Raw genomic sequence first — 57671 nt, 5'->3', positions numbered from 1 at the left:
GTGAAACGCTCCTTGGCGTTCAACTGGCTGAATTTGACCTTGGTTGCGTCACCGAAAACAGCGGCGGCCACAGCACGGCAAACGTCAGCATCGATCCCGAGGATCTTGCCGCTGGCATCCGGTACCGAGAAACCCGGCAGGCCGTCACTCACGCCACATTGCACAAAGCCTTTCTTCTGCACGGCGTCCAGGGTGGCGCCGGCTTGGGCGAAACCACTGACACCCAGTACAGCGGCCGCGGTTACGATGGCCAGGGTGGATTTCAATACCTTCATTCAAACCTCCAGTTGCTCTTGTTGTGTCGGAGCTCCAACCTCAGCGCACCCTTATGAGGCGATATCGACCCGTGTTGGCTTTTTTTGGGGTCAAGCGGCATGAAGTTGTCGCGGTAATTCCAGTTGCTATCCCACAAGCGGCAGTCACTGATAGTGTTACCGTCCTGGGATAGTCCTGACATCGACCTACACATAGCAAGGCGCGTACCAGAGTGAGAGCAGAGTCGTTTCTGCCCATGGTCAATAGAAAAAGATTCAACCTTGCGACATTCTCTTAACAGATCAACCCGTCGCGCACCGTTCCGACGCACTCAATCGGAGCGCACGCACATATATGGAGCAGACATGACCGAACCCTTGATTCTTCAGCCCGCCAAGCCCGCAGACGCCTGCGTAATCTGGTTGCATGGCCTGGGTGCCGATCGCTACGACTTCCTGCCGGTGGCCGAGGCGCTGCAGGAAAACTTGCTGTCCACCCGCTTTGTATTGCCCCAGGCGCCGACCCGCCCGGTGACCATCAATGGCGGCTACGAGATGCCCAGCTGGTACGACATCAAGGCCATGAGCCCAGCCCGTTCCATCAGCCTGGAAGAGCTGGAAGCGTCGACCAAAATAGTTACGGACCTGATCGAAGAGCAGAAGAGAACCGGAATAGACGCCTCGCGGATTTTCCTCGCCGGTTTTTCCCAAGGTGGCGCCGTGGTCTTCCACACCGCCTTCCTTAAATGGCAGGGCCCTTTGGGTGGCGTGATTGCCCTCTCTACTTATGCACCGACCTTCGGTGACGAGCTGGAATTGTCCGCGAGCCAACAGCGTATTCCTGCACTCTGCCTGCACGGTCAGTACGACGACGTGGTGCAAAACGCCATGGGCCGAAGCGCCTACGAGCATTTAAAGAGCCGTGGTGTCACCGTGACATGGCAGGAATACCCAATGGGTCACGAAGTGTTACCTCAAGAGATCGCCGATATCGGTGCCTGGTTGGCTGCACGCCTGGGCTGAAACCCAGCGTTTATGTAGCCGTATGACAGACGCACTACGCCGCGCCCGTTTCTTGCATTACACTGGCCGGCGTACATTCCTTAACCAATTAATGAGATCACCGTGCTCAAAGCACTTAAGAAGATGTTCGGCAAAAGCGAGGCTGAGCCGTTCGCGCCTGTTCCCAGTGCTCCTGTCCCCTCCTCCGACAGCCGCAATGACGGTCAACAGCCAGGCCGGACCGCACCTGTCGCCTCGCCGAAGACACCGCCGGTGACGCCACCTGAACAGGCACTGCCTGCTGCTGCCGCACCAGCGCCAGCGCCAGCGCCGAAAGCACCACGCCGCGAGCGCGCACCCAAACCGCCCGTGATCCCGTGGAAACTCGAAGACTTCGTCGTCGAGCCCCAGGAAGGCAAAACCCGCTTCCACGATTTCAAACTGGCCCCGGAGCTGATGCACGCCATCCAGGACCTGGGTTTCCCGTACTGCACGCCGATCCAGGCGCAGGTGCTGGGTTTCACCCTTGCCGGCAAAGACGCCATCGGCCGTGCGCAGACCGGCACCGGCAAGACCGCCGCGTTCCTGATTTCGATCATCACCCAACTGCTGCAAACGCCGCCGCCCAAAGAACGCTACATGGGTGAGCCGCGCGCACTGATCATCGCCCCCACCCGGGAGCTGGTGGTGCAGATCGCCAAGGACGCCGCCGACCTGACCAAGTACACCGGCCTGAACGTCATGACGTTCGTCGGTGGCATGGACTTCGACAAGCAACTCAAGCACCTCGAAGCCCGTCATTGCGACATCCTCGTCGCCACCCCGGGCCGCCTGCTCGACTTCAACCAGCGCGGCGACGTGCATTTGGACATGGTCGAAGTGATGGTGCTGGACGAAGCCGACCGCATGCTCGACATGGGTTTTATCCCGCAAGTACGCCAGATCATTCGCCAGACCCCGCCGAAAAACGAGCGCCAGACCCTGCTGTTCTCCGCGACCTTCACCGAAGACGTGATGAACCTCGCCAAGCAGTGGACCACCGACCCGTCCATCGTCGAGATCGAAGCGCTGAACGTTGCCAGCGAAAACGTCGAACAGCACATCTACGCCGTCGCCGGCGCCGACAAGTACAAGCTGCTCTACAACCTGGTCAACGACAACGGTTGGGAGCGCGTGATGGTGTTCGCCAACCGCAAGGACGAAGTGCGCCGCATCGAGGAACGCCTGGTGCGCGACGGCGTCAACGCCGCGCAACTGTCCGGCGATGTGCCGCAACACAAGCGCATCAAGACCCTGGAAGGCTTTCGCGAAGGCAAGATTCGTGTGCTGGTGGCCACCGACGTGGCCGGGCGCGGAATTCACATTGATGGCATCAGCCATGTGATCAACTTCACCCTGCCGGAAGTCCCGGACGATTACGTGCACCGCATTGGCCGTACCGGCCGTGCAGGCGCTGCGGGTGTATCGATCAGCTTTGCCGGTGAAGATGACTCGTATCAGTTGCCGTCGATCGAAACGTTGCTGGGTCGCAAGATCAGTTGCGAGACGCCGCCGACGCATTTGCTGCGGGCTGTGGAACGCAAACGCCCGTAAGCTGGAATGCGCTTAAACAGGTGGGAGCGGGCTTGCTCGCGAATGCGGTCTGTCAGGTAAAGGTGTACTGACTGAGACACCGCCTTCGCGAGCAAGCCCGCTGCCACATCTGGATCTCCACACACAGTTAGTCGGCGGTTTATTTCCAGCGATCCGCCGCCGCGTGATCGCTGCCCCGCCCTTCCACCCAGCGTGGCCCTTCTGGTGTGTGTTCTTTCTTCCAGAACGGCGCGCGGGTCTTCAGGTAGTCCATCACAAACGCACAGGCATCAAACGCGGCCTGGCGGTGTGCACTGGCTGCCGCCACAAACACGATGGGCTCGCCCGGTTCCAGCGCGCCGATGCGGTGCAGCACTTCCAGCTTGAGCAACGGCCAACGTTGTTCGGCTTCCACCGCGATCTTGGCCAGGGCTTTTTCGGTCATGCCAGGATAGTGCTCAAGGAACATGCCCGACACATCGCGGCCATCATTGAAGTCGCGCACATAGCCGACAAAACTCACCACCGCGCCCACGCCGACATTGGCGGCGTGCATGGCGTTAACCTCTGCGCCGGGGTCAAATGCCTCGGCCTGTACGCGAATGGCCATGCTCAGCCTCCCGTCACGGGGGGGAAAAACGCCACTTCATCACCGGCCTGCACCGGCTCATCGAGGCTGCACAGCTCCTCGTTTCGCGCACACATCAGGTTGCTCTCGTTGAGCACCGCAAACTCAGGGTCTGCCGCCAACGCCTGTCGCACGGCATCGACGCTAGCGAACTCGCCTTCCATCTCCAGCGAATCAAAGCCTGTCGCCTCGGCGTAACGCGCAAAAAACAATACGTTGATGCTCATGCCTGGTCCGCCTTGAAATGCCCGCTTTTGCCGCCAAGCTTTTCCAGCAGGCGAATACTTTCGATGGTCATGCCACGGTCCACGGCCTTGCACATGTCGTAAATCGTCAGTGCAGCGACGCTGGCGGCCGTCAGCGCTTCCATCTCCACACCGGTCTGGCCGCTGAGTTTGCAACGCGCCAGGATATGCACGGCGTCGATGCCATCAGCGCTCAACTCGACCTTGACGCCCGTGAGCATCAGCGGGTGGCACAGCGGGATCAGATCACTGGTTTTTTTAGCCGCCTGGATCCCGGCAATACGGGCCACGGCAAATACGTCGCCCTTGGGGTGGGCGCCGTCGACAATCATTTTCAGGGTGTCGGGCAGCATGCGCACCCGCGCTTCGGCCACGGCCTCGCGGAACGTCACGGCTTTGTCGGTGACGTCGACCATATGGGCGCGACCTTGGGAATCGAGATGAGTCAGCACAGGGATACTCCTGATCAGGAGCGGCAATTGTAAACCTGTGAGTCAATTTTGCGCAGGGCTGTTTATCCCATCAAAAAGGGGCGCACTGATTGCTCAGTGCGCCCCCTCATAACCAACAACGCAGGATTAGAAGCGGAATGTAAACCCGGCATTGATCCCGTTGTTGTTACCGCGGTTGGACAGCAAACCGCTGTAGTTCAAGGACACCAGCGTGTCTTTGGTCAAGGCCATTTCCGCACTGGCCTTGATCACCGCGCCATCACGGGCCACGGGCACACTGTTGACGGCGAAGGCGCTGTCACTGCCGCTAAACTTCAGCGAGGCATCGCGATCGGTATCGCCGAACTGATGCTCCCAACCGAGCTCGCCGCGCAATGTCACTGCCGACGTCGAGCTGACCGCCAACTGGGTATGCGCGCGCAGGCCGAGGGTCGACAGCGTGGCGTCCTGGCTTTGCTTGCTGGCGTGCAAGGCGGCAGCGCCGCCCTTCTCCTTGAACGAATCGCTCTGGTAATTCAGGTACGTCAGGTTGGCGAAGGGTTCGAACAGGTTCCACTGGGTGTAACCGATCTCGGCAAACACTTGATCCGTGCGGGCGTTGTAGTCGGCTTTGTCATAGTCCGACTGGTTCGCGTAAGCCACACGCCGCGAGGTGTCCAGGCGATGCCAGGTGGTGGCGCCACCCAAGCGCAGGGCGATGGCGTCGAAGCGTTTACCGCCGTAGACCGACAGGTGATAGTTGTCGCTGTCCGCCGACGCCGATTCACCATTGAGATGGCTCTGGGTGTAGCCGGTCGCCGCGCCGACACGCCAGCCGTCGCCGACGTCCGTGTCCAGCCCCAGCAGCACACCGCTGGTGGACGAGGAGTAGCCGCTGGCATTGTTGTCACCGCTGGCGTTATTGCGCCCGCCCAGCAATTGCACCCAGCCACCGTTATCGCTGGCCTGGATTTGCGCGCTGGAATCCAGCGCCTGGGCCTGTTGCAGGCGACCGTTGACCGCTTCGCGAAGGTAACGGCTGTCGGCCATTTGCGCCGCCGCCACATCCGCGTGCAATTGCCCCGAGAGTTGCTTGAACGCAGCCTGCGCCTGGGCGGCAGAGTCCGAGGCCAGGAGGCTTTCATACACCGGGCTGCCGCTGCCCAATGCATCGGCCACGCTTGCCACGGCGCGTTCGTTGCGGGTTTGCGCGACGCTGGCAAAACTCGTCTGGTTACGCGCCACCGCCAGGCTCAGTTGGTTCGGCTGGTAGTTCAGTTGAGTGCCGATAAACAGGTAGTTGGGGGTAATCGCCGCAAACTGACCGTTGATGCCCTGGCTGGCGCTGAGGATGTTGAACTGCTGGCCCAGCAGGCTACGGGCTTCGGTGGCGGACAGCAGGTTGGGGCTGTTTTCCAGCGACACGGTGACAACACCGCCGTTGAGCGTGGCGACGCCGCTGCTCTGGATCTGGTCGCTCTGCCCGTTCGGGCCGACCTCCACGGCATACACCGAACCCGGGTTGAAGGTGACGTTACCGGTGTGCAGCGTACCGATCGAGTGACCCGGCGCCACGCGGCCGCCAGCGTTCACGCTCAAGGCGCCCACGCTGCCGTTACCGGCCAGTGTGCCGCCCTGGGTGGTCAGCACAGCGTTATCCGCGTTCACCGTCCCCACGGCGCTGCCGTCCACCGTCACGGCCGAGGTCAACGAGCCGTCGACCGACAGCTTGCCGCCACGTACCCACGTGCTGCCCGAATAGGTGTTTTGGCCTTCCAGCACCAATTCGCCGTCCCCGGACTTGGCCAGGCTGCCGACATAGGTCGTGCCGGTGAGCAAATCCTTACCGCGTGCCAGCGTCGCCTGTTCCCGGGCGTGGCCGATTTCGTAGTCAAACTGGTCATCCGCCGAGGCATTGGCGGGCAGCCCGTTCAGCCAGCCTTTTTGCTGCTTGGTGGCAGCCCAGGTCGCCTGCTCGGTGGCGTCTTCGACACGACGGGCGCGAATCGCCTCATCGGAAATCGGGTTAGCCCAGATATCGCGAGTACCGGTGGGCAATGCCACCGCCACCGAACCGAGGAACTGCCCCGGCCCCTGCATGGCTTTTTGCAGGTTGGGCAAGCCCCAGCCGCTGACCACACCCGGCACTTGCGGCGTGCCTGGCGCGGCATCGTGCACCGGTTGCAGGTTGTCGTAGGTGCGGCCACCCGTCAGGTTACCGACAGGCGTGTCCGGCCCATCCGGCGCTTGCAGGCTGGAGGTGGTCAGCAACACATCCCGCGCCTGGCTGGCGGTCATGTAAGGGAAGCGCTGAATCACCAGGGCCAACGCCCCGGAAACGCTCGGTGCAGCGGCAGACGTGCCGTTGGCATTGGGGATGATTTCGCCTTCCGGCCCGGTGGACGGAATGCCCGAAACCCCCATCACACACCACCACTTCGAAGTGCCGCAGCGGTTGTACACCTGGGCGCTGGTTTCGTCGTAACCGGTGATCGAGAGGAATTTTGCTTCGATATCCGGCTTGAAAAACGGCAGGTTGGCGTTGGTGTCCGGGTTGGCGCCGTGGCTGTCGTTGCCCGCCGAGATGATCTGGATAAAGGTGTTTTGCCGTGCGGCGTCCGCCATGGCATCCATCCAGGTTTTCTGCCCGGCGTGGGCCTTGTCCCAGAACGGGCGATAAGCGGCGGTCATGTCGCGCAAGTTGTCGGCCGCACTGTCACCGACATTACCGAAGTGGTTCTCCACGTCGTTGCGCGAGTTTTGCCCCCAGCTCTGGTTGACGATCGACACGTTCTTCGCCGCCAAGGCGTTGTAGCTGGCCATGAATGCGTTGTAGTCGAGGTCGTTGGAGCCCTGGAAGCGGTTGTCGTCGGTGCCGCCGGTATTGGCGACAAAAATATTCGCATCAAAGGCAATGCCGTGCATGCCGGTGCCATTGCGGCTGGCGCCCAGTACGCCGGACATTTCCGTGCCGTGTCCGTCATTGATGACCGGGTCGTACTCACCGGAAATACTGAAGTGCTCGCCCTTTTGAAACTCGCCGTCCGGGGTGTCGTGAAGGTAGCGCGGGTGGGTCGCGTAATACTCGCCGCTGGACGTCACCGCCTGCACCCGGTCCTGGCCCTGGGCATTTTTGCCCTGGAACTCAAAGTGCCGGGTAAGGATGCCCGAGTCGAGCACCCCCACATTCACGCCCTTGCCGGTCATGCCCAAGGCATAGGCGTAATACGCGTTGGTGCGGTCCAGGCCAGAGTTGACCTGGGCTTCCGGGGTCTTCCAGGTTTGGGCGTTGGCGCTCCAGTCACGGGTGGCGTCCGCCCAGGACTGGCCTGCATTCAATTGCCCATTGAGGTGACTGCTGACGCCCGGCTCAACGTAGGTATAGGGCTTGGCAGCCGGCAGGTTCGCGAGGATGGCCTTGGAAAAATCGAGAATATTGGTGGTGTAGCGGCCACTGTTGCTGAACAGTCGGCTGCGGTAGTAATCCAGTCGCGAGGCATAGTCCAGCGGGCGCTTGGTATCGCCAAGCATGGCGCCGATGGTCAGGTTTTCCGGCTGCAGTTCGTAATATTGCTTGAGGGGCGAATCGAACTTGCCCGACTGGGCGGCAAAGTCTTTGGCCGCGAGGTCGACAATGTCTGCATAAGCAAACCGCAGGTTCTTGTAGACCTCCGTGTTGGGGCCGAACGATGCAACGGCTTTCCTGAAGGCCGACTCCAGCACCTGCGCCGTGTAAGGGTTGCTGTCATCCGCCCAGGCCATCGAGCCCTGGCCCAGCCAGAGGGCAAGCCCCAGTGCGATGGGCGTGAGGGGGATTGATTTGGAACCGGTGCTGCGCTTGCGATGAAACAAAGTGAAGCCATTACCTGCTACGTCCATTATTCCTTTCCCTTTGGATATGTGCGTCGTCAATGAGCGATGTATCGGGCTTTTTGTAATAGGCAGGGTCACGCGGAAAACCCGCAGGGGGTTCTCAAAACGTCGTCGAATCAATGAGGTTAAGTTTCGACTGGAGTCACACAGCGTTCTTATTATTTTGCGGCGGGAAAAAATGTAACAAAATAATTACAAAGACTACAAGCACCCTGGGCGCATTAACGAAGACAAATGTCGCCCACAACAAAAACCCCGGATTTCGTGAGAAATCCGGGGTGGTTCGTGGCATTTAGCCACCAACTACGCCATGGGTGTGTTTACAGGTGGGACTCGGCGTATTCAGCCAGAATCGAGCGAGGCACCCCTTGCAGCGCAATGTGCACGCCGTTCGGGAAGTCTTTGAAGCGTTCCGTCAGGTAGGTCAGCCCGGAGCTGGTCGCAGACAGGTAAGGGGTGTCGATCTGCGCCAGGTTGCCCAGGCACACCACTTTGGAACCGGCACCGGCACGGGTGATGATGGTTTTCATCTGGTGCGGTGTCAGGTTCTGGCATTCATCGATCAAAATCAGGCTTTGCTGGAAGCTGCGACCTCGGATGTAGTTGAGGGATTTGAACTGCAACGGCACTTTGCTGAGGATGTAATCGACGCTGCCATGGGTGTTTTCGTCATCCATGTGCAAGGCTTCGAGGTTGTCGGTGATCGCCCCCAGCCACGGCTCCATTTTTTCCGCTTCGGTGCCGGGCAGGAAACCGATTTCCTGGTCCAGCCCCTGCACGCTGCGGGTGGCAATGATGCGGCGATAGCGCTTGGTCACCATGGTCTGCTCGATGGCGGCCGCCAGGGCGAGGATGGTTTTGCCCGAGCCTGCGGCCCCGGTCAGGTTGACCAGGTGGATATCCGGGTCGAGCAGCGCATACAGCGCCAGGCTCTGGTAGATGTCACGCGGTTTCAGGCCCCAGGCTTCCTGGTGCAACAGGGGTTCCTGATGCAGGTCGAGGATCAGCAGCTTGTCGACCTGAATCTCTTTGATCCAGCCCACAAACCCCTGTTCGTCGATGATGAACTCATTGATATGCACGGCCGGCAGGTTGTCGGTCAGCTGTACCTGGTGCCAGGTGCGGCCATGGTCCTGACGGGTTTCGACTTTGCTGACGCGGTCCCAGAACGAGCCGGTCATGGTGTGATAACCACGCGACAGCATCGACACGTCGTCGACCAGTTGGTCGGTACTGTAGTCCTCGGCAGCGATCCCACACGCTCGTGCCTTGAGGCGCATATTGATGTCTTTGGTCACCAGCACCAGGCGCAGGTCCTTGTCACGCGCGTGCAGGTCGATCAATTGGTTGATGATTTTGTTGTCGTTCAGATTCTCCGGCAGCAGGCTGTTGGGCTCGCTGCGCTTGTTCATCAAAATCGACAGCAAGCCCTTGGGCCCGCTTTTTCCGCGCTGGATCGGCACGCCGACTTCAACGTCCTCGGGTGAGGCTTCACCCAGGGTCTTGTCGATCAGGCGGATGGCCTGGCGGCACTCGGCGGCAACGCTGTGGTGCCCGCTTTTGAGTTTGTCGAGCTCCTCAAGCACGATCATCGGGATAGCGACGTGGTGTTCTTCGAAGTTAAGCAGTGCGTTTGGATCGTGAATCAGTACGTTGGTATCAAGCACATAAAGGATTGGCTGGTCGGAAGAAGGGTTACGTCCATGATCATCCATACTCGGTCACCTTTGTGGGAGCCAGTCGACGCAATACCACAACAGTGCTGCGCCTCGATTCGACCACCGACTGCACCTGAGTGACGTCAAGCGCAGTGCCCACATGAGGAGTCTTGGAAGACGCCACCTGTGTTGCAGGTTTCGGCGATCTGACTTCGTAATACCGCAAAAACGATGACAGAAAAAAGCACTTTGACACTTTTCTGAAGTTTATTTTTCAGGATGACGAATAGCACTAGCCGAGTGCCATGGACCCCGTTAAAGTCGGAAGTCCGCCTGCTTCGAAATGTCGCACAAAATCGCCCCAAAAAAGCCTCATCCCCAACAGGGCCGGGCACTTCAGCTTTTTCAGCGAAACGCCTCCCGACAGTCCTGCCAACCCAGCCCACTTTGCGCCGTCGCCTGTAGCAACATCGGTAATGCGACCCGCGCCTTGTCCTGGGTGTCGTGAAACACAATCACCCCTTTGCGCCATAGCAACATCAACGTCAGCAGCCGTTGCGCCGCCTCATCAGCCTTGAGTTTGCCCGGCTCATCCTGCGAGTCGATATCCCACAGCGCCACCTGCAAACCCTGGGACTGGAAGAAGCCCTGGCTGTCGGCGCGACGCTGGCCGTACGGCGGGCGAAACAGCGGCACGTAGTTTTCCGGCATCAGGTTCTGCGCCAGCGATGCACTGCGCGTGATCGAGCCTTGCCACTCGACCCAATGACTGTGGGAGCGATACTGCCAGCCCTGGGTGCCCACGCACTGGCCCTGGTACAACGCTTGTACGTCAGCCGCCGAACTGCGCTCCACGCGGGTTTGCAGACTGCTGCCGAGGACGAAGAAGGTGGCGTTGAGCTTCTGCTTGCGCAGGTAGTCAGTGAGCCAGTCAGTATTGCCGCTGACGGGTGCCGGGCCGCCGTCGAAGGTCAGCAGGAACATGCGGTCGTTGAATTCGTCGCCATTGCGTTCGTGGTCGCCAAAACGCGCGATCTCACTGCTGATCTGCGGGAACAACGCGGCTTTGCGCAGCAGTTCATCCAGGTAGCGCTCATGGAAACTGTGGCTGGGGTTGGCCCAGCCTATATAGAAGGAGTTGTCACTGACCTGGAACTTGCCGGCCTGTTCGCGCAGGTCGTCCATGCTTTCCACCAGGTAGCAGAACGAGGCATCTTCTTCGCAGCTTTGCTGGGCAAACGTGTAGTTCTCCAACAGGCGCTGCCAGAGTTGCCGGCGCAGGTCGTCAATGGAAGCCAGGTTGATGATCTTCAGGCCCAGGCGCTGCTTGAGCACGGCTTCGTCCTGGGCTTCGCTGGCGATCAAGCTATGGGCGAACATCAGGATTTCGGCGCGTGAGGCGACGTCGAACAGCGCGGGGCTGCTTAGCTTCTCCGGCCAGACACCACGGTCCAGGCTTGCCACGTCCACCGGCGCCGCCTGGGCGCCCAAGCACAGCAAACAAGCCGACAGTAAAAACGCAATTCGCACACAGGGTCTCCCTTTCCAGAGTTGTCGGGCACTATAGCCGATCACCTGGGGGAGCTACTGGGTTGGTGTGTATATCCGTTGTTTGGGTAACGGCCACTCAGGGTTCCGGGCTTACAGCGGGTCACGTTTGATAGAGCCTGTACGGAGCGGGCCGCCTAAGATCAAAAGCAGTGCACGGCGCCCCGGTTGCCGACCTCAGTGGTGTAGATCAAAAGCAACGCCGAGGATGCCTGACAGCCGACCTGATCCTGGAAGCTGAACTCGGTTGAATGTGGGAAGGGGCTCGCTCCCGATAGCAGCGTGTCAGTTGATGCATCGGGTGACTGACCCAGCGCATTCGCGGGCAAGTCGAATCGTCGCCCCGCCGCTCCCACATTTGGAACTCAGTACATCAGGCAGAGAGTGTGCTGCTCTTCAGGCTGTACTCGGTCAATGGGGGAGCTGGCTTGTCGGACCGCCGAACCGCTGCGATAGCATCAACTGGGTAGGCCTGATGTACCGAGGTGTCTGTATGCAGGTAAGCCAGCTCCCACAGAAAAGCAGTTCTGCTTCTGATCTGCCCCTGCTGTGCTTTTGCCCTGCTTTTGCTTCTACCACTCAGGTCGGCTACCAGGCCGCCGTGCTCTGCTTTTGATTTGCTGTTGATCTTGATCTGACAGGCCCCGTTAACCACGATGGCCGGAGTGCGGGCATGCCGAGCCTGGGCGAGGCATCGAGTGGTGGGGCAAAGCGTTTTTTGGTTACTTTTTTAGGCGTTTGTAAAAAAGTGACCCGCCGTAAGAGCGGAACCCTAAGCCGCCGTTACCGCAGCAACGGATATGTACACCAACGACAAAGCAGCGCCCTATCACCATCATAGGTGGAGTCTAACCCCCCAACCCCCTAGAATCCCGCCCACGCGACACGCCACGAATTCAGGAGCCAACTTCATGCTGATGGTGATTTCCCCCGCCAAAACCCTCGACTTCGAGTCACAGCCGGTCACCCCGCGCTTCACCCAGCCGCAATACCTCGACCACTCCCAAGAGCTGATCGAACAATTGCGTGAACTGAGCCCGGCGCAAATCAGCGAGTTGATGCACGTCTCCGATAAAATCGGTGGCCTCAACGCCGCCCGCTTCGGCAGCTGGACGCCGGCCTTCACGCCGGCCAATGCCAAGCAGGCCCTGCTGGCGTTCAAAGGCGATGTCTACACCGGCCTGAACGCCGAAACGTTCAGCGATGCCGACTTCAGCTACGCCCAGGACCACCTGCGCATGCTCTCGGGCCTCTACGGCCTGCTGCGCCCGCTGGACCTGATGATGCCGTACCGCCTGGAGATGGGCACCAAACTGGCCAACGCCCGTGGCAAGGACCTCTACGCGTTCTGGGGCACGCGCATCAGCGAGTGGTTGAATGAAGCGCTGGCCGACCAAGGCGATGACCTGCTGCTCAACCTGGCCTCCAACGAATACTTCTCGGCGGTCAAGCGCACGGCCCTGAACGCGCGGATCATCAACACCGAATTCAAGGACCTGAAGAACGGCCAGTACAAGATCATCAGCTTCTACGCCAAAAAAGCGCGGGGCATGATGAGCCGCTTTGTGATCGAAGAGCGCATCAACGACCCGGCCAAGCTCAAGCAATTTGATGTGCAGGGTTATCGCTTCAATGCCGAGCAGTCCAAGCCGGACAATTTGGTGTTTTTGCGCGATCACGCACCGGAATAGCGCCCTGATACGTCCTCACCAACGCTAAAGATCCAATGTGGGAGCGGGCTTGCTCGCGAATGCGGTCTGTCAGTAACAGATATTCTGACTGATACACCGCATTCGCGAGCAAGCCCGCTCCCACATTTTGTTCGCATTCCAAACCCAAAATAGTCATTTATTTGGCGCCAAAAAATCATCAAGTAAATTCCTAACAAATCTTTCACTCGACATTCGTCATTTTTTTTCGTAGTGGCACCACTTTTTTAAAACACTAGTGGCACAAAACTATCCCCTCTCTTCAACTCCCCATAACCACTCGCCCAAATAGCAAGTGCTATCAATATAGTACCAGTGCCATCTTTTCTAATATTTCAAGAAATTTCTGGAAACAGGATGAGCGGCCAGGAACTTCATCCTGATGCACCGCTCATACCACCGGTAACGAAATTCTCTGTAGCTGTAAGAGATGACTTACATGGCGACCAACGGAAGTAGCAAAGTTGTCATATTCAACTTTGACTCAGGGGTCATATTACCAACCGATTAATTAATAACGGCGACAAGGATGAATTGCCACGCACTATAAGGCCAAGGCTCAGCCTCCCCTAATGGGTCAGTGAGACAACCCAAGGCGTTGATAAGTAAAGGCTTAATGCCTCTATCAAAGCCCTGCGGCACTGGCGCCAGGCGCTTCTCCCAAGAAGGCCGGCTGCATTTCAGGGCAGGCCCCAATAACAAGGCCACGTTTCGCACAACTTGAGTGCAATGATTAGTCACTCGTTATTTAACATGCCTGTACACGATAAGTCGGCGTCTATTCGCCCAACTTTCGTGGCATCAGTGACGCTTGCAAACATGAACTCCGGCCATCTAATTGGCATGATTAATATTGAGGTAAATGCGATGCGCATTAGCATATTTGGTTTGGGTTACGTTGGCGCAGTCTGCGCCGGTTGCCTGTCTGCCCGTGGCCATGAAGTGGTCGGTGTAGACATCTCCAAGGATAAGATCGACCTGATCAATGCCGGCAAATCGCCCATCGTTGAACCGGGTCTGGGCGAACTGTTGAGCCAAGGCATCGCAAACGGTCGACTGCGCGGCACGACCAACTTCGCCGACGCCATTCGCGATACCGACCTGTCGATGATCTGTGTCGGCACGCCGAGCAAGAAAAATGGCGACCTGGAACTCAACTACATCGAGTCGGTATGCCGCGAGATCGGGTTTGTCCTGCGTGACAAGACCACTCGCCACACCATCGTGGTGCGCAGCACCGTATTGCCAGGCACGGTGGCCAACGTGGTGATCCCGATCCTCGAAGACTGCTCCGGCAAAAAAGCCGGCGTCGACTTCGGTGTCGCGGTCAACCCGGAATTCCTGCGCGAATCCACCGCCATCGCCGACTACGACCTGCCGCCAATGACCGTCATCGGTGAGTTCGACAAAGCCTCCGGCGATGTCCTGCAGTCGCTGTACGAAGAACTCGACGCGCCGATCATCCGCAAGGACATCGCCGTCGCCGAAATGATCAAGTACACCTGCAACGTGTGGCACGCCACCAAAGTCACCTTCGCCAACGAGATCGGCAACATCGCCAAGGCCGTCGGCGTCGATGGCCGTGAAGTGATGGAAGTGGTGTGCCAGGACAAGACCCTCAACCTGTCCCAGTACTACATGCGCCCAGGTTTCGCGTTTGGCGGCTCGTGCCTGCCCAAAGACGTGCGTGCCCTGACCTACCGCGCCGGTTCCCTGGACGTGGAAGCGCCGCTGCTGAACTCGCTGATGCGCAGCAACGAGTCCCAGGTACAGAACGCCTTCGACATCGTCGCCGGCCATGACAAACGCAAAGTCGCCCTGCTGGGCCTGAGTTTCAAGGCCGGCACTGACGACCTGCGCGAAAGCCCACTGGTCGAGCTCGCGGAAATGCTGATCGGCAAAGGCTTCGACCTGAGCATCTACGACAGCAACGTCGAATACGCCCGTGTGCACGGCGCGAACAAGGACTACATCGAAGGCAAGATCCCGCACGTGTCGTCCCTGCTCAACTCGGACTTCGATGAGGTGATCAACAACTCCGACGTGATCATCCTCGGCAACCGTGATGAGAAATTCCGTGCCCTGGCGCATAACGCGCCGCACGGCAAGCAAGTGGTCGACCTGGTGGGCTTCATGTCCAAGGCCACCAGCGTAAGTGGCCGCACCGAAGGTATTTGCTGGTAACAGCGACGGCAAGTTTCGGGCTGCAGGTGTCTTCATCCCCAGCGCTTGCAGCCTGAAGCCTCCTTCCCTTCCGGATGACGCTTATGTCCAAGTTAAAACATGTACTGCTGCAATCGGCCGGCTGGCTGTTCTTTCTCAGCCTGCTGATGGGACTCGCCCTGCTGTTGCCGGCGAGTACGTTCGACTCAGAGTCGAAGAATTTTATTTTCCTGATTGGCGCCGTCGGTATCTGGCGCTACTCGATGGGTGCTACGCATTTCTTTCGCGGCATGCTGTTCCTGTACGTGGTCTACCCCCACCTGCGGCGCAAGGTGCGCAAGCTGGGCAAGGCGGCAGACCCGTCCCATGTGTTCCTCATGGTCACCAGCTTCCGTATCGATGCGCTGACCACCGCCCAGGTCTACAGCTCGGTCATTCGCGAGGCCATCGAATGCGGCTTCCCCACCACCGTGGTCTGCTCGCTGGTGGAAATGTCCGATGAACTGCTGGTGAAAAGCCTGTGGGAACGCATGAACCCGCCGGACCACGTAAAGCTCGACTTCGTGCGCATCGCCGGCACCGGCAAGCGTGACGGCCTGGCCTTTGGTTTTCGCGCCATCTCCCGCCACCTGCCGGATGACCGCGCAGTGGTCGCCGTGATCGATGGCGACACCGTGCTCGCCGAAGGCGTGGTACGCAAGACCGTGCCGTGGTTCCAACTGTTCGGCAACGTCGGCGGCCTGACCACCAACGAGTTCTGCGAAGTGCGCGGCGGCTACATCATGAGCGAGTGGCACAAACTGCGCTTCGCCCAGCGCCACATCAACATGTGCTCCATGGCCCTGTCCAAGCGCGTGCTGACCATGACCGGACGCATGTCGGTGTTCCGTGCCAGCGTGGTCACCGACCCGGGCTTTATCGCCGATGTGGAAAGCGACTCGCTGCAACACTGGCGCCTGGGCCGCTTCAAGTTTTTGACCGGCGATGACAAGTCCAGCTGGTTCAGCCTGATGCGCCTCGGTTACGACACCTTCTACGTGCCGGACGCCGCGATCAACACCGTGGAGCACCCGCCGGAAAAGAGCTTTATCAAGGCCAGCCGCAAGCTGATGTTCCGCTGGTACGGCAACAACCTGCGCCAGAACTCCCGCGCCCTCGGCCTCGGCGTACGCCGCCTGGGCCTGTTCACCAGCGTGGTGCTGTTCGACCAGCGCGTGTCGATGTGGACCTCCCTGCTCGGCCTGACCGTGGCCGTCATCGCCACCTTCAAGTACGGCGGCGCGTTCATCCTTGCGTACCTGCTGTGGATCGGCATAACGCGCCTGATCCTGACCCTGTTGCTGTCGTGCTCCGGCCACACCATCGGCCCGGCGTACCCGGTGATTCTCTATTACAACCAGATCATGGGCGCGCTGGTGAAGATCTACGTGTTCTTCCGCCTTGATCAACAGTCCTGGACCCGCCAGGACACCAAACTGACCCGCGATTTGGCCAGCTTTCAACGTTGGTTCAACACCTGGTCGTCTCGGACCATGACCTTCTCCGCCGGCAGCATTTTCGTCGCCGTGTTGCTGATGATGGTCTGACCCAGCCAAGCCTGAATTAACTAGGAAATCGAACATATGAACAGCCCAGTAAACGCCAATGTTGTCCACGAATCCGAAGCCCAGCGCCAACATGCCCGGGTGAAAATCCCGGCCAAGCTGCGCTTCTTCAACACCGACCGTACCCAGACCGAAGCACGGGTAATCGACCTGTCCGCCGGTGGCCTGGCGTTCACCGCCACCCAGCCACTGACCGTCGGTGAAGTGCACAAGGGCCGCCTGCAGTTCGTGATCGATAACCTCGGTTTGGCGATGGATGTAGAGCTGCAGATTCGCTCCTACGACCGCCAGAGCGGCCGCACCGGTTGCCAGTTCCAGAACCTCGACGCCCAGGATATTTCCACCCTGCGCCACCTGATCACGTCGCACTTGTCCGGCGACATCGTGACCATGGGCGACGTACTGGCCACCCTGCAACGCGACAACTTCACCAAGGCGCGCAAGGTCAAGGACGGCGGCAGCGGCATGACCGCGTTCGGCCGCCTGCGCGCCGTGGTGTTCAGCGCCGGGATCTTCATTGTCGGCCTCGCCGCGTTCGGTTTTGTGTTCAAGTCGGTCTACGGCATGTACTTCGTCAGCCACGCCCAGGCTGGCCTGGTCAGCGTGCCCGGCATGAACGTGACCATGCCGCGTGACGGCACCGTACAAAGCCTGCTCAAAGGTGACGCGGTCGCGGCCAAAGGCGCGCCACTGGCGACGTTCAGCACCAGCATGCTCGATGTGCTCAAGGGCCATCTGGACGAAGAGCAGTTGCAACCGGCCAAGGTCGAAGAACTGTTCGGCAAGCAAATGACCGGCACCCTGACCTCGCCGTGCGATTGCGTCGTCGCCCAGCAACTGGTCGCCGACGGTCAGTACGCCAACAAGGGCGACGTGATCTTCCGACTGGTGCCACGCGGCAGCCTGGCCAACGTAGAAGCGCGCTTCACCTATCGCCAGTTCGCCGACGTGCGCCCAGGCACGCCGGTGAGCTTCCAGGTCGCCGACGAAGAACAGGTCCGCACGGGCACCATCGTCAGCAGCGCCAGCCTGAACAGCGACGACCTGTCTTCCGACATCCGTGTACAGATCAAGCCGGATGCACCGCTGGACAGCACCTACGCCGGCCGCCCAGTGGAAGTCACCAGCGACCGTGGCCCTTCGCTGAACTGGCTGATCGATAAAGCCATGGCTCACGGTCTGTAAGCGGAGGACATGCCTGTGAACCCTATTTCAAGCACAACACAGAGCACTGTGGGAGTCGGGCTTGCCCGCGATGGGATCGACTCGGTGCACCTGAAAGACCGAGTTGCCCGCGTCGCAGGCAAGCCAGCTCCCACACAGAGCGGGTCGCACTTCGCCTCTGCATTCTGCACATTGGCACTGGCGGTCAGCCTCGCCGGTTGCGCCGGCCTGCCCGACCAGCGCCTGGCCAACGAAGCCCTCAAACGTGGCGACACGGTCACCGCCCAGCAGAACTATCAGCAGCTGGCAGACCTGGGTTACAGCGAGGCTCAAGTCGGCCTGGCGGATATCCAGGTGACCACCCGCGACCCCGAGCAGATCCGCCAGGCCGAGGCCACCTACCGCGCGGCCGCCGATACCTCGCCGCGCGCCCAGGCCCGCCTGGGTCGCCTGCTGGTGGCCAAGCCGGGCGCCACCGAGGCCGAGCAGCACGAAGCCGAGGGCCTGCTGAAAAAAGCCTTTGCCAATGGCGAAGGCAATACCCTGATTCCGCTGGCGATGCTGTACCTGCAATACCCGCACAGCTTTCCTAACGTGAACGCCCAGCAACAGATCAGCAAATGGCAGGCGGCGGGTTACCCGGAAGCGGGCCTGGCCCAGGTGCTGCTGTATCGCACCCAGGACACCTACGACCAGCATCTGGATGATGTGGAACGCATCTGCAAGGCCGCCCTGAACACCACCGACATCTGCTACGTCGAGTTGGCCACGGTCTACCAGAAACAAGCCGCGCCGGAAAAACAGGCCGAGCTGCTCAAGCAGCTGGAAGCCGGCTACAGCCGTGGCACGGTCACGGCCCAGCGCGTCGACAGCGTGGCCCGTGTGTTGGGCGACGCGACGCTCGGCAAGCCGGACGAAAAAACCGCCCAGGCCCTGCTGGAAAAAATCGCCCCCGGCTACCCCGCCTCCTGGGTCAGCCTGGCGCAACTGCTCTACGACTTCCCCGAACTCGGCGATGTCGACCAGATGATGCTGTACCTGGATAACGGCCGCGCCGCCGACCAGCCGCGTGCCGAGCTGTTGCTGGGCAAGCTCTACTACGAAGGCAAGTGGGTGCCAGCAGATGCGAAAGCCGCCGAAGCGCACTTCGAAAAAGCCGTCGGCAAGGAAGTCGCCGCCGATTACTACCTCGGCCAGATCTACCGCCGTGGCTACCTGGGCAAGGTCTACTCGCAAAAAGCCCTCGACCACTTGCTGACCGCTGCGCGCAACGGCCAGAACAGCGCCGACTTCGCCATCGCCCAATTGTTTTCCCAAGGCAAGGGCACCAAGCCCGACCCATTGAACGCCTATGTCTTCAGCCAGTTGGCTAAAGCCCAGGACACGCCAGAGGCCAATGACTTGGCCACGCAGCTCGAAGCCCCGCTGACGCCCGAGCAACGCGCCGAAGGCCAACGCCTGGTGCAGCAGGAGCTGGCCACGCGCGGCACCCTGGCCCAGAGCACGCTGCAACTGCACGCCCTGCAAGAAGAAGACGGCGAGGAATCCCTATGAAGCTCAACCCATTCGTCAAGGCCGGCATCGGCCTGACCTGTGCCCTGCTGTGGTCATGCCCGACCCTGGCCGCACTGACCGAAGCCAAGAACTTCGGCCTCGAAGTGAAAATCACCGGCCAGTCCGAAGACGACCGCGACCTGGGCACCAAGCCCGGCGGCGACGTCAACGGCATCGGCCTCGACCTGCGCCCGTGGGTCTATGGCGAAAGCGGCGCGTGGAGCGCCTATGCCATGGGCCAGGCCGTGACGTCGAGTGACATCATCGAGACCGACACCCTGCAACAGTCCTCCGATGACAGCGCCGCCCAATCGAGCAACGACGACCGCAAGACCAAGAAAAACTATTTGGCCCTGCGCGAGTTCTGGGTCGGCTACAGCGGCTTCACGCCCTACCCTGGCGAGCTCCTCAAGGTCGGGCGCCAGCGCCTGAACAATGACGATGGCCAATGGCGCGATACCAATATCGAAGCGCTGAACTGGACCTTCGACACCACCTTGCTCAAAGCCAATATCGGCGCCGCCGAACGCTTCAGCGAATACCGCACCGACTTGAAGGAACTGTCGCCTGACGACAAGGACCGCAAGCACTTCTACGCCGACGCCGCCTACCAGTGGACGCCGGGGCAGTGGATCGGCCTGCGTGGCCATCACACCCATGACGACGGCAAGCTCGACTACGCCGAACCGGGCGTGGCCACCGACCCGCTGGACAAGCGCGAAAACGGCGACCTGACCTGGCTCGGCATCGAAGCCAACAGCGACGCCTATAACTGGCGCAACACCAACACCGTCAACTACTGGGCCAGCGTCACCGGCATGAAAGGCAACCGCGACACGGTCAACGCCTTGAACGCCGACGGCACCCGCCCGGCACAAGCCAAGCGCAGCGACGACGTGAGTGGCTGGGCCACCGACCTGGGTATCCGCCTGCGCCTCGACCCGCAGTGGCAAGTCGGCGCGGCTTACTCGCGCGCCAGTGCCAACTACGAGCAGAACGGCCTGCAAAGTAACCGTTCGAACTGGACCGGCACGCAATCGCGCGTGCACCGCTTCGGCGAGGCGTTTCGCGGCGAGATGAACAACATGCAGTCCATGAGCCTGTTCGGTTCCTGGCAGCTGCGCGAGGACTATGACGCCAGCCTGGTGTACCACAAGTTCTGGCGCGTCGACGGCAACAAGCCGGTGGGCAGTAACGGCATCGATGCGGTGCAGAACAACACCGATGACGTGACCGGCGCAATCCTCTCCAGCACCTCGTTGCCGCTTGAAGACGGCAAGAAGGACCTCGGCCAGGAGATGGACGTCGTGGTCACCAAATACTTCAAGAAAGGCCTGCTACCGGCCGCGCTGAGCCAGTCGATCAACGAACCATCGGCCCTGGTGCGCTTGCGTGCAGGCGTGTTCAAACCGGGCGACGCCTATGGCAGCGGCGTCGACACGTACATGCACCGCGCCTTTGTCGACGTGATCTGGAAATTCTGATGGGAGCCTGCGCGATGAACCCTCAAGCCCTCAAAGGCTCGGTCAGCCTGCTGGTCGCAGCCATGCTGCTGGCCAGCACTTCGGCCTTTGCCGACGGTGCGGCGGTGAAGGCGCCGACCATCGCCAAAGAGCTGCAACAGGCCAAGACCTACACCATCTCCAGCCCGCCAACCGCGCCGCTGGAAATGCCCAAGCCGGCCCTGCCGGACCTGTCGGGCTACACCGCCGCGGCGATGGAAAAGAAGGTCGTGCGCACCAAGCCCGGCAAAGTCAGCGTCCGCCGCATGATGCAGGAAGACGCCCTCAAGGACTTTATCGGCGGCGACAACAAGATGGCCGAATGGGTGGTGCGCCAGCACGGCATTCCCCAGGCGATCTTTGTCGACGACGGCTACATGAACCTCAAGGACCTGCTCGGCAAAGTGCCCAAGCAGTACCTCAGCGAAACGTCGCCGGGTGTGTTCCTGGCCAAGCTGCCGATCGTGGTCGGGCGCAAGGGCATCCTCGAAATCGACAAGAAGACCCAGGAGCTGCGCCTGTCCCAGCAGGCCGGTTCGTTCCTGATCAACGACGGCCAGCTGTTTGTGCGTGATACCCGGATTACCGGCTGGAACGAAAAGGCCAACGGCCCGGCGACTTTTCAGTCGCCCAAGGAATTCCGCCCGTTCCTGCTGGCCTGGGGCGGCACCCAGACCTATATCGCCAACAGCAAGATGGCCAGTTTCGGCTACGCCAACAGTAAGTCGTACGGGGTGAGTATTTCCCAGTACACGCCGAACATGGCCAAGGTCCTCAAGCGCGCTGAGCCGACCGGCTGGATCATCGATTCCGAATTCTCGGACATGTGGTACGGCTTCTACTGCTACGAGACCACCGGCTTTGTGATCAAGGGCAACACCTACAAAGACAACATCGTCTACGGCATTGACCCGCACGACCGTTCCCACGGCCTGATCATTGCGGACAACACCGTCTACGGCACCAAGAAGAAGCACGGCATCATCATTTCCCGGGAAGTGAACGACAGCTTCATCTTCAACAACCGCAGCTATGACAACAAGCTTTCAGGCCTGGTGATCGACCGGAACAGCGTGAACAACCTGATCGCCGACAACGAGATCTACCGCAACCACACCGACGGCATCACCCTCTATGAGAGCGGCGACAACCTGCTGTGGGGCAACAAGGTGATTGCCAATCGTCGCCACGGTATCCGCATCCGTAACAGCGTGAACATTCGCCTGTACGAGAACAGCGCCATGGCCAACGGCCTGACCGGCGTGTACGGCCACATCAAGGATTTGACCGACACCGACCGCGACATCGCCCTCGACCCGTTCGACGCCAAGGTCTCGCTGATTGTGGTCGGCGGTGAACTGGCGGGTAACGGCAGCGGGCCGCTGTCCATCGACTCGCCGTTGAGCGTCGAGCTGTACCGCGTAGCGATGCTGGCGCCGACCAAATCCAGCGGCATCAGCTTCAACGGCGTGCTGGGTGACCGGCAGGAAGAAATTCTCGACCTGCTGGTGCGCCAGCAGAAAGCCGTGCTGATCGACCCTGTCGAACGCCAGACCCAAATGCAGGACTGAGGATGACCCTTATGCACCCACACATAATCAAACTGCTGAGCCTCTCGGGTCTGACCCTCGGCCTGCTGGCGGCCAGCCAGGGCGTGCGCGCCGATGAAGTGAAAGCGCCTACGTTTACCGCCGAGCCGTGCTGCAGCCTGTGCCCGGCCGCCCATGACGCGAAGAACTACACCACGCGCTACCAGCAGAACTTCACCACCCTGGTGCAAGCCCAGGGCGACTGGCTGTTCCGTACCCAGGAAGATTTGCGTACCGAATTCGACACCAGCCCCGCCGGCTACAAGCGCATGCAACAACTGCACGATGCGTTCAAGGCCAAAGGCGTGGAACTGGTGGTGGTCTACCAGCCGACCCGTGGCCTGGTGAACCGCAACAAGCTCAACCCGGAAGAGAAAGCCAAGTTCGATTTTGACAAGGCGTTGGGCAACTACAAAACCATGCTCGGCCGTTTCGCCAAGATGGGTTATGTGGTGCCGGACTTGTCGCCGCTCACCAACGAGCAACTGCCGGATGAGTTGCCGGCCCACGACTTCTACTTCCGCGGCGACCAGCACTGGACCCCGTACGGCGCTCAGCGCACGGCAAAAATCGTCGGCGCCAAAGTGCGTGCCATGCCGGAGTTTGCCGATATTCCCAAGCGCGAATTCGAAACCAAGCGCTCCGGGCGCATGGGCAAGACCGGCACGCTGCACAACATGGCCGGGCAGCTCTGCGGCACCAGCTACGCGATCCAGTACATGGACCAATTCACCACCGAGCCCAAAGGCGAAGCCGGCGACGGCGACCTGTTCAGCGATGCCGGCAACCCGCAGATCACCCTGGTGGGCACCAGCCACAGCGGCAAGAACTACAACTTCGCCGGCTTCCTTGAACAGGAAATCGGTGCCGACATCCTCAACGTCGCCTTCCCCGGCGGTGGCCTGGAAGGGTCGATGATCCAGTACCTGGGCAGCGATGAATTCCAGAAAACCCCGCCGAAAATTCTCATCTGGGAATTCTCGCCGCTCTATCGCCTCGACCAGGAGACCATCTACCGCCAGATGATGGCGCTGCTCGACAACGGCTGCGAAGGCAAGACCGCGCAGATGAGCGCGAGCACCACGTTGAAACCCGGCAAGAACGAATTAATGGTCAACCGTTCGAACAAAGACCTGCGCAACAGCAGCCATCAGGTCGACATCCGCTTCGCCGACCCGTCGGTGAAAACCCTGCAAGCCACCCTCTGGTACATGAACGGGCGCCACGAGGACATCAAGATCGACAAACCCGAAACATCCGATACAGACGGGCGTTTCGCCTTTGAACTGCGCACCGATGAAGACTGGGCCTCGCAAAACTTGCTGGCCGTGGAAGTGCAGGGCCCAGAAGAGGGTGCTGCCGCGCAGAAAGTCGAAGCGAAAATTTGCACACGCAACGTATTCCCCGCCGGTGGTCAACAGACCGCCTCAACCGGGCAATGAGGTTACCTATGCAGAAGTTAGTGATCCCAACCTTACTGGGCCTGGCGATGTTCGCCGGCGCCGTGAATGCAGCCGCGCCACTGCGTCCACCCCAGGGCTATTTCGCCCCGGTGGAAGCCTTCAAGACCGGCGATTTCAAGAATGACTGCGACGCCATGCCGGCGCCGTACACCGGCTCGCTGCAATTTCGCAGCAAGTACGAAGGTTCGGACAAAGCCCGTTCCACGCTGAATGTGCAATCCGAAAAAGCCTTTCGCGACAGCACCGCCGACATCACCAAGCTGGAAAAAGACACCAGCAAGCGCGTGATGCAGTTCATGCGCGACGGTCGCCCGCAGCAGTTGGAATGCACCTTGAACTGGCTCACGAGCTGGGCCAAGGCGGATGCGTTGATGTCCAAGGACTTCAACCACACCGGCAAGTCCATGCGCAAATGGGCGCTGGGCAGCATGGCGTCGGCCTATGTGCGCCTGAAGTTTTCCGACTCGCACCCGCTGGCCAACCACCAGCAGGAGTCGCAATTGATCGAGGCCTGGTTCAGCAAAATGGCGGATCAGGTAGTGAGCGATTGGGACAACCTGCCGCTGGAAAAAACCAACAACCACTCCTACTGGGCGGCCTGGTCGGTCATGGCGACGTCTGTCGCCGTGAACCGCCGTGACCTGTTTGATTGGGCGGTGAAGGAATACAAGGTCGGCGCCAATCAGGTCGATGCCCAGGGCTTTTTGCCGAATGAATTGAAGCGCCAGCAACGTGCCTTGTCGTACCACAACTACGCGCTGCCGCCGCTGGCGATGATCGCCAGTTTTGCCTTGGTCAACGGTGTGGACCTGCGCCAGGAAAACAACGGCGCGCTCAAACGCCTGGGCGACAAGGTGCTCGCCGGGGTCAAAGACCCGCAGATCTTCGAGCAGAAGAACGGCAAAGAGCAGGACATGAAGGACCTCAAGGAGGACATGAAATTTGCCTGGCTTGAACCCTTCTGCACCCTCTACACCTGCGCCCCGGATGTGCTCGAGCGCAAGCACGGGATGCAGCCGTTCAAGACCTTCCGACTGGGCGGTGACCTGACCAAGGTCTTCGACCCGACGCATGAAAAAGGCAACAAAGGTTCCTGAAAAAACAGCTGACGAAACTGGGTCCCCGTGTGGGAGCGGGCTTGCTCGCGAAGGCGGAGTGTCAGTCAACACATCCGTTACAGAACCACCGCTTTCGCGAGCAAGCCCGCTCCCACAGTTTGAGCCGGTTTCGTCAGTAGGAATGTAGTACCGCTCTCTGCGCTTATTCGCGTGGGGGGTTTGGGGGGGCCGTTGGCCCTTGACTGTTGGTTAAACATGGAGAGATCGGGATGGTTTTCTCGTCCAATGTGTTCCTGTTTCTGTTCTTGCCGATCTTCCTCGGCTTGTACTATTTGAGCGGGCAACGCTATCGCAACCTGCTGCTGCTGATTGCCAGCTACGTGTTCTACGCCTGGTGGCGAGTGGACTTCCTGGCGCTGTTCGCCGCCGTCACGCTGTGGAATTACTGGATCGGCCTCAAGGTCGGTGCGGCAGGCGTGCGCACCAAGCCGGCTCAACGCTGGCTGCTGTTGGGCGTGGCGGTCGACCTGTGCATTCTCGGCTACTTCAAATACGCCAACTTCGGTGTCGACAGCATCAACGTGATGATGAAGTCGGCGGGCCTGGAGCCGTTCATTCTCACCCACGTGCTGTTGCCGATCGGGATCTCGTTCTACATCTTCGAGTCCATCAGCTACATCATCGACGTGTACCGTGGTGACACCCCGGCCACCCGCAACCTCATCGACTTTGCGGCGTTCGTGGCGATCTTCCCGCACTTGATTGCCGGCCCGGTGCTGCGCTTTCGCGACCTGGCCGACCAGTTCAACAACCGCACCCACACCCTCGACAAGTTTTCCGAGGGCTGCACACGCTTCATGCAGGGCTTCATCAAGAAAGTCTTCATCGCCGACACCCTGGCGGTGGTGGCCGACCATTGCTTCGCCCTGCAAAACCCGACCACCGGCGATGCCTGGCTCGGCGCGCTGGCCTACACCGCGCAGCTGTACTTCGACTTCTCCGGCTACAGCGACATGGCCATCGGCCTGGGCTTGATGATGGGTTTTCGCTTCATGGAAAACTTCAAACAGCCGTACATCAGCCAATCGATCACCGAGTTCTGGCGCCGCTGGCACATCAGCCTGTCCACCTGGCTGCGCGATTACCTGTACATCACCCTGGGCGGCAACCGGAAAGGCACGCTGACCACCTACCGCAACCTGTTCCTGACCATGCTGCTCGGTGGCCTGTGGCACGGCGCGAACATCACCTACATCGTGTGGGGCGCCTGGCATGGCATGTGGCTGGCAATTGAAAAAGCCATCGGCCTCAACACCGCGCCGCGCAGTTTCAACGTGGTGCGCTGGGCCTTCACCTTCCTGCTGGTGGTGATGGGCTGGGTCATCTTCCGCTCGGAGAACCTGCACGTCGCCGGCCGTATGTACGGTGCGATGTTCAGCTTTGGCGAGTGGTCGCTGTCGGAACTCAACCGCGCCAACCTCACCGGCCTGCAAGTGGCAACCCTGGTGGTGGCCTACGCAACGCTGGCGTTCTTCGGTCTGCGCGATTTCTACACCCAACGCCCTGCGGAGAAAGCCAAGCCCGCCGACCCGAGCCTGATCAAGGCCGTGCCGGGCGACAACCCGGGCAGCATCCACCAGCCAGGTTTCACCGTCGGCCAGGATGCCGCCGTGCAACCGGCCTACTGGACCGCTGACTGGCCACGCTACGCCATGCGCGCCGCAGTGCTGCTGCTGTTCGTGGCGTCGATCCTGAAATTGTCGGCGCAGAGTTTCTCGCCGTTCCTTTACTTCCAATTCTGAGGGAGCCGACCATGACCCGTTCATTCCGCGTCCTCTATATCGCGCTGTTCCTGCTGGTGCTGCTGGCCCTGGGCGCCTGGTCGATGCGCAGTTTCTTCGGCTTCAGCACCAATGCCGACGCGACGGTGCTCAATGGTCGCTGGACCAAGGCCGTCGAAACGCATTACGACGACCAGTTCCCGATCAAGCGTATCGGCACCAACCTGTGGGCTGCGCTGGACTACAAGCTGTTCAACGAAGGCCGCCCTGGCGTGGTGCTGGGCCGCGATCACTGGTTGTACAGCGACGAGGAGTTCAACCCCGCCGTCAATGAAGACCAGAACCTGCAAGGCAACTACGCGCTGGTCGAAGGCGTACGCCAGAAGCTCAAGGCCCAAGGCATTCAATTGGTCATGGCGATTGTGCCGGCCAAGGTGCGCCTGTACCCGGAACACCTGGGTGACGTGAAACCGGCAAGCATCCACGCCAACCTGTACCAGGACTTCCACGCCCGTGTGGCTGCCGACACGATCATCGCCCCGGACCTGCTCGGCCCGCTGCAACAGGCCAAGCTGGGCGGCAAGCAAGTGTTCCTGCGCACCGACACCCACTGGACCCCGGACGGCGCCGAAATCGCCGCCAAACAACTGGCCAAGGTGATCAGCGAAAAGACCCCGCTCAGCGGCGAACCGCAGCGTTTTGTCACCGAAGCTGAAAAGACCGAACCGCACAAAGGTGACTTGCGCCTGTTCCTGCCGCTGGACCCGCTGTTCGAAAACCTGATGCCGCCCAAAGAGCCGCTGCAAAAACGCGTCACGCACCTGGCTGAAAACACAGGCGACGACGCCCTGTTCAGCGACAGCGAAACCCCAGTGGCACTGGTCGGCACCAGCTACAGCGCCAACCCCAACTGGAACTTCGTCGGTGCGCTCAAGCAAGCCTTGCACAGCGACGTCATCAACTACTCGGAAGACGGCCACGGCCCGATCCTGCCGATGCTCAGCTACTTGAAAAGCGACGACTTCAAGAACAGCCCGCCACAGGTGCTGATCTGGGAGTTTCCTGAACGTTATCTGCCCGTCAACAACGAAATCGGTGACGCCGACCCGCAGTGGGTTGCGCAGCTTAAACAAGCCGGTTCGCGCCAACAAAACATGGCACTGAACACCCCAGTTAAACACCAAAAATCCGAGACGCCCGACCGGGCGCAAAACTGAAAGAGAGGTAACTCACATGACTTTCACTACTACTCCGCGTCGTCTCGCCAAGACCCTGGCCATTGCTGCCGGCTTGAGCTTCGTATCGATGTCCGCCTTCGCCGGGGGCGACGCCGCCCTCTACGGCCCAACCGCGCCGAAAGGCTCCAGCTTCGTGCGGGTCTACAACGCCAGCAACCAGGAAGTCAGCGCCACCGTCGGCGCCACCAACCTGAGCGACGTTGCACCGCTGGCCAGCAGCGACTTCAGCTTCATGCCGGGCGGCGACTACAGCGCCAAGGTCGGCAGCCAGACCGTGCCGGTCAAACTTGCCGCTGACCACTACTACACCTTGGTTAACAGCGGCAGCGGCCAGCCGCAATTGATCGAAGAACCGCCGTTCAAGAACAAGCAGAAATCCCTGGTGCGCGTGCAGAACCTCAGCGACAAGGCGCTGACCCTGAAGACCGCCGACGGCAAAACCGACGTGGTCAAGTCGGTGGCCGCCAAAGGCCGTGGCGAGCGTGAGATCAACCCGGTGAAAGTCAGCCTGGCGTTGTATGACGGTGACAAGAAAGTCGGCGATGTGAAGCCGGTGGCGTTGGAACGTGGTGAAGCGGCGGTGCTGTACGTGACCGGCTCGGGTTCGAGCATTTCGCCAGTGTGGGTAAAACGCCCGGTGTCGACCCGCTGATTAGATTTTCAATTTGACGCTCCCCCTGTGGGAGCGGGCTTGCTCGCGAATGCGCTGGTTCAGCAACAGATGTGCTGACTGAAACACCGCTTTCGGGAGCAAGCCCCCTCCCACAGGCTCTGACCCAATCGATTCAAGGAGAAACACCCATGATCCCAGTAATCCTTTCCGGTGGTAGCGGCTCACGTCTTTGGCCGCTTTCCCGTAAACAGTTTCCCAAGCAATTCCTGGCCCTGACCGGCGAGCACACGCTGTTCCAGCAAACCCTGGAGCGCCTGGTGTTCGAAGGCATGGACGCCCCGATCGTGGTCTGCAACAAGGACCACCGCTTTATCGTCAACGAGCAACTGAGCACACGTAAGCTCGAATGCCAACGCATCCTGATGGAACCGTTCGGGCGCAACACCGCACCGGCCGTGGCCCTGACCGCGATGATGCTGGTCAACGAAGGCCGCGACGAACTGATGCTGGTGCTGCCGGCCGACCACGTGATCGACGACCAGAAAGCCCTGCAACGTGCGCTGGCCCTGGCTACCGTGGCGGCCGAGCGTGGCGAGATGGTGCTGTTCGGCGTGCCGGCAACCCGTCCGGAAACCGGTTATGGCTACATCAAGTCCACCAACGATTCGCTGCTGCCCGAAGGCGTGAGCCGCGTGCAACAGTTCGTGGAAAAACCCGATGAAAAACGTGCTGTGGAGTTCGTCAAAAGCGGTGGTTACTTCTGGAACAGCGGCATGTTCCTGTTCCGCGCTAGCCGCTTCCTTGAAGAGCTGAAAAAACACGACCCGGACATCTACGACACCTGCGTGCTGACCCTGGAACGCAGCGAGCAGGATGCCGACACCGTGACCTTCGACGAAGCCACTTTCGCCTGCTGCCCGGACAACTCCATCGACTACGCCGTGATGGAAAAAACCCAGCGCGCCTGCGTGGTGCCGCTGAGTGCCGGCTGGAGCGACGTGGGCTGCTGGGCCTCGCTGTGGGCGGTCAATGACAAAGACGTCAACGGCAACGTCAGCAAAGGCGACGTGGTCATCCAGGACAGCCGCAACTGCATGATCCACGGCAACGGCAAACTGGTGTCGGTGATCGGCCTGGACAATATCGTCGTGGTGGAAACCAAGGACGCGATGATGATTGCCCACAAGGACAAGGTCCAGGGCGTCAAGCAGATGGTCTCGACCCTCAACGACCAGGGCCGCAGCGAAACCCAGAACCACTGCGAAGTCTATCGCCCGTGGGGCTCCTACGACTCGGTGGACATGGGCGGGCGTTTCCAGGTCAAGCACATCTCGGTCAAGCCGGGTGCGTGCCTGTCGCTGCAAATGCACCACCACCGCGCAGAACACTGGATCGTGGTCAGCGGCACGGCCGAAGTCACCTGTGACGAAAACGTGTTCCTGCTCTGCGAAAACCAGTCCACCTACATCCCCATCGCCTCGGTGCACCGCCTGCGCAACCCGGGCAAGATCCCGTTGGAGATCATCGAAGTGCAATCGGGCAGCTATTTGGGCGAAGACGATATCGAGCGGTTTGAAGATATCTACGGGCGCTCCACGCCGATTGAACGTGGCGTGTCGGTGAAAACTATCGCGCAGTAACACGGTCGTACAAGAAGCCCTCACCCAGCCCATTGCGTCCCCTATCCGCAGTGGGCTGGGTGGGGGCTGATCGTTCCCACGCTCCGCGTGGGAATGCCGCCTGGGCCGCTCCGCGTCCCGATTCACACCCGGTGCATGGGTGACACAGAGCGTCACGGGATGCATTCCCACGCAGAGCGTGGGAACGATCGACAAAGCACCCCGCCAGCATTGACCCTTGCCCCCATCCTGCCTATCCTCGCGCCTGTCACGACTCATTCGTGATGAGGTTTGACGGCCTCGCAAATTCATAGGATCCCATTTTCATTAGGAGATCCACCATGTCCAAACAAACCACGCGCCCCACCACCTTCGGCCCCAGCGACCGCAGTGAAGCCCCCCTTTTTTGCGTACAACCCGGCATTCCCATCGAACATGCACTGGAACATGCCAGTTATGTTTTGGGCACCGCGCGCGTGCTCACCCTGGCGGCTCAAGACTTATGCACCGAACACCAGAGCTACCTGAATTGGGCCAGCCTGCAATTGGCTGAAACCGGTTTGGCATTGGTTGAGGCTTCCATCGAAGGCTTGCAGGCGGACTCTTCTGCTCAGTAAGCAAGTCATCGGGAGCAAGCCCCCTCCCACATTATTTGGACCGTATTCCAAGGGTGTACCCGCTCCAAATGTGGGAGCGGGCTTGCTCGCGAAGGCGTCCGCCGGGCCAACACACCTCTCACGCTACCCAATCCCACCTACGCTTAAGTTAGGATGCTCGTTCCCTATTCGAGGTGGTCTCCATGTTCTTCGGCGTTCTCCTGATCATCACCTGGCTGATCCTGCTGCTGCGCTACCCGGCCAAAGCCTTGCCGGTATCGCTGGCCGCTGCCGTCGGCCTGGGCTTCGTGGCCATTTGGGTTGTGTGGCTGGACAACCGCGAAGCTTCGCAACTGTCGCGCCTGGAATTGCGCATCAGCTACGCGCCACAGGAATGCCCGGCCGATCGCCCCTTGAAACTGGTGCTGATCAACGGCAACGACGTGCCTCTGACCGAGCTGCGCTGGCGGCTCGCCGCGTATGCGCCGGGCGACACCGTGAACCTGGCCGACAACGTCTATGCGGCCCCACGTTATCGCGGCCCCGGCGAACTGCAGGCCGGCGCTACCTGGGAAGATTGCCTGCCCACCCCGCCCCTGCGCCCCGGCTACCGCCCGCAAACCCTGGAATTTCGCGCCGAGCACCTGCAAGGCAGCTTCTCGGACTGATAAAGGACTGATCCATGCCCAACGTACTCATCACCGGTTGCTCCAGCGGCATCGGCCGCGCCCTGGCCGACGCGTTTAAATCTGCCGGCTTCGACGTCTGGGCCAGTGCCCGCCGCGAGTCAGATGTCGCCGCCCTTGCGGCAGCCGGCTTCAACACGGTGCAACTGGACGTCAACGACAGTGCGGCGCTGCAGCGCCTGGCCGAACAGCTCGGCGAACTGGACGTGTTGATCAACAATGCCGGCTACGGCGCCATGGGGCCGCTGCTCGACGGCGGCACCGAAGCCATGCAGCGCCAATTCGAGACCAATGTATTTTCCATCGTCGGCGTTACCCAGGCGCTATTTCCCGCGCTGCGGCGCAGTAAAGGTTTGGTGGTGAATATCGGCAGCGTTTCGGGTGTACTGGTCACGCCGTTTGCAGGTGCGTACTGCGCATCGAAAGCCGCGGTGCATGCCTTGAGCGATGCCTTGCGCATGGAACTGGCACCCTTTGCTATTCGGGTGCTGGAAGTGCAGCCGGGAGCCATCGACACAAGTTTCGCGAAAAACGCCGGCGCCCAGGCCGAACTGCTGATCAACGAACAATCGCCCTGGTGGCCCTTGCGCGACGGCATTCGTGCGCGCACCCAGGCTTCGCAGAACAACCCGACTTCGGCCAAGCAATTTGCAGCGCAAGTGCTCAAGGCTGTGCAACACCCAAAACCGCCACGAATGTTACGTGCGGGCAATGGCAGCCGGGCGCTGCCGTTGATGGCGGCGCTGTTGCCAAAAGGGTTGCTGGAGAAAGTCCTGAAGAAGCGGTTCGGACTCTCTGGCTCACTCTAGCCCTTCATAAAATCAATAAACGCCCGCACCTTCAGCGGCAAATGCCGTGTATCCGGGTACATGGCGTAAATCCCTTGCGACGCGAAGCGATGGTCCGCCAGTAAGCGCACCAGCCGCCCCGCCTTCAGATCATCCTGTACCAGCCATTGCGGCAGTACTGCGACGCCGTGACCACGCACGGCGAACGCCTGGAGGACGGCTGCACTGTCGGCCACCAGTGCAGCAGGGCCGGAACGGTATTGATGCTCGCCGCCGGCCGGGTCGGTCAGGCTCAGCTCCGTCAAACGGCCATGGCCTAACTTGGGCACGCGCTCCAACGCATCCAGGGTTTGCACCAGGGCAAACTCAGGCGCGGCGACAGCAAACACCTCAAAGGTCGACAGCTGCACCGCCCGGTGATTGGAGTCGAGCAGTCGCCCCAACCGAATCGCCACGTCAAAGCGTTCGGAGATCAAATCGGCATGGGTGGAGGATGTGGATAAGTGAATGTTCAAGTCCGGGTGCAGGCGCCGAAAAGCCTCCACCGCAGGAGCAACGACTGCCAGTGCGTATTCCACCGTGGTGGTGATGCGTAAGGTGCCTTTGAGCTGGGCATGTTCGGAGCGGGCTTCTTCCACTGCCAGCCGGGCCTCTTCCAACATGCGTGTGCAACGCAGGTAAAAGCGCTCACCGGCATCTGTCAGCGCCAACTGGCGCGTGTTGCGAGTCAGCAAGGTAACGCCCAGTTCTGCCTCAAGGCGCTTGAGGTTGAAGCTGACCACGGCGCGGGTCTGGCCCAGCAGGTCCGCCGCGGCGGTCAGCGAGCCGGCCTCGACCACGGCCTTGAAGGTGTCGAAACGGTCCAGGCTGACCATCGGCCGAGCCCTCCTTTGTCAAAATATTTTTGACAAACTAACAGTCAAATCACCGTATCCCAAACGCTGCTTGCGACCTACCCTGCCCGCTTCACTCGCAGGATCGCGTTCATGACCTACCGCTCGAAAGTCGCCTGGATCTTTTTACTCGGCTTTGCCCTGGACCTGGTGAACATGTTTGTCGCCACCGTTGCCTACCCGGACATCGCCCGCGAACTGCACGCCTCGGTCACGCAATTGGCGTGGATCAGCAACGCCTACGTACTCGGGCTGACCGTGATCATTCCGTTGAGTGTGTGGCTGGCGGCGATCATGGGCGAACGAACGCTGATCGCGGCGAGCCTGCTGTTGTTCGCGGGCGCTTCGGTGATGGTTGGCCAGGCGGGTTCCATCGAAACGCTGATTGGCTGGCGGGCGCTGCAAGGTTTGGGCGGTGGCTTGCTGATCCCCGTGGGCCAGGCCATGGCTTACCGGCACTATCCAGCGGCAGAACGCAGCCAATTGACAGCCAGTGTGATGTCGGTGGCGCTGCTGGTTCCAGCATTGTCGCCGGCTTTGGGCGGGCTGATCGTCGACAGTGTGTCATGGCGCTGGATCTTCTACGCCAACCTGCCGCTGGCGTTGCTCACGTTGCTGCTGGCACTGCTGTGGATAAAACCTGATGCACCTGTAACAGTGCGCCCGGCCCTGGATGTGGGCAGTATTTTCAAACAGATCCGCAGCCCGATGCTGCGCGTGGCGATGTTGGTCTATCTGTTCATCCCCGGCATATTTATCGGCACCAGCCTGATCGCTATTCTCTACCTGCGAGGCCTGGGCTACGACGCGACACACACCGGCGCGCTGATGTTGCCGTGGGCGCTGGCGTCGGCACTGGCGATTTTCCTGAGCAAAAAACGCTTCAACCGCTACGGCCCAAAACCCTTGCTGCTGGCGGGCATGGCCCTGCAATGCATCGGCATCCTGCTGCTGACAAAACCCGAACCGGCCGTAATTATTCTGGCCTACGCGTTGATGGGCCTGGGTGGCAGCCTGTGCAGCAGCACCGCACAGACGCTGGCGTTTCTCGACATTCCCGATGCACACATGGGCCACGCCAGCGCCCTGTGGAATATTAATCGGCAAGTCAGCTTCTGCCTCGGCGCTGCCGCCCTCAGTGCGTTGTTGTCGGCCTTGGATTCCTTCGCCATAACCTTCACGATAGCGGCAGCCCTGACACTGTTGCCCCTCTTTGCAGTGTTGCGCCTGGATGCGTCCAGAGTCCGCACACTGCTTCACCCTGCCAGCGAGCCACAGCCATGATTGATTACAGCGATTTTTTTGAGGAAGTGACCCAGACCCACGTCGAGATCGAACAGTGGTTTGCCGGGGTTGCGCCAGAAGGCACGTTGCAGCGTTTGCTCGCGCGCTTTTCACCTGAATTCAGCATGGTTGCCCCCGCCACGGGCGCGCGGGTGAATGCAGCCGGACTGAATGCGTTGTTCACACGCCTGGGCGGCATGCGCCCGGGGTTGAAAATCACCTTGAGTGAAATGGTCGGGATTGACCGGCATGCGCGTGGTGCCACGGTGACTTATCGCGAACATCAGGTTGACGACAGCGGCACCCAGACCGATCGCCGCGCCACCGTGGTGTTCGAAAAACAGGCCAGTGGCGCGCTGCTGTGGCGCCACCTGCATGAAACCTTCATCAAGGCATAACACGATCAACTGTGGGAGCGGGCTTGCTCGCGAATGCGGTGGATCAGTCAATACTTGCGTTAACTGACACACCGCATTCGCGAGCACGCCCGCTCCCACACAAGCCAGCTCCCACCGTTCAGTTGTGTGTTGGGTTGACGATAACGGTGCAGGTGATGCCCGCCGCCAGCAACACGCCGTCCGGCACTTCATCAATGTGAATCCGTACCGGCACCCGCTGGGCCAGGCGCACCCAGTTGAAGGTCGGGTTCACATCCGCCACCAGCTCACGGCTCTGCGGGTTGTCGCGGTCGTAGATACCGCGCGAGATGCTTTCCACGTGGCCCTTGAGCGTCTCGCCGCTCATCAGTTGCATATCCGCCTCGTCACCGACTTTAACGTGGGGCAGCTTGGTTTCTTCAAAGAAGCCATACACCCAGAACGAGTTCATATCGACCACGGCCATCTTCGCTTCGCCAATGCGCGCGTAGTCGCCACGGTGCACGTTGAGGTTGGTGACGTAGCCGTCCACCGCCGCCACGACTTGCGTTCGCTTCAAGTTAAGTTCTGCGGCTTCCAGCTGCGCCAGCGCGTGTTGGTAATCCGCCAGTGCCGAGTCAGCTATGTTGCTGGCGTCATCGCGGTTTTCCCGGGAGATCACCAACGCGTCGAGGTCGGCGCGGCGGTGGGCGTTGACCTTGCGCATTTCCCAGGTGGCTTTACGGGACGCTACCAGGGATTGGGCTTGCTTGACGGCGATGCGGTAGTGCTCGGGGTCGATCTGCATCAGCAGGTCGCCCTTTTTCACCAACTGGTTGTCCCGCACCGGCACGTCGACCACTTCCCCGGTAACGTCGGCGGCGACGTTGATGATATCGGCGCGCACGCGGCCGTCGCGGGTCCACGGCGTCTCCATGTAGTGCACCCACAATGTGCGGCCAATCCAGATCGCCAAAGCCAATACCAGCAAGGTCGCGAGCAGGCTGAAAAACTTTTTCATCGGGGCATTCTCAACGGTAGACGGTCAGCGCCAACGCGCCGAACAGGCAAACAAACAGGCTTAGGCGCAGCAGCGCCGGGTGCCAGAAAAAACGGTACAGGTCGAACCCGGCCAGGAAGCGATCCAGGGCCCAGGCAAGCGCGGCCGCGATCAAGAACATCAGGGTCATGGTCGGCATGTAGAGGCCGTGAAAGGCTATTTCACGCGGCATGTGGAGATCCTTTGAGAGCAGCCAGGGGCGATTGCGGGTCGAGCAACGAAGTGCGAATAAAGTGCAGGTAGCTTTTCACCCGACGCAGGGCCGAGGTGTCGAAGTGCGGGGCGAAGGGTTCGTCGGTGGCCTGCACGCGGCTGATCGCATGGTCGACGGCAATCAGGCCGCGCTCCAGGTTGCTCGCACTGGGCTGCAGGAACAGCCGCACCAGCGAGCGGCCCATCACGCGGATTGCCTGGCGCCATGGCTGGGATTCGGCATAGGCCGGGTGCACCGGCAAAATCGCCTGTTCCTTGCGCAGCTCAATGATCGCGTGGCCGACTTCCAGCACCACGAACATCCAGCGCAGCAGGTCGCGCTGCACGCGCGGCTGGCCGACGGCCAGGCCGTAAGCCTGGTGCAGCAGGTCGCGGGTACGGCTTTCGAAACTCGACGCCAGGCCCTTGAGCTTGCCACTGATCGCATACACCACCTGTTCGCGCAGGTCCTGTTCGAGGCGGCGCCACAGCCAACGGCTGTTGGGCGGCAGAATGATCGCCCCCGCCGCCGCGCACACCAGCATGCCGATGACCATGGCGATGTAGTCGTTGATAAAGGTGTAGGGGTTGTAGACCGTGAGGTTGTCCGGCACCGAGCCGGTGCTGAAGAAAATCAGCAGGCCAACGCCGACACCCGCGTATTTTGGGCGTGACGCGAGGAAGGCGCCGAAGATGATCACTGGCGCAAGCATTACGCACAGCAGCGGGAAGCCGTCGATCCAGGGGAACACGAAGAACATTTCGACGAAGCCCACCAACGCGCCGATCAAGGTGCCGCAGGCCATCTGGAATGCCATGCGTTTGGGGTTGGGCGTGGCGGCGGACAGGCCGACGGTGGCGGCGGCGATCAGGGTCATGGTCGCGCCACTCGGCCAGGCGGTGGCCACCCAGTAGCTGCCGAGCACGATCAGGATGAACGACGCACGAATCCCCGAGGCGGCGCAGGCCAGCCAGTTGGTTTTGGGGATAAAGGTTTCATCCCACTGCTCGCGTGCATGGCTGTGATCAGCCAGGGAGGCGTGGGTCTGCGCGTAGTTATGCAGGTCGTCGACGAAGCGGTACAGCAGCTCGTAGGCCGTATGAAAATCCAGTTGCTCGGCTTCGCTCGGATTGCCTTCCTGGAAGGTGGCACGCAGGCTGCGCACCTTGGCGGGCAGACCGTCCTTGTAGGCGCTCAGTTGGTTGACCAGGCGCGCGGCGTCCGGGCTGGTGAGGGCGCGCCCGGAGAAGCTGTCGAGCACTTCGGCGAGGTCCTGCAGGCCGGGCTTGATGGCCGCCACCACATGATCGGCGTCAACCGTGCGCAGGCGTTCCAATAGCTGGTGCAGGGCGTTGAAACGCGTAGTAATGCTCATGAATTCGCTGTTGAGGCGACTGAGCCGACCGTTGCGCCGACGCATATGCGGGTCTTCAAACACGGTGACGCTGCGCAACCCTTCCAGGCCCACGGCTTCGGCGATAAAACGCACGTTGCTGGCCTCGAAACCTTCGCGCTGGCTGCGCCCTCGCAGGCCGTCGGTGACGAACAGCGCGAACACGCCGAAGCGCTGATACAGGGCGTTGCGCATCGCCGCGCTGCTGGTCTGCGGCAGGATCGCGGCGCTGACCAGCGTGGAACAGAGAATCCCCAGGGAGATTTCCAGCACCCGCCACACCGCCGCCATAAACGCGCCGTCCGGGTGCGCCAGGGCGGGCAAGCCCACCATCGCCGCCGTGTAGCCGGCCAGCACAAAACCATAGGCGCGGAAGTTGCGGTTACGCGTTGCGCCAGCGGTGCAAATGCCGACCCAGATCGCCAGCGCGCCGAGGAACAATTCGGTGTTCTGCGCAAACAGGGCAATCAAGAAAACCATCACCGCCGAACCCGCCAGGGTGCCGAGGAAGCGGTAAAAGCTCTTGGCGAACACCTGGCCGCTCTGCGGTTGCATCACGATAAACACGGTGATCATCGCGGTACGCGGTTGCGGCAGTTCCAGGCGCATGGCTAACCACAGCGTGAGGAATGCAGCGATCAGCACCTTGAAGATATAAACCCAGGTCACGCCATCACTGCGTGCCCAGTCGAAAAAACCACGGCGCCACTCAAGGGCGTACAACCCGCGCAGCGGTGCAGACAAGAACGTCATGAATGCCTACTCAGTGATCAAACACGGCAAGCGCCGCCGGGGTTTTACCGGGAAGGGTCTTGGCCGCTTGCGGCACATCGTTACCCGCGCCGAGCCCGCCACCCAGGGCGGTCACCAGCTCGGCATGCGCGCTCAGACGCGCGGCCTGCACCTGTTGCTCAACCTGTTGCTGGCGGAACAGCAGGGTCTGGGCGTTCAGCACATTGAGGTAGTCGGTGAGGCCGCGCTGATAGGCGATCATCGCGATGTCGTAGGTTTTCTGTGCCGAGGCCACCGACTGCGCGGCGAAGGCCGACTGCTTGTCCATGGATTCGCGGCGGATCAACTGGTCGCTGATGCCCTTGAGCGCATTGACCAGGGTCTGGTTGTACTTGGCCACAGCGATGTCATAACCGGCGCTGGCCTCGCCCAGTTGCGCGCGCAAACGGCCGCCGTCGAAGATCGGCAAGGTCATCGCCGGGCCGACGTTGTAGTTGAATTTCTGGCCGCTGAGAAAGCCCAGCAGAGTGCCGCCGGTAGCGACGAAACCCAGGCTGCCGACCAGGTCGACGTTGGGGTAGAAACCAGCATGGGCCACATCGATGCCGCGGGCCTGGGCGGCGACTTGCCAACGGCTGGCGACCACGTCAGGGCGCTGGCCGAGCAATTGCGCGGGCACGCTCGATGGCAATTTCAGCGGCGCGGCGAGGGCCAGACTCGGCCGTTGCAGTTGCGCGCCGTCACCCGGGCCTTTGCCCGCCAGCGCCGCCAGTTGGTTGCGGCTCAGGGCGATGGCTTCGTCCAAGGCGTCGAGTTGCCGATGGGTTTCCGGCAGCGGCGTTTCCGCCTGGCTGACATCAAAGTGAGTACCGATTCCCGCATTCAGGCGTTTGTTGGCCAGGTCGAGAATCTGTTGTTGCTGGGCCAACGTGGCGGCGACGATATCGCGGTTGGCGTAGTGCAACGACAGCTGGATATAGGCGCGTACCACGTTGTTTTGCAATTCAAGCTGGGCCTGACGCGCCTCGGCAACGCTCATATGGGCGAGGTCGACGGCACGCTCGGTGCTGTTACTTTCGCGGCCCCACAGGTCGAGGGCGTAACTGAGGCCCAGTGACGAACTATTGTCCCAGGTGTTGGCGCCGCTCAATTCGCCCGGACCGTAGAACTGATCCTTCGGCCAATTGTGGCGCTTGAGGGCAGTGTCACTGTTGATCTGCAACGACTCGGCCGACGCTGCAATCCCGGCCATGGCCCGCGCCTCACGCACCCGCGCGGCGGCCATGGCCATGCTTGGGCTGTTTTGCGTGGCAAGTTCCACCCAGCGATTCAATTGCGGGTCACCGTAGGCTTGCCACCAGCGTGTGGTGGGCCAGTGGGCGTCCCGGGCGGCGCTCTGGATCGCTTCGTCAGTGACCAGGTTATTGGCGTTGAGGGCCTGGCCTTGGGGGGCGATTCCTCCGGTTCCGATGCAGCCGCTGATTGCTAACGATAAGGCCAAAACACTGAGAGCCTTCAGCTCTCTGTTGATGCGACGCGGCACGGCAAGCGTATTCCTGAGGTGGTGTTGCGGGGAAGGTGGCGCAATTCTAGGCGGCGCGATGGAGGACGATAAGCTGGCATTCCTGTGAATCTTTGTTACCGTTCAGGCGATAATCCGTTGGTAGGGATCACTGGACGGCGTAACTTTCTGTCACAATTTGTTATCTCCCTTGAGAACACTCCATGGACACTTTGCAAAACATGCGCGCGTTCAGTTGCGTGGCCGAAGCCGGCAGCTTCACCGCCGCCGCCGTGCAACTGGACACCACCACCGCCAACGTCTCGCGCGCGGTCTCCAACCTTGAGGCCCATCTGCAAACCCGCTTGCTCAACCGCACCACCCGACGCATTGCACTGACCGAAGCCGGCAAACGTTATTTGCTGCGCTGCGAACAGATCCTCGCCTATGTCGAGGAGGCCGAGGCCGAAGCCAGCGACGCCCACGCGCGCCCGGCCGGGCAGTTGAAAGTGCACACCATGACCGGCATCGGCCAGCATTTCGTGATTGACGCGATTGCCCGCTACCGCCGCACTCACCCCGACGTGACCTTCGACCTGACCCTGGCCAACCGTGTGCCGGACCTGCTCGACGAGGGCTACGACGTGTCCATTGTGCTGGCCAGTGAACTGCCGGATTCGGGCTTCGTGTCCCAGCGCCTGGGCATCACCTACAGCATCGCGTGCGCCTCGCCGGATTACGTCAAGGCCAAAGGCTGCGCGCAACGGCCACAGGATTTGCTCAACCACGCCTGCCTGCGCCTGGTGAGCCCGGTTATCCAGCTGGATAAATGGACCTTCAATGGCCCCGAAGGCCAGGAAAGCGTGGCGATCAACACCTCGCCGTTTCTGGTCAACTCGGCCGATGCGATGAAAACCGCGATCACCAGCGGCATGGGCGTTGGCCTGTTGCCGGTGTATGCGGCCATCGAAGGCCTGCGCAACGGCACACTGGTGCGCGTAATGCCCACCTATCGCTCGCAAGAGCTGAACCTGTACGCCATCTACCCGTCACGCCAATACCTGGATGCGAAGATCAAGACGTGGGTGGAATACCTGCGCGGCTCGTTGCCGGAGATTCTGGCGGCGCATCAGGCGGAGTTGGTGGCGTATGAACTGAGCGGCAGCCTCAGCGGCGCACGGCTGGCGAACTGATTTCCGGCCTTCGATATAACTCAAATGCGCGAGCTGGCTTGTCGGACCGCCGACCCGCTGAGAGGGCATCAACGGTTATGCCCGATATCCCGAGGTGTCTCCAGCGCCCACAGAAAGCAGAGCACAGCGGTGCTGGCAGTTGAACTCGGTAAAAGGGTGGGCGCGGGCTTGCTCGCGAAGGCGGCGTATCAGTTACAGATAAGCGGGCTGACCCATCGCATTCGCGAGCAAGCCCGCTCCCACATTTGGATCTAGGTACATCAGACAGAGCGTGTGCCGCCGTGCGCTTGCGTTTGATCTGACCGGCCCGTTAACCACGGATTCAAGCCGCACAGAGGGCATGCCGAGCCTAAGCGAGGCAACGAGTGGTGGGGTAAAGCCAGCGCCCACTGTTAAACGGTCGTCCTGACAATCGTCGACAGGAATGTTAGCGTGCTTGGTATTCTTCCGTAGTCGATGAGCCCGCCTGCAATGAAAAAGACTGTCCTCGCCTTCAGCCGTGTCACCCCGGAAATGATCGAACGCCTGCAACAGGACTTCGAGGTCATCGCGCCAAACCCCAAGCTGGGTGACATCAATGCTCAATTCAACGAAGCCCTGCCCCACGCCCATGGCCTGATCGGCGTGGGCCGCAAGCTGGGCCGTGCACAGCTGGAAGGCGCGAGCAAACTCGAAGTGGTCTCCAGCGTCTCGGTGGGCTACGACAACTACGACGTGGCGTACTTCAACGAGCGCGGGATCATGCTCACCAACACCCCCGACGTACTCACCGAAAGCACCGCCGACCTGGCCTTCGCTTTGCTGATGAGCAGCGCACGCCGTGTGGCCGAACTGGACGCCTGGACCAAGGCCGGCCAGTGGAAAGCCAGCGTCGGCGCGCCGTTGTTCGGCTGCGACGTGCATGGCAAGACCCTCGGCATCGTCGGCATGGGCAATATCGGCGCGGCTGTCGCCCGGCGTGGTCGCCTGGGTTTCAATATGCCGATTCTGTACAGCGGTAACAGCCGCAAGACCGAGCTGGAACAGGAACTGGGCGCGCAATTTCGCAGCCTGGACCAACTGCTGGCCGAGTCGGACTTCGTCTGCCTGGTGGTGCCATTGAGCGAAAAGACCCGCCACCTGATCAGCACCCGCGAGTTGGGGCTGATGAAGCGCAGCGCGATCCTGATCAATATCTCCCGTGGGCCGGTGGTGGATGAGCCGGCGCTGATTGAAGCCCTGCAAACCCAGCAAATCCGTGGCGCCGGGCTGGATGTGTATGAACAGGAGCCGCTGGCTGAATCGCCGCTGTTCCAGCTGAGCAATGCCGTGACCCTGCCGCACATCGGCTCGGCCACCCATGAAACCCGTGAGGCGATGGCCAACCGCGCTCTGGATAACCTGCGCAGCGCCCTGCTGGGGCAGCGTCCGCAGGATCTGGTGAACCCGCAGGTGTGGAAGGGCTGACACCTGAGCCGCGTGGCAGCGGCCCCCTGTGGGAGCCGGGCTTGCCGGCGATGCAGGCGCCTCGGTGTCTCAGTCACACCGAGGTTGATGCTATCGCAGGCCAGCCCGCGCCCACACACGCCAACACGCTTCACCTGACAAATACGGTTAAAGCCTGGCGCGCCCAAGTCGATAACCCTCTATAGATCGTCATCCCTGATCCACAGAAGGTTTTTATGTCCACCACCAAAGCCCGCGCAGATTCACTTTCGCTTCTGCTCTTTACCTTGCGCAGCGGCAAGTTGATGGCGATTAACCTGCTTAAAGTCAGTGAAATCATCCCGTGCCCGCCGCTGACCAAGCTGCCGGAGTCCCACCCCCACGTCAAAGGCATCGCCACACTGCGCGGCGCCTCACTCTCAGTGATCGACCTGAGCCGCGCCCTCGGCGAAATGCCCCTGCAAGACCCGAACGGCGGCTGCCTGATTGTGACCGACGTGAGCCGCTCCAAGCAGGGCCTGCACGTGCAGGCGGTGAGCAAGATCGTGCACTGCCTGACCACCGACATCCGGCCGCCGCCCTATGGTTCCGGCGGGAATCGCTCGTTTATCACTGGGGTAACCCAGGTTGAAGGCGGGCTGGTGCAGGTGTTGGATATCGAAAAGGTCATCCACGGCATCGCCCCGGCGCCGATTGAAGTGGCACCGACCGACTTGACCATGGAAGAGGCCGAAGTGCTCGGCAACGCGCGGATTCTGGTGGTGGACGACAGCCAGGTCGCCCTGCAGCAATCGGTGCACACCCTGCGCAACCTCGGCCTGACGTGCCATACCGCACGCAGCGCCAAGGAAGCCATCGATGTACTGCTGGAGCTGCAAGGCACGGTCGAGCAGATCAACGTGGTGGTGTCGGACATCGAAATGTCCGAAATGGATGGCTACGCCCTCACCCGCACCCTGCGCGAAACCCCGGATTTCCAAGAGTTGTACGTGTTGCTGCACACCTCACTGGACAGCGCGATGAACAGCGAAAAAGCCCGCCTGGCCGGCGCCGATGCGGTGCTGACCAAGTTTTCGTCGCCCGAACTGACCAAGTGCCTGGTGGTCGCTGCCAAGGCTGTGGCGCAAAAGGGCCTGTAACCGGTGGCGGAATACTTCCAACTGCTGCGCCGCGACCTCACCGCCAGCCTGCCGGCGCCGCAGTGGCCAGCAGATACCCGGCTGGATCATTACCGCGACGAGCTGGCCCCGGCGATTCATGCGGTGTTGCGCATGACTCAGGATCAAGGCGGTGGCCGTGTCGCGAGCCTGGCGCAATGGCAGCAGCGGTTCGTCACCGATGCCGAATTCGACCCGACGCTGTGCCTGGTGGCCAGTAACCGCGACGGTATTCTCGGCGTGGCTCAATGCTGGACCAGCGCGTTTATCAAGAACCTCTCGATACACCCCTGCGCCCAAGGCCAGGGGCTGGGTCGCGCGTTGTTGCTGCACACCTTTCATGTGTTCAAGCAGCGCGGCGAGCCTTACGTAGACCTCAAAGTACGCGAGAGCAACCTGCGCGCCCGGCAACTGTATGAAAGTGCAGGCATGGTCTTTGTGCTGCGCGACCTGGTCCCCGAAGACTGACAGGCACTGGCGCATAACTTGCTTCCAGAGAGCCAGAACCGTGAATAGAGGCAAAATCCCGTCACTGTTCAAGAGTGCCCTCTGACCTTGCCTGGTGACAGATCCTCCATGAACACTCATTTTTCCTGTGTAGGTTGCGGCAAATGCTGCACCGACCATCATGTGCCCCTGACCCTTGAAGAGGCCCGCAGTTGGGCGGCTGACGGCGGTAACGTGATTGTTCTGGTGGAGGGTTTTCTCGGCAATGGCCTGGGCTTGCCCGTGCAACAACGCGAACACGCCGAGCGCCGTTCGGTGGTGGTGCCCAGCGGCAATACCGAGGCGTTTGTGGCCATCACGTTTGCCGCCTACAACGCCGGGCGCTGCCGGAATCTTGACGAAGACAACCGTTGCGGCATTTATGCGCGCCGCCCGTTGGTGTGCCGTATCTACCCGATGGAAATCAACCCGCACATCCCGCTGAACCCCGCCGCCAAGGACTGCCCGCCGGAATCCTGGGAACAGGGCCCGGCGCTGATCGTGGGCGGTGAGTTGGTGGACCAGGAACTGGCGGAACTGATCCGCCGCTCCCGCCAGGCCGACCGTGACGATGTACACACCAAGGAGACGGTGTGTGCGCTGCTGGGTATTCGCACCACCGCGCTAAAAGGCGACGGGTTTACCGCGTACCTGCCGGATATGCACGCCTTTGCCCAGGCCATCGAGCTGGCGCTTGAGCAGCCCTCGGTGGCCAGTGAGTGGGTGTTTCATGCGTCCGGCCTGGACATCGCCGAGCAGTTGCTGGATGCCGGCGCACAGATTGCTACCGAGGTGCCGGCCAACTACGCGTTTATTTCCTTGCGCGCGGCTTGAGCCCCGGGTGGCAAGGCCTCAGAGGCTGGCCATGAACCTGCCCGGCGCCCATGGCGCGTAGCGTTTGCGCCAGCACGCGCAGTGAATGAACCGTCACGGTGTTTCCAAGTGGTAGGGCGCGAGGATCCGTTGGTATTCGCCATTTTGCATCAGCTCTTCAAGGGCACGGTTGAGTTGACTGCGTAACGCCGTATCAGGCTTGCGCACCGCGATTGCCACGCCATTGCCCAACAGTTCGGCCGAAATCTCAGGGCCCATGAAGTTGAAATCCTGGCCGGCGTCGGTGTCGAGCAGCGCGCCCCGAATTTCCACGGTGCCCTGCAAGGTTGCATCGATATCACCGGCCACCAGGCTGCGGACCAACTCGTCATTGAGCCAGAAACTCTCGATGATCACGCCCTCGGGCGCCCACTGCGACAGGGTAAAGGCTTCGCGGTTGCTGCCCAGCAATACCCCCACTCGCTTGCCCTTGAGCGAACTGATGGTCGGCATCAGGCCCGAGGATCGGCGGGCGACCAGACGTGTAGTGAAAGGATAAAGATTGTCGGTGAAGCCCACCCAACGCCGCCGTTCAGACGTGGGGGCCATCCCCATGATCGCATCGAATTGCCGGGCATCAAGCGCCGGGACGTTTTCGACAATCACCTGGTCGACCCAGGTGCAGCGCACATTCAACTGCTGGCACAGGGCGTTACCCAGGTCGATATTCAGGCCGACCAACTGGCCTTGCGGGTTGCGGCTTTGGAAGGGCGGGAATTGCGCGGCGACAGCGAAGCGGATTTCGCGCCGAGGCGGTTCAACCACCGCAACCGCATCAATCGAGAACAACAGGGCAAGCAGTGCAAAGCGCTGTATCAGTGCCACGAGAAACGTCCTTTTCCTGAAAGACCAGCCTCTCTGCACCCCGCCCCGTTCAACTAAGGGGGGCGGTGCGGAGGCTGTGCAAACTTTCAAGAAACGGTCGCGGACCTACAATCAGAAATATAAGCAGAACCTGTAGGCAAACACCGCTACAGCGTTCGCTGACTTAGTCTCAGCGTTTACCCATCGAGCGACGAGTACCCGGCGGGGCCATGCCTGGCGATTTGGTGTGGCCGTTTTTAGCACCATTTTTATACCAAGGCTGGGCGGCATTCTTGGCCCCGGCCAGTTCACCCGGCTTGAACGGAAACTTGAACGCCGGGATCTCGGCTTTTTCAACGCTTTCAGCGCTGGCCGGATCGACGAGGTCGGCCGCTTCAACAGGGGGTTGTGTCGGGGAAGTCATGAAAGCTCCGGGGCGTGCAAAAAATGAGGCAGGGCCAACTTGCGGGCCACGCTGGCGCGCAGTATACCTGCGCGCCTGGCATCTTTAACCACCGCTGGTACGAATGGTCAGAGTTTACTGACAGCCCTGTCAGTTAGCAGTCACCGTGCTGACCGGGTCGGCAGGCTATAAATCACCTTCATTCTCCCAACCCTTTGCCTCGGCGCCCCACCCCATGCACATTCAACGAAAAACCGCCCTGATCGTGGGTGCCCTCGTAGTCGTGGCAATTACCGCCTGGGTAGTCAACCGACCGGCCAAGACCAAACTGGCGGCGGCGACCGCCATTCCGGTGCGGGTGGTGAGTGTCACGCAACAGGACATCCCTCGGTTCGTCAGCGGTATCGGCTCGGTGCTGTCGTTGCACAGCGTGGTGATTCGCCCGCAAATCGACGGCATCCTCACCAAGCTGCTGGTTAAAGAGGGCCAGTTAGTCAAGGCCGGTGACTTGCTGGCGACCATCGATGACCGCTCGATCCGCGCCAGCCTCGACCAGGCCAAGGCGCAATTGGGGGAAAGCCAGGCGCAGCTGCAAGTGGCGCTGGTCAACCTCAAACGCTACAAAGAACTGAGCATCGACGACGGCGTCTCGAAGCAGACTTATGACCAGCAACAGGCCCTGGTCAACCAGCTCAAGGCCACGGCGCAAGGCAATCAGGCGGCGATTGATTCAGCCCAAGTACAACTTTCCTACACCCAAATTCGCTCGCCGGTGACTGGTCGCGTCGGTATCCGCACGGTGGACGAAGGCAATTTCCTGCGCATGAGTGACGCCCAGGGCCTGTTCTCCGTGACGCAAATCGACCCGATTGCCGTCGAGTTTTCCTTGCCGCAACAAATGCTGCCGACCCTGCAAGGCTTGATCGCAGCGCCGACCCAAGCCAGCGTCGACGCCTACCTGGGGGCCGACACTGACGGCCAGACCGGCGACCTGCTCGGCGAAGGCCACTTGAGCCTGATCGACAACCAGATCAGCTCCACCACCGGCACCTTGCGCGCCAAGGCTGAATTCCAGAACGCCTCGCAGCGCCTGTGGCCTGGGCAACTGGTGACCATCAAGATCCAGACCGCCCTCGACAAAAACGCCCTGGTGGTGCCACCGACCGTGGTGCAACGCGGCCTGGACTCGCACTTTGTGTACCGCGTCAACGGTGACAGGGTGGAGATTGTGCCGGTGCAGATCACCTATCAGGACAGCGATGTGAACATCATCAAGGGCGTGCAGGCCGGCGATGTGCTAGTCAGCGACGGCCAGTCGCGGCTCAAGGCCGGCGCCCAGGTGGAGGTGCTCAAAGAGCCGCCTCAAGTCATCCATACCGTCGACGCCAAGGTGCAGCCATGAGTGGCAGCCGTTCGCCGTCCGCCTGGTGCGTTGACCACCCGGTTGCCACCCTGCTGTTGACCTTTGCTTTGGTGCTGTTGGGGTTGATTGCCTTCCCCCGGCTGGCCGTCGCCCCACTGCCGGAAGCGGAATTTCCGACCATCCAGGTCACCGCGACCCTGCCCGGCGCCAGCCCCGACACCATGGCGTCGTCGGTTGCAACGCCGCTGGAGGTGCAATTCAGCGCCATCCCCGGCATGACCCAAATGACCTCCAGCAGCGCCTTGGGCTCAAGCCTCTTGACCCTGCAATTCACCCTGAACAAGAGCATCGACACTGCCGCCCAGGAAGTGCAGGCGGCGATCAACACCGCGTCCGGCAAACTGCCCAGCGATATGCCGAGCCTGCCGACCTGGAAGAAGGTCAACCCGGCGGACAGCCCGGTGCTGATCCTCAGCGTCAGCTCCGCCAACATGCCCAGCACCGAGCTGAGCGACTATGTCGAAACCCTGTTGGCCCGTCAGATCAGCCAGATCGACGGCGTCGGCCAGATCAACATCACCGGCCAACAGCGCCCGGCGATTCGCGTACAAGCCTCGCCGGACAAACTTGCGGCGATCGGCCTGACCCTCGCCGACGTGCGCCTGGCCATTCAACAATCCAGTTTGAACCTGGCCAAAGGTGCGATTTACGGCGAGAACAGTGTGTCGACCCTGTCGACCAACGACCAATTGTTTCACCCGGAGGAATACGGCCAGTTAATCGTTTCCTACAAAAATGGCGCGCCGGTTCAACTGCGTGATGTCGCCAAAGTCATCAACGGTTCGGAAAACGCCTACGTGCAGGCCTGGTCCGGCGATACACCAGGGGTCAACCTGGTCATATCGCGCCAGCCCGGCGCCAACATTGTCGAGACCGTCGACCGCATTCAAGCCGAGCTGCCGCGCCTGGAAGGCATGTTGCCGGCGTCGGTGCAGGTCAGCGTGCTGACCGACCGCACCAAGACCATCCGCGCCTCCCTGCATGAAGTGGAAGTCACCTTGCTGATCGCCATCTTGCTGGTGGTGGCGGTGATGGCGCTGTTCCTGCGCCAGCTATCCGCGACGATGATTGTGTCCAGCGTGTTGGGTGTGTCGCTGATCGCCAGTTTCGCCTTGATGTACCTGATGGGCTTCAGCCTGAACAACCTGACCCTGGTGGCGATCGTAATCGCCGTGGGCTTTGTGGTGGACGATGCCATCGTGGTGGTGGAGAACATTCACCGCCACCTGGAAGCTGGACTCGACAAGCGCGAAGCCGCGATCAAGGGGGCTGGCGAGATTGGCTTTACCGTGGTGTCCATCAGCTTCTCGCTGGTGGCGGCCTTTATTCCGCTGCTGTTCATGGGCGGCGTGGTCGGGCGGCTGTTCAAGGAGTTTGCGCTGACAGCCACCTCGACCATTCTGATTTCGGTGGTGGTCTCGCTGACACTGGCGCCTACCCTGGCCGCGTTGTTCATGCGCGCGCCGACGCATCACGCCCACGACAAACCCGGTTTCAGTGAACGCCTGCTCGCCGGCTACGCACGTAACCTGCGCCGTGCATTGGCCCATCAACGCACGATGGCGGCCATTTTCATTGTGACCCTGGCCTTGGCCGTGGTCGGCTACGTGTTTATCCCCAAGGGGTTCTTCCCGGTGCAGGACACCGGTTTTGTACTAGGCACCAGCGAGGCGGCGGCCGACGTGTCGTACCCGGACATGGTCGCCAAGCACAAAGCCCTGGCCGAAATCATCAAGGCTGACCCGGCGGTGGAAGCCTTTTCCCACTCGGTGGGCGTCACCGGCAGCAACCAGACCATCGCCAACGGCCGCTTCTGGATCGCCTTGAAAGACCGTGGTGATCGCGACGTGTCCGCCAGCCAGTTCATCGATCGCATCCGCCCGAAACTGGCGAAGGTGCCGGGTATCGTGCTGTACCTGCGCGCCGGCCAGGACATCAACCTCAGCTCCGGCCCCAGCCGCGCCCAGTACCAGTATGTGCTCAAGAGCAACGACGGCCCGACGCTGAACACCTGGACCCAACGCCTGACCGAAAAACTGCGCGCCAACCCGGCCTTCCGCGACCTGTCCAACGACCTGCAACTGGGCGGCAGCATCACCCACATCAGCATCGACCGCCAGGCCGCTGCGCGCTTTGGCCTGACCGCTACCGATGTCGACCAGGCGTTGTATGACGCATTCGGCCAGCGGCAGATCAACGAGTTCCAGACCGAGATCAACCAGTATCAGGTGGTGTTGGAACTGGACAGCCAGCAACGCGGCAAGGCCGAAAGCCTGAACTACTTCTACCTGCGCTCGCCGCTGACCAACGAGATGGTGCCGCTGTCGGCGCTGGCCAAGGTCGACCCACCGACCGTGGGGCCGTTGTCCATCAGCCATGACGGCATGTTCCCCGCCGCCAACCTGTCCTTCAACCTCGCGCCTGGCGTGGCGTTGGGCGATGCTGTGATCATGCTCAACCAGGCCAAGAATGAAATCGGCATGCCGGCCACCCTGATCGGCACGTTCCAGGGCGCCGCCCAGGCGTTCCAGAGTTCGTTGGCCAGCCAGCCGTGGCTGATCCTCGCCGCGCTGGTGGCGGTCTACATTATCCTCGGCGTGCTGTATGAGAGCTTTGTGCACCCGTTGACGATCATCTCCACCTTGCCCTCGGCGGGCCTGGGGGCGCTGATCATGCTGTGGCTGCTGGGCCAGGACTTTTCGATCATGGCCTTGATCGGCCTGGTGTTGCTGATCGGCATTGTGAAGAAAAACGGCATCCTGATGATCGACTTTGCCCTGGAGGCCCAGCGCGTACGCGGGCTGGCGCCTGAGGAGGCGATTTACGAAGCGTGCGTCACTCGGTTCCGACCGATCATCATGACCACCCTCGCCGCCTTGCTCGGCGCAGTGCCGTTGATGCTGGCTTCCGGACCCGGTGCGGAACTGCGTCAACCGCTGGGTATCGCAGTGGTCGGCGGCTTGCTGGTGAGCCAGGCACTGACTCTGTTCACCACACCGGTCATATACTTGTACCTTGAACGGTTTTTCCACCGGCCCAAACCAGCCCCTGCGCTGGCGACCACACACTGAGGCTGAGGCCCCGTCCTGGAGCAAAAGGCTCATGCGCGTCCTGATTATTGAAGATGAAGAAAAAACCGCGGACTACCTGCACCGCGGCCTGACAGAACAAGGCTACACCGTCGACGTGGCGCGCGAAGGCGTCGAGGGTTTGCACCTGGCGCTGGAGAACGATTACGCGGTGATCGTGCTCGACGTGATGCTGCCCGGCCTCGACGGCTTTGGCGTATTGCGTGCACTGCGGGCGCGCAAGCAAACGCCGGTGATCATGCTCACCGCCCGCGAGCGCGTCGAAGACCGCATTCGTGGCCTGCGCGAAGGTGCCGATGACTACCTGGGCAAACCGTTTTCGTTTCTCGAACTGGTGGCGCGTCTACAAGCCCTGACCCGTCGCAGCGGCGGCCATGAGCCGGTGCAGGTCACCGTCGCCGACCTGTGGATCGATTTGATCAGCCGCAAGGCCAGTCGCAACGGCTTGCGCCTGGACCTGACCGCCAAGGAGTTCTCGCTGCTCAGCGTATTGGCGCGACGCCAGGGTGAGATCCTGTCCAAGACCGCCATTGCGGAGATGGTCTGGGACATCAATTTCGACAGCGACGCCAACGTCGTCGAAGTGGCAATCAAGCGCCTGCGTGCCAAGCTCGACGGGCCGTTCGAACACAAGCTGCTGCACACCATTCGCGGCATGGGCTACGTGCTGGAGAACCGCAGTGTCGGCTAACTCCATTGCCCTGCGCCTGAGCGGCATGTTCACGCTGGTGGCGCTGCTGATCTTCGTGTTGATCGGCGGTGCGCTGTACCAGCAAGTGGACCGCGGCCTGGGGTTGTTGCCAGAGGCCGAACTGGAGGCGCGCTATAGCGTGCTGGAATCGTCGGTGAACCGCTTCGGCACGCCGGACCACTGGGCAAAAATCACCGCCAAACTGAAATTGCTCGGCGAGGAAGACAAGCGCATCCGCTTCTGGGTAGTGAGCAGCGACCCGAACTACGAGTACGGCCACCCCGACGCACAGATCCGCGCGTTCGCCCAAGGGCCGACCGGCAAGCGCGACCTGCGCCTGCCTGGGCATGAATACCCGTTCAAAGTATTGCTGACCCAGTTCTCGGCCAAAGAACAACGCCCGCCGCTGCGCTTTATGATCGCCATCGACACCGAGAACTTTCGCATCACCCAGCACCATCTATTGATGGCCTTGATCGGCCTGTCGTTTGTCGGCGTGGCGCTGGCCGCGCTGCTGGGGTTCTGGGTCTCGCGTATCGGCCTCAAGCCGCTGGGCAAACTCTCGGATGAAGCGCAAAAACTCGCACCGCCCAAACTCTCCGGGCGCCTGCACCTGTCGCCGTTGCCGCCGGAGCTGAGCCAGTTCGTCAACTCGTTCAACTCAACGCTGGATCGGGTTGAACAGGCCTACTCGCGCCTGGAGTCATTCAATGCCGACGTGGCCCACGAACTGCGCTCGCCGCTGACCAACCTGATCGGCCAGACCCAGGTGGCGCTGACGCGCGGCCGTTCTGCCGAGCATTACTTCGAGGTGTTGCAATCGAACCTCGAAGAGCTGGAGCGCCTGCGCTCGATCATCAATGACATGCTGTTTCTCGCCAGCGCCGACCAGGGCAGCAAGGCCACCAAGCTGATTGAAAGCTCACTGGCCGATGAAGTCGCCACCACCCTCGATTATCTGGACTTCATCCTCGAAGACGCCCAAGTCAAGGTTCAGGTGCGCGGCGATGCCGTGGTGCAGATCGAAAAAGCCCACCTGCGCCGCGCGCTGATCAACCTGCTGAGTAATGCGGTACAGCACACCGCGCCAGGGCAGATCATCGAGGTGAACATCGACGTGCAGGCGCATCAGGTGGCCATCGGGGTGACCAACCCTGGCGATGAAATTGCCAGCGAGCATTTGCCACGGCTGTTCGAACGCTTCTATCGGGTGGACGCGTCGCGCAGCAACAGCGGGGCAAATCACGGCTTGGGGCTGGCCATCGTCAAGGCAATTGCGTTGATGCATGGCGGTGATGTGTTTGTGCGCAGTGACGGTGGCGGCAATACGTTTGGCATTACGTTGCCGGTTTAGATCTTTAGAACACCTCAGTCAGTGTGGGAGCGGGCTTGCTCGCGAATGCGCAGTGTCAGTCGCCACATGTGCTGGCTGACCCACTGCTTTCGCGAGCAAGCCCGCTCCCACATTTAGATCTCGGCGCATCGACCCAGACATTGACTGTTGCGGTTTGGGCAACAGTCATTATCTTGTTACACTCTGTATCGCACCGCTCGCCTGCGTTACTTTGACGCACCGATGAGCGCGACGGCAAACACAGCTTCCCGCTCACCCGAATTTCCCTCGACTTATTTCCAGGGCTCTACACTGGGAATCTGTTTAAAGCCGCTGACTTCAGCGGCTTTTTTTTGCCGTAAAAAAGGCCAGGCATACCCCACGACATTGGCCGTTTTCGATTGACCAAAGGAGCTTTACCGGTGAAGAACTCGCTGACGTTCACCCCGTTATTCCTCGCGATTGCAGCAACGATCATCCCCCTTGCCCACGCGGCAGACACGCCTCAAGCTGACGGCTTCGTTGAAGGCTCAAGCCTCAACATCAATACCCGCAACTACTACATGAACCGCGACCGTCGCGACATTCACACCGATGACAGCAAGGAATGGGGCCAGGGTTTTATCGGCACCTTCGAGTCCGGCTTCACCCAGGGCACCGTCGGCTTTGGCCTAGACCTCAACGCCATGCTGGGGCTCAAGCTTGACGGCGGTGGCGGCACGGATGGCTCCAGCATCCTGCCCGTAGGCTCCGGCAACGGCAAAGCCCCAGGTTCGTTCTCCACCGCAGGCGCCACCTTGAAAATGCGCGCGTTCGACACCGAACTGAAGGCCGGTGACCTGTTCCTCAACAACCCGGTCATCGCCGGCGGCATGACCCGCATGTTGCCGCAGGACTTCCGTGGCGTCAGCTTGACCAATCACAGCTTCGACGGCTGGATGATCGAAGGCGGCCAGGCCAGTTTCACCAAGCTCTACAACCAGAGCGGCCACCGTCGCATCGGCACCAGCTACGGCACGCTGCCGGACCACGCCGACAGTCAGCACCTGAACTGGGCCGGCGTGTCGTTCAGCGGTGTTGCGGGCCTGACCAGCAACCTGTATGCCTCTGAACTCAAGGATGTATGGCATCAGTATTACTACGACCTGGACTACACCTACGCGCTGAATGATCTGGTCAGCCTCAACCCCGGCCTGCACTACTACCACACACAGGACACCGGCCAGTCGCTGCTGGGCACTCTCGACAACAACACCTACAGTCTGCATTTCACCGTCGGCGTGGGCAACCACAGCGTCACCGCTGCCTACCAGCGGGTCAACGGCAACACGCCGTTCGATTACATCGGCCAGGGCGACAGCATTTATCTGGACAACTCCCAGCAATACTCGGACTTCAACGGCCCCAACGAGCGCTCGTGGAAACTCAAGTATGCCTACGACTTCGCCGGCCTCGGCATGCCCGGGCTGACGTCCGCCGTGTCCTATATCAGCGGTAAGACCGATCTCACCAAAGTCGACCCGAACAGCCGTGGCTACAGCACCTGGTACAGCGCCGACGGCAAGGACGCAAAACACTGGGAGCGGGATATCGACCTGAAGTACGTGGTGCAAGGCGGCAAAGCCAAGGATTTGTCCGTGCGCCTGCAGTGGGCGACCAATCGCGGCGGCAACGGCTACTCGGCAGTGGACCGGGATGTGGATGAATACCGGGTGATCGTGGACTACCCGATCAACGTGTTCTAAGGCACTGATCTTTCTTTTTAACCCATGATTTAATTTTCATCGCGTAGAACTAAACTGCCAGTATCTTCCCTGCTGAAGCCTGCGCGATGAGTCAACCCCGCACTCCTGCCCTGCCTGCACGCCCAGAGCTTTTGCTGATTCTGGGCAGTAGCCTCACCGTCACCCTGATCGTGGTTATCGTCGCCGCGTTGCTGACCCGCGAACACGCCAGCACCGTACTGGCGGCCCAGCGCGCCACCACCAACATTACGCAACTGATCAACGCCGATGTGCTGCGTAACGTCGAACTCTATGATCTGGCGCTACAGGGCCTGATCACGGCTACCGAGCGCAAGGATCTGTCGCAGACGTCCCCGGACATCCGCCACACCGTGCAGTTTGATCAATCCACTGCGGCGCCCTTCAAAGGTGAAGTGCTGTTGCTGGATGCCAATGGCAAGGTGATCGCCGACTCCTCGACCCTCCGGCCGACGCCGCGCAATTTCGCCAACCGTGACTATTTCCAGATCCATAAACAAAACGCGCAGGCGGGGCTGTTTATCAGCCGCCCGTTCAAGATCCGCTGCGCCTGTGATCAGGTGTGGCGCATCGCGTTCAGTCGCAGGGTGACCGGCCCGGACGGCGAATTCATTGGCGTGGCCGTGGCGACGATGCGCCTGGCGTATTTCGATCAGTTGTTCAACCGCCTGACCATCGGCAACGGCAACGGCAGCTCGGTCAACTTGCTGAACAATCAGGGCATTCTCCTCGCCCAGCAGCCGTTGCTGGAGCGCGACATGATTGATAAGGACCTGAGCGATCGGCCCAATTTCAAACGCATATTGCGCGAAGGCGAAGGCAGCTTCCGGGCGATCTCGACCCTCAGCGGTACTGAGCGGTTGTACACCTTTACCAATGTCGGCGACTTGCCGCTGATTGTGGTGGTGGCGCTGTCCAGCGAGGACGTGTTCGCACCCTGGAAGCGCGCCGCACTGCTGACCGGTGGCGCCACCGGCGTACTGTGTATTGGCCTGCTATGGCTGACCTGGATGCTGCGCCACGAACTGCGCCGCCGCTATCGGGCCGAACAGGAACTGTCTGAACTGGCCGCCACCGATGCCCTGACCGGGCTGGCCAACCGACGCATCCTGGACCAGCGCCTGCGGCAGGAATGGGACCGTGCGCAGCGCTCGACCGAGCCGCTGACCCTGCTGATGATCGACGTTGACCACTTCAAAGCCTTCAACGATCGCCATGGCCACCGCGGTGGCGACGAGGCATTGCGCACGGTCGCCCAAGTCATCGGCAGTAACATCCGGCGCCCCGCCGACTTGGCCGCACGGTATGGCGGGGAAGAATTTGCAGTGGTGCTGCCCAACACAGATGCCAAGGGCGCCTGGGTGATCGCCGAACATATCCGCAGCAGTGTCGAACACTTGCCACGGGTGGCCGGCGCCGAGCAGCCGATTACCGTGAGTATCGGCATGAGCACCTGGGACAAGCACACCCGCTTGCCTTTGGAAGCGTTGCTGCTGCGGGCGGATCAGGCGCTGTATGAGGCCAAGCACAGTGGCCGAAACCGGATTGTGGAGGCTGCTGCGCGCTGAACCGGCCCTGCAAGGTCATACAAGGACTACGCTATTGGCATCCTCGAAGCAGAAGTAAGCCCGATGAGCCCACGCCCGTCCCGCCCCATACGTCGCCCGGAACGCTTGTTGATCCTGGGCAGCGCGCTCACGGCCCTGCTGATCGTCGGGATGGTTGCAGCGCTGTTGATTCACGAACACGCCACGGCCCTGCAGACCGCCAAACGCACCGCGAACAACATCACCCAACTGATCGACGCCGATGTGCAGCGCAACATCGAGCTCTACGACATGGCCCTCAAGGGGCTGATCGCCGCGACCGAACGCAGTGACCTGCAAGACGTTTCCGCCAGTATTCGCCACCTCATATTGTTCGACCGCGCCACTGCCGCGCCCTACAAGGGCGATATTCTGCTGCTGGACGCCAATGGCGAGGTCATTGCCGACGCTTCGTTACTCGCGCCAAAGAAGGAAAACTTTGCTGATCGTGACTACTTCAAGGCTCAACGGAAAAATCCGGACCTCGGGCTGTATATCAGCCGCCCGTTCATGGCGCGCTGCGTGTGTGACGATAAGTGGCGTATTGCATTCAGCCGCCGCCTATCCGGGCCGGACGGGCGCTTCCAGGGCGTCGCGGTGGCCTCCATGCGCCTGTCGTACTTCAATCAGTTGTTCAGCAGCCTGAATATCGGCAGTAACAGCACCATCAACCTGATCAACCACGAAGGCATTGTGCTGGCACAGCACCCGCTGCTGGTTCAGGACCTGATCAATCAGGACTTCAGCCGGCGTCCCAACGTGGCGCGGATGCTCAAGGAGCGTGAGGGCAACTTTCGCGGCATTTCCAGCGTTGACCAGCAGGAGCGGCTTTACACTTTCTCCAGCGTCGGCAACTTGCCGCTGATCGTGGCGGTGGCCCTGTCCAGCGACGAAGTTTTCGCCCAATGGCGGCGAGCAGCCCTGCTGGTCGCCGTCGCCACCGGTGTGCTGTGCATGGGTCTACTGTGGTTGACCTGGATGCTCGGCAAAGAACTGCGCCGTCGCCATAGCGCCGAACAGGTGCTGTCAGAACTGGCAGCCACTGACGCGCTGACCGGCCTGGCCAATCGCCGCACCCTGGACGAGCGCCTGCGCCTGGAATGGGACCGTGCGCAACGCTCGGCCGAGCCGCTGACGCTGTTGATGATCGACGTTGATCACTTCAAGGCCTTCAACGACCGCCATGGACACCACGGTGGCGACGAGGCATTGCGTACGGTGGCTCACGTCATCGACAACAACATCCGCCGTCCGGCTGATCTGGCGGCACGATTTGGCGGGGAGGAGTTTGCGGTGGTGCTGCCGCACACCGACGCCAAGGGCGCAGGGGTGATTGCCGAGCATATCCGCAGCAGTGTCGAGCACTTGCCACGGGTGGCCGGCGCCGAGCGGCCGGTTACCGTGAGTATCGGCATGAGTACCTGGGATAAACGCAGCCGCACTTCATTGGAAGCATTGTTACTGAGTGCGGATCAGGCGCTGTATGAAGCCAAGCACAGGGGGCGCAATCGCATTGTGGATGCTGCAACGCTTCGAGATTCGTGAGTCGCAGCCAATCGATATGGGAGCTGTCGAGCTTCAGCGCGGCTGTCAGGCAGGCGCCTCGGTATGACGTAGACACCGCGGTGATGCTATCGCAGGCAAGCCAGCGCCTGCATTGGAACGGCGGCCTCAAAAAAGACCGGCATAAAAAAA

46 protein-coding genes (1 of these 46 running past the window's edge) are annotated in these 57671 nt (G+C 61.0%); 32 read left to right on the top strand and 14 right to left on the bottom strand.

Translation table 11 applies throughout. The features are described from left to right. A protein-coding gene (locus A7D21_RS12610; protein ID WP_053254520.1) for an amino acid ABC transporter substrate-binding protein crosses the window boundary here: on the bottom strand, positions 1-275 show its 5' portion. The gene continues 757 nt to the left of window position 1, outside the view; only the first 275 of its 1032 coding nucleotides appear in the window; its start codon is at positions 273-275; its stop codon lies beyond the left edge, outside the window. A gap of 345 nt (positions 276-620) precedes the next feature. Here A7D21_RS12610 and A7D21_RS12605 point away from each other — a divergent pair, with 345 nt between their 5' ends. Then, a complete protein-coding gene (locus A7D21_RS12605) occupies positions 621-1277 on the top strand; it encodes an alpha/beta hydrolase (protein WP_069551837.1) in 657 nt (218 codons plus the stop codon). A gap of 96 nt (positions 1278-1373) precedes the next feature. Further along, entirely contained in the window at positions 1374-2849 is a 1476-nt protein-coding gene (gene rhlB / locus A7D21_RS12600) for an ATP-dependent RNA helicase RhlB (protein WP_073637269.1), read from the top strand. Positions 2850-2988: 139 nt separating this feature from the next. On the opposite strand, the gene moaE is transcribed toward rhlB, so the two are convergent. The 6 genes from moaE to A7D21_RS12570 form a co-directional block, all read right to left on the bottom strand. Then, positions 2989-3438, bottom strand: a complete 450-nt coding sequence (moaE, locus tag A7D21_RS12595) for a molybdopterin synthase catalytic subunit MoaE (RefSeq protein WP_053254517.1) — start codon at positions 3436-3438, stop codon at positions 2989-2991. A 2-nt stretch (positions 3439-3440) separates the two neighbouring features. Beyond that, positions 3441-3683 (bottom strand): molybdopterin converting factor subunit 1, encoded by a 243-nt coding sequence (moaD, locus tag A7D21_RS12590; protein WP_053254516.1) that lies wholly within the window; start codon positions 3681-3683, stop codon positions 3441-3443. Continuing rightward, complete coding sequence (gene moaC, locus A7D21_RS12585; protein ID WP_053254515.1) at positions 3680-4153, bottom strand: cyclic pyranopterin monophosphate synthase MoaC; 474 nt, start codon at positions 4151-4153, stop codon at positions 3680-3682. The genes moaD and moaC overlap by 4 nt, the downstream gene beginning before the upstream one ends. 126 nt (positions 4154-4279) lie before the next feature. Next, positions 4280-8011 carry an autotransporter domain-containing protein gene (locus tag A7D21_RS12580; RefSeq protein WP_069551836.1) on the bottom strand — a complete coding sequence of 1244 codons (3732 nt, stop codon included), beginning with the start codon at positions 8009-8011 and terminating at the stop codon, positions 4280-4282. 314 nt (positions 8012-8325) lie between these two features. Then, positions 8326-9720, bottom strand: a complete 1395-nt coding sequence (locus A7D21_RS12575) for a PhoH family protein (protein WP_053254513.1) — start codon at positions 9718-9720, stop codon at positions 8326-8328. A gap of 348 nt (positions 9721-10068) precedes the next feature. Further along, entirely contained in the window at positions 10069-11193 is a 1125-nt protein-coding gene (locus tag A7D21_RS12570) for a polysaccharide deacetylase family protein (RefSeq protein ID WP_069551835.1), read from the bottom strand. A gap of 929 nt (positions 11194-12122) precedes the next feature. Between A7D21_RS12570 and yaaA the strand changes: the two genes are divergently transcribed. From yaaA to A7D21_RS12490, 16 genes are all read left to right on the top strand, one after another. Then, the gene (gene yaaA, locus A7D21_RS12565) at positions 12123-12902 is read left to right on the top strand and encodes a peroxide stress protein YaaA (RefSeq protein ID WP_069551834.1); all 780 of its coding nucleotides are present in this window, start codon (positions 12123-12125) and stop codon (positions 12900-12902) included. 885 nt (positions 12903-13787) lie between these two features. Further along, on the top strand, positions 13788-15104 hold the full coding sequence (locus A7D21_RS12560) for a nucleotide sugar dehydrogenase (protein WP_053254510.1): 1317 nt from the start codon (positions 13788-13790) through the stop codon (positions 15102-15104). Between the two features lie 83 nt (positions 15105-15187). Further along, positions 15188-16669, top strand: a complete 1482-nt coding sequence (alg8, locus tag A7D21_RS12555; protein ID WP_171902614.1) for a mannuronan synthase — start codon at positions 15188-15190, stop codon at positions 16667-16669. Between the two features lie 36 nt (positions 16670-16705). Continuing rightward, complete coding sequence (locus tag A7D21_RS12550; protein ID WP_053254508.1) at positions 16706-17872, top strand: PilZ domain-containing protein; 1167 nt, start codon at positions 16706-16708, stop codon at positions 17870-17872. A gap of 171 nt (positions 17873-18043) precedes the next feature. Next, positions 18044-19405 (top strand): alginate biosynthesis TPR repeat lipoprotein AlgK, encoded by a 1362-nt coding sequence (gene algK / locus A7D21_RS12545; protein ID WP_069551832.1) that lies wholly within the window; start codon positions 18044-18046, stop codon positions 19403-19405. Then, positions 19402-20889 carry an alginate export family protein gene (locus tag A7D21_RS12540; RefSeq protein ID WP_053254506.1) on the top strand — a complete coding sequence of 496 codons (1488 nt, stop codon included), beginning with the start codon at positions 19402-19404 and terminating at the stop codon, positions 20887-20889. The genes algK and A7D21_RS12540 overlap by 4 nt, the downstream gene beginning before the upstream one ends. Continuing rightward, positions 20889-22478: a mannuronan 5-epimerase AlgG gene (algG, locus tag A7D21_RS12535; RefSeq protein ID WP_053254505.1), complete on the top strand. Its 1590-nt coding sequence runs from the start codon at positions 20889-20891 to the stop codon at positions 22476-22478. Before A7D21_RS12540 ends, algG begins: the two co-directional genes overlap by 1 nt. An 11-nt stretch (positions 22479-22489) precedes the next feature. Further along, complete coding sequence (locus A7D21_RS12530) at positions 22490-23938, top strand: alginate O-acetyltransferase (RefSeq protein ID WP_069551855.1); 1449 nt, start codon at positions 22490-22492, stop codon at positions 23936-23938. A gap of 8 nt (positions 23939-23946) precedes the next feature. Then, complete coding sequence (locus A7D21_RS12525) at positions 23947-25056, top strand: mannuronate-specific alginate lyase (RefSeq protein ID WP_141718219.1); 1110 nt, start codon at positions 23947-23949, stop codon at positions 25054-25056. A 230-nt stretch (positions 25057-25286) separates the two neighbouring features. Continuing rightward, the gene (locus tag A7D21_RS12520; protein WP_069551830.1) at positions 25287-26819 is read left to right on the top strand and encodes an MBOAT family protein; all 1533 of its coding nucleotides are present in this window, start codon (positions 25287-25289) and stop codon (positions 26817-26819) included. 11 nt (positions 26820-26830) lie between these two features. Then, a complete protein-coding gene (locus A7D21_RS12515; protein WP_069551829.1) occupies positions 26831-28015 on the top strand; it encodes an alginate O-acetyltransferase in 1185 nt (394 codons plus the stop codon). A gap of 16 nt (positions 28016-28031) precedes the next feature. Then, on the top strand, positions 28032-28688 hold the full coding sequence (locus tag A7D21_RS12510; RefSeq protein WP_053254501.1) for an alginate O-acetyltransferase AlgF: 657 nt from the start codon (positions 28032-28034) through the stop codon (positions 28686-28688). A gap of 149 nt (positions 28689-28837) precedes the next feature. Next, the gene (locus tag A7D21_RS12505; protein WP_053254500.1) at positions 28838-30289 is read left to right on the top strand and encodes a mannose-1-phosphate guanylyltransferase/mannose-6-phosphate isomerase; all 1452 of its coding nucleotides are present in this window, start codon (positions 28838-28840) and stop codon (positions 30287-30289) included. A 320-nt stretch (positions 30290-30609) separates the two neighbouring features. Next, on the top strand, positions 30610-30885 hold the full coding sequence (locus tag A7D21_RS12500) for a DUF3077 domain-containing protein (protein ID WP_053254499.1): 276 nt from the start codon (positions 30610-30612) through the stop codon (positions 30883-30885). A 182-nt stretch (positions 30886-31067) separates the two neighbouring features. Next, positions 31068-31532 (top strand): hypothetical protein, encoded by a 465-nt coding sequence (locus A7D21_RS12495; RefSeq protein ID WP_053254498.1) that lies wholly within the window; start codon positions 31068-31070, stop codon positions 31530-31532. Positions 31533-31546: 14 nt separating this feature from the next. Further along, positions 31547-32359 carry an SDR family oxidoreductase gene (locus A7D21_RS12490; protein ID WP_053254497.1) on the top strand — a complete coding sequence of 271 codons (813 nt, stop codon included), beginning with the start codon at positions 31547-31549 and terminating at the stop codon, positions 32357-32359. Here A7D21_RS12490 and A7D21_RS12485 read toward each other — a convergent pair. Continuing rightward, positions 32356-33213: a LysR family transcriptional regulator gene (locus A7D21_RS12485; RefSeq protein ID WP_069551828.1), complete on the bottom strand. Its 858-nt coding sequence runs from the start codon at positions 33211-33213 to the stop codon at positions 32356-32358. The two genes, A7D21_RS12490 and A7D21_RS12485, sit on opposite strands and share 4 nt — an antisense overlap. Positions 33214-33324: 111 nt before the next feature. On the opposite strand from A7D21_RS12485, the gene A7D21_RS12480 reads away from it, so the two are divergent. Then, on the top strand, positions 33325-34515 hold the full coding sequence (locus A7D21_RS12480) for an MFS transporter (protein WP_069551827.1): 1191 nt from the start codon (positions 33325-33327) through the stop codon (positions 34513-34515). Beyond that, positions 34512-34913 (top strand): DUF4440 domain-containing protein, encoded by a 402-nt coding sequence (locus tag A7D21_RS12475; RefSeq protein ID WP_069551826.1) that lies wholly within the window; start codon positions 34512-34514, stop codon positions 34911-34913. Before A7D21_RS12480 ends, A7D21_RS12475 begins: the two co-directional genes overlap by 4 nt. Positions 34914-35031: 118 nt before the next feature. Here A7D21_RS12475 and A7D21_RS12470 read toward each other — a convergent pair whose 3' ends face one another. Genes A7D21_RS12470 through A7D21_RS12455 form a run of 4 tightly spaced genes read right to left on the bottom strand, consistent with a single transcriptional unit; the run spans position 35032 to position 39792 of the window. Further along, positions 35032-35892 (bottom strand): HlyD family secretion protein, encoded by an 861-nt coding sequence (locus A7D21_RS12470; RefSeq protein WP_053254493.1) that lies wholly within the window; start codon positions 35890-35892, stop codon positions 35032-35034. 10 nt (positions 35893-35902) lie between these two features. Next, positions 35903-36103 (bottom strand): DUF1656 domain-containing protein, encoded by a 201-nt coding sequence (locus A7D21_RS12465; RefSeq protein WP_053254492.1) that lies wholly within the window; start codon positions 36101-36103, stop codon positions 35903-35905. Continuing rightward, the gene (locus A7D21_RS12460) at positions 36093-38270 is read right to left on the bottom strand and encodes an FUSC family protein (protein WP_053254491.1); all 2178 of its coding nucleotides are present in this window, start codon (positions 38268-38270) and stop codon (positions 36093-36095) included. The genes A7D21_RS12465 and A7D21_RS12460 overlap by 11 nt, the downstream gene beginning before the upstream one ends. A 10-nt stretch (positions 38271-38280) precedes the next feature. Continuing rightward, positions 38281-39792, bottom strand: coding sequence for an efflux transporter outer membrane subunit (locus tag A7D21_RS12455; protein WP_053254490.1), 1512 nt, complete (start codon positions 39790-39792; stop codon positions 38281-38283). A gap of 182 nt (positions 39793-39974) precedes the next feature. On the opposite strand from A7D21_RS12455, the gene A7D21_RS12450 reads away from it, so the two are divergent. The 5 genes from A7D21_RS12450 (at position 39975) to A7D21_RS12430 (ending at position 44845) form a co-directional block, all read left to right on the top strand. Continuing rightward, the gene (locus tag A7D21_RS12450) at positions 39975-40943 is read left to right on the top strand and encodes a LysR family transcriptional regulator (RefSeq protein WP_053254489.1); all 969 of its coding nucleotides are present in this window, start codon (positions 39975-39977) and stop codon (positions 40941-40943) included. Positions 40944-41414: 471 nt separating this feature from the next. Further along, positions 41415-42389, top strand: a complete 975-nt coding sequence (locus A7D21_RS12445) for a D-glycerate dehydrogenase (RefSeq protein ID WP_053254488.1) — start codon at positions 41415-41417, stop codon at positions 42387-42389. Between the two features lie 215 nt (positions 42390-42604). Further along, positions 42605-43507, top strand: coding sequence for a chemotaxis protein CheV (locus A7D21_RS12440; RefSeq protein WP_053254487.1), 903 nt, complete (start codon positions 42605-42607; stop codon positions 43505-43507). 3 nt (positions 43508-43510) lie between these two features. Beyond that, positions 43511-43993: an N-acetyltransferase gene (locus A7D21_RS12435; protein ID WP_053254486.1), complete on the top strand. Its 483-nt coding sequence runs from the start codon at positions 43511-43513 to the stop codon at positions 43991-43993. 108 nt (positions 43994-44101) lie between these two features. Further along, on the top strand, positions 44102-44845 hold the full coding sequence (locus tag A7D21_RS12430) for a YkgJ family cysteine cluster protein (RefSeq protein WP_069551825.1): 744 nt from the start codon (positions 44102-44104) through the stop codon (positions 44843-44845). Between the two features lie 93 nt (positions 44846-44938). On the opposite strand, the gene A7D21_RS12425 is transcribed toward A7D21_RS12430, so the two are convergent. Both A7D21_RS12425 and A7D21_RS12420 read right to left on the bottom strand, forming a co-directional pair. Continuing rightward, on the bottom strand, positions 44939-45703 hold the full coding sequence (locus A7D21_RS12425) for a transporter substrate-binding domain-containing protein (RefSeq protein WP_371850825.1): 765 nt from the start codon (positions 45701-45703) through the stop codon (positions 44939-44941). Positions 45704-45878: 175 nt separating this feature from the next. Further along, on the bottom strand, positions 45879-46112 hold the full coding sequence (locus tag A7D21_RS12420; protein ID WP_053254483.1) for a hypothetical protein: 234 nt from the start codon (positions 46110-46112) through the stop codon (positions 45879-45881). A gap of 214 nt (positions 46113-46326) precedes the next feature. Between A7D21_RS12420 and A7D21_RS12415 the strand changes: the two genes are divergently transcribed. The 7 genes from A7D21_RS12415 to A7D21_RS12385 all read left to right on the top strand — a co-directional run bounded on the left by A7D21_RS12415 (position 46327) and on the right by A7D21_RS12385 (position 57521). Further along, positions 46327-47493, top strand: coding sequence for an efflux RND transporter periplasmic adaptor subunit (locus tag A7D21_RS12415; protein ID WP_069551824.1), 1167 nt, complete (start codon positions 46327-46329; stop codon positions 47491-47493). Further along, the gene (locus tag A7D21_RS12410) at positions 47490-50585 is read left to right on the top strand and encodes a multidrug efflux RND transporter permease subunit (protein WP_069551823.1); all 3096 of its coding nucleotides are present in this window, start codon (positions 47490-47492) and stop codon (positions 50583-50585) included. The genes A7D21_RS12415 and A7D21_RS12410 overlap by 4 nt, the downstream gene beginning before the upstream one ends. A 31-nt stretch (positions 50586-50616) precedes the next feature. Next, positions 50617-51294, top strand: a complete 678-nt coding sequence (locus tag A7D21_RS12405; RefSeq protein WP_053254480.1) for a heavy metal response regulator transcription factor — start codon at positions 50617-50619, stop codon at positions 51292-51294. Continuing rightward, positions 51284-52648: a heavy metal sensor histidine kinase gene (locus tag A7D21_RS12400; RefSeq protein ID WP_069551822.1), complete on the top strand. Its 1365-nt coding sequence runs from the start codon at positions 51284-51286 to the stop codon at positions 52646-52648. The genes A7D21_RS12405 and A7D21_RS12400 overlap by 11 nt, the downstream gene beginning before the upstream one ends. A gap of 401 nt (positions 52649-53049) precedes the next feature. Beyond that, complete coding sequence (locus A7D21_RS12395; protein WP_069551821.1) at positions 53050-54372, top strand: OprD family porin; 1323 nt, start codon at positions 53050-53052, stop codon at positions 54370-54372. Positions 54373-54458: 86 nt separating this feature from the next. Beyond that, positions 54459-55958, top strand: a complete 1500-nt coding sequence (locus tag A7D21_RS12390; RefSeq protein ID WP_069551820.1) for a sensor domain-containing diguanylate cyclase — start codon at positions 54459-54461, stop codon at positions 55956-55958. Positions 55959-56021: 63 nt separating this feature from the next. Then, entirely contained in the window at positions 56022-57521 is a 1500-nt protein-coding gene (locus tag A7D21_RS12385) for a sensor domain-containing diguanylate cyclase (protein WP_069551819.1), read from the top strand. The last annotated feature ends 150 nt before the right edge of the window (positions 57522-57671 follow it).

Origin of the sequence: Pseudomonas sp. AP19 (genome assembly GCF_001728855.1) — a bacterium.
Taxonomy (GTDB): Bacteria; Pseudomonadota; Gammaproteobacteria; order Pseudomonadales; family Pseudomonadaceae; genus Aquipseudomonas; species Aquipseudomonas fluorescens.
The sequence above is the reverse complement of the archived record's forward strand: the minus strand, read 5'-3'. Positions and strand labels throughout refer to the sequence as shown.

Excerpts from the sequence above, each read along its gene's own strand:
- A7D21_RS12520 (WP_069551830.1), top strand. The coding sequence starts at position 25,287 with ATGGTTTTCTCGTCCAATGTGTTCCTGTTTCTGTTCTTGCCGATCTTC.
- A7D21_RS12525 (WP_141718219.1), top strand. The coding sequence starts at position 23,947 with ATGCAGAAGTTAGTGATCCCAACCTTACTGGGCCTGGCGATGTTCGCC.
- alg8 (WP_171902614.1), top strand. The coding sequence starts at position 15,188 with ATGTCCAAGTTAAAACATGTACTGCTGCAATCGGCCGGCTGGCTGTTC.
- A7D21_RS12480 (WP_069551827.1), top strand. The coding sequence starts at position 33,325 with ATGACCTACCGCTCGAAAGTCGCCTGGATCTTTTTACTCGGCTTTGCC.
- A7D21_RS12540 (WP_053254506.1), top strand. The coding sequence starts at position 19,402 with ATGAAGCTCAACCCATTCGTCAAGGCCGGCATCGGCCTGACCTGTGCC.
- moaD (WP_053254516.1), bottom strand. The coding sequence starts at position 3,683 with ATGAGCATCAACGTATTGTTTTTTGCGCGTTACGCCGAGGCGACAGGC.
- A7D21_RS12385 (WP_069551819.1), top strand. The coding sequence starts at position 56,022 with ATGAGCCCACGCCCGTCCCGCCCCATACGTCGCCCGGAACGCTTGTTG.
- yaaA (WP_069551834.1), top strand. The coding sequence starts at position 12,123 with ATGCTGATGGTGATTTCCCCCGCCAAAACCCTCGACTTCGAGTCACAG.
- A7D21_RS12550 (WP_053254508.1), top strand. The coding sequence starts at position 16,706 with ATGAACAGCCCAGTAAACGCCAATGTTGTCCACGAATCCGAAGCCCAG.
- A7D21_RS12465 (WP_053254492.1), bottom strand. The coding sequence starts at position 36,103 with ATGCCGCGTGAAATAGCCTTTCACGGCCTCTACATGCCGACCATGACC.
- A7D21_RS12450 (WP_053254489.1), top strand. The coding sequence starts at position 39,975 with ATGGACACTTTGCAAAACATGCGCGCGTTCAGTTGCGTGGCCGAAGCC.
- A7D21_RS12475 (WP_069551826.1), top strand. The coding sequence starts at position 34,512 with ATGATTGATTACAGCGATTTTTTTGAGGAAGTGACCCAGACCCACGTC.
- A7D21_RS12445 (WP_053254488.1), top strand. The coding sequence starts at position 41,415 with ATGAAAAAGACTGTCCTCGCCTTCAGCCGTGTCACCCCGGAAATGATC.
- A7D21_RS12485 (WP_069551828.1), bottom strand. The coding sequence starts at position 33,213 with ATGGTCAGCCTGGACCGTTTCGACACCTTCAAGGCCGTGGTCGAGGCC.
- A7D21_RS12410 (WP_069551823.1), top strand. The coding sequence starts at position 47,490 with ATGAGTGGCAGCCGTTCGCCGTCCGCCTGGTGCGTTGACCACCCGGTT.
- A7D21_RS12390 (WP_069551820.1), top strand. The coding sequence starts at position 54,459 with ATGAGTCAACCCCGCACTCCTGCCCTGCCTGCACGCCCAGAGCTTTTG.
- A7D21_RS12505 (WP_053254500.1), top strand. The coding sequence starts at position 28,838 with ATGATCCCAGTAATCCTTTCCGGTGGTAGCGGCTCACGTCTTTGGCCG.
- A7D21_RS12490 (WP_053254497.1), top strand. The coding sequence starts at position 31,547 with ATGCCCAACGTACTCATCACCGGTTGCTCCAGCGGCATCGGCCGCGCC.
- A7D21_RS12515 (WP_069551829.1), top strand. The coding sequence starts at position 26,831 with ATGACCCGTTCATTCCGCGTCCTCTATATCGCGCTGTTCCTGCTGGTG.
- A7D21_RS12510 (WP_053254501.1), top strand. The coding sequence starts at position 28,032 with ATGACTTTCACTACTACTCCGCGTCGTCTCGCCAAGACCCTGGCCATT.
- A7D21_RS12495 (WP_053254498.1), top strand. The coding sequence starts at position 31,068 with ATGTTCTTCGGCGTTCTCCTGATCATCACCTGGCTGATCCTGCTGCTG.
- A7D21_RS12460 (WP_053254491.1), bottom strand. The coding sequence starts at position 38,270 with ATGACGTTCTTGTCTGCACCGCTGCGCGGGTTGTACGCCCTTGAGTGG.
- algG (WP_053254505.1), top strand. The coding sequence starts at position 20,889 with ATGGGAGCCTGCGCGATGAACCCTCAAGCCCTCAAAGGCTCGGTCAGC.
- A7D21_RS12500 (WP_053254499.1), top strand. The coding sequence starts at position 30,610 with ATGTCCAAACAAACCACGCGCCCCACCACCTTCGGCCCCAGCGACCGC.
- A7D21_RS12605 (WP_069551837.1), top strand. The coding sequence starts at position 621 with ATGACCGAACCCTTGATTCTTCAGCCCGCCAAGCCCGCAGACGCCTGC.
- A7D21_RS12575 (WP_053254513.1), bottom strand. The coding sequence starts at position 9,720 with ATGGATGATCATGGACGTAACCCTTCTTCCGACCAGCCAATCCTTTAT.
- A7D21_RS12530 (WP_069551855.1), top strand. The coding sequence starts at position 22,490 with ATGCACCCACACATAATCAAACTGCTGAGCCTCTCGGGTCTGACCCTC.
- A7D21_RS12430 (WP_069551825.1), top strand. The coding sequence starts at position 44,102 with ATGAACACTCATTTTTCCTGTGTAGGTTGCGGCAAATGCTGCACCGAC.
- A7D21_RS12440 (WP_053254487.1), top strand. The coding sequence starts at position 42,605 with ATGTCCACCACCAAAGCCCGCGCAGATTCACTTTCGCTTCTGCTCTTT.
- A7D21_RS12560 (WP_053254510.1), top strand. The coding sequence starts at position 13,788 with ATGCGCATTAGCATATTTGGTTTGGGTTACGTTGGCGCAGTCTGCGCC.
- A7D21_RS12415 (WP_069551824.1), top strand. The coding sequence starts at position 46,327 with ATGCACATTCAACGAAAAACCGCCCTGATCGTGGGTGCCCTCGTAGTC.
- moaE (WP_053254517.1), bottom strand. The coding sequence starts at position 3,438 with ATGGCCATTCGCGTACAGGCCGAGGCATTTGACCCCGGCGCAGAGGTT.
- A7D21_RS12580 (WP_069551836.1), bottom strand. The coding sequence starts at position 8,011 with ATGGACGTAGCAGGTAATGGCTTCACTTTGTTTCATCGCAAGCGCAGC.
- A7D21_RS12420 (WP_053254483.1), bottom strand. The coding sequence starts at position 46,112 with ATGACTTCCCCGACACAACCCCCTGTTGAAGCGGCCGACCTCGTCGAT.
- A7D21_RS12405 (WP_053254480.1), top strand. The coding sequence starts at position 50,617 with ATGCGCGTCCTGATTATTGAAGATGAAGAAAAAACCGCGGACTACCTG.
- A7D21_RS12470 (WP_053254493.1), bottom strand. The coding sequence starts at position 35,892 with ATGAAAAAGTTTTTCAGCCTGCTCGCGACCTTGCTGGTATTGGCTTTG.